The organism is Corynebacterium sp. HMSC06D04 (genome assembly GCF_001807315.1).
Lineage (GTDB): Bacteria > Actinomycetota > Actinomycetes > Mycobacteriales > Mycobacteriaceae > Corynebacterium > Corynebacterium simulans.
Genome location: NZ_KV788522.1, coordinates 1 through 57,671, shown reverse-complemented (window position 1 = coordinate 57,671; position 57,671 = coordinate 1). Strand labels below are relative to the sequence as shown.

Below are 57,671 nucleotides of genomic sequence, written 5' to 3'. Positions count from 1 at the left end.
AGGAATACCAAGATGTTTACGATGTTCGCGAAGTCGATGAACATGCCGCCAATGATCGGCAGGATGAAGAAAGCCAGCTTGGATTCCTTGAACTTGGTGACCACGGAGTCCATGTTTGCCATGCCGTTCGGGGTAGCGCCCATACCGAAGCCGCAGTGGCCAGCGGTAAGAACCGCGGCGTCGTAGTCGCGGCCCATGACGCGGAAGGTGACAAAGTTAGCAAACAGCCACATGAGTGCCGTCTGACCCACCAGCAGAATGAGCATAGGGACAGCCAGCTCAGCGAGCTCCCAGAGCTTGATGTTCATAAGAGCCATCGCCAGGAAGAAGTTCAGGCCAATGACGCCGAGAATCTCAACCTCTTGGGTTGGGACCAGTTCCTTGTATTCCTTCTGCTCACGAGAGTCATTAATAAAGCGCAGGATAATCGCCACAATCATGGAGCCGAAGTAAAGCGGGAAGGCCGCCTTATCGGTGAGCATGCCCACGAAGTGGTTCATCGCATCGGTCACGAAGCTACCGATGAGCATCGAAACCAGAATCATCACGAAGGCGTGCAGCATGGCGTCGCCGCGCAGCTTGCGGGCGACGTGAGCAATCAGCGACTCATCGATATCGACCTTTGCTGCCTTCTGATCCATCAGATTGCCCTTGGTAATCAGGCGGTTAGCCAGCGGGCCGCCCATGAGCGAGCCCATGATGAGGCCAAAGGTAGCTGCAGTGTAAGCCACGGTTTCTGCACCGCTAACACCAGACTGCTCGACAAGAGGCGCGATACCGCCCGAAACACCGTGGCCACCGGTCATGGAAACAGAGCCCGTCATCAAGGCCAGCTTGGCATCGACACCAACGATTGGAGCCAGGCCCACGGCAACTACGTTCTGCAGAATGGTCAGAACAATCGCCACAACGAGGAAGACCATTACCTTCGGGCCGGCGGCGCGCAGCACCTTCAACGATGCGCCGTAGCCCACCGTGGTGAAGAAGATAACCATGAAGAAGCTCTGCAGCGTGGTATCGAACGTAATCTCAGCGATACCAGTCTGGTGCAGCACCAGGTTGATCAAAGCAAAGAGGAAGCCACCGATAACCGGGGCCGGAATAGCAAAGCGCTCAAAGAAATAAATCCGCTGCTTGAGCCAAATACCCAGCAAGAGCAACACGACAGCGATGCCGATGGACTGGATCATGGTGAATTCAATTGCCAAGATGAAGCCTCCGTGAAGTTGTCGGGATAGTTACCTGTGTGCCACGGCACGAAGATAAATAAAATGTGAAGTTGAAAGTAGTGTGGACTAAAAATATATCCCCATGTGACCCCCTCCACCCCAATTGGCGGTTATCAATGGGGGTAATTTGCGCTGTAGGGTGTAGAAGTTATGCCCCAATTCGCGGGGTGATTCGCTGGGAAAGGCAAGGTAACTCACGGTGGCCCTAATCGTTGTTCGTTGCGGAAGCAGACTCAGCCTGGATTTGCCCCCACACGCAGAGGTTCTCGACGTCAGCGCGGTTCCAACCCGCTCCGAGCTTCGTCCGCTAGACGCAGCCGCGAAGACCGCACTGCCGGAAGATCCCACCCCTTCCCTCGATGAGATTGCCGCCCAACCCGACGTCCGGCATTTGAGTACCCCCGCCTTCGCGCCGCAAGGGCCCCACTTGGTGGAGCCACTACGCATCGTCGTGGTAGGAGACGACGCCGCCTTGAGCGCAGTTCTTAGCCGCATGATGCGCGGCGACTACCTCTGGGCCGAGATCGCCTATGTGCCCACGGATTCTTCTTCGCCCGCTGCCCGCAACTGGGGCCTGCCTACTGATCTGCAATCTGCGCTCAGCGTTGCGCTTTCAGCACCGGTGCACCCAGTACCGCTGATCCGCAATGATGCAGGTCTTGCCGTGGCGGGCTCGGCTTCGATTTCCGAATGGAATAACACGGACATCACCGGCGAGATCATCGTGGATGATCATGTTGTCGTCCGCCACGAAGGTACCGGCAAGGCCGGCATCGGTACGTATGGTGCCCGGTTGGTACCGATGATTGATGCGCCGGGGATCTTGGCAGCGAAGGCTGTCTCCCCCGTTGCTAAATCCGCAGACCTAGGGCTTGCTGAAGCCGCAAAGTCCGGCTTCGGCGGATGGCTGCGATCGAAGTTCTCCTCCCCCATCGCCTCCGGCCAGCTCGATGAATCCAGCATCTGTACCGGCCGCGCGGTGCAAGCGGGCGGCCCGGAGCTGCGCGTAATCGTCGATGGCGTCAGCGCGAAGCGAGCCGTCAAGCGCGTGACCTTCTACCGGCACCTGCGTGATCTGCAGGTTGTACGGCCTTAATTATCGCGGCTTTACTCCGTGCGTTTAGTCGGTGTCGAGAACTTCCGGTGGGTAGGCCGGATGGTCAGAGGTGGGGGCAAGCTGCGCCACGGCTGATTCGCGGGACATGCCGCAGACCATCAGCAGGTCGACGATGATAGAGCGGGTCTGTGCGAGGAGTGAGTAGGCGGAAAGAACGCCGTCCTTGCCAAGCACGTCCATGGTGGCGTTCGCGCCAAGGACACGTAGGCGGCGCACGATTTCCGGGATGACCACGGCCTCGTTGGCGCGTGATTCCTTGCTGCTGGCCCGGCCGTAGAGCTCGGCGAGCTCATACGTGACGTCGGAAAGCTCGTCGATGAGATCAAGCTGGGCTTCGGTGACGTGGTCGCCGTCCTCCGAAAGCACCAAGGCCCGGCGGGAAAGCACGCGCACACCGCGGATAGCGTTGTCCACCGGGGTGAGGATGCGCTCCAGGGAGCGGATGTTACGCTGCCAGCTCCACAGGAATGGGGAAACCTTGACGGTCTCGGCGCTGCCCTTGGCCGCCTGGAGCATGTCATTGATATCGCTCTGCGTACCGCGGACGGCGTCGCGAGCTTCCAGGATCGCCTTCTCATCGCCGTCGCGGAGGCCGCCGGCAACGTCGGAAAGCACTGCAGAAGCCACCCGCAGAACCTTGGATACTTCCTTACGCACGGCGCGCAATGGGGAAGTCGGAATGAGGGCGACCATGCAGATGCCGATGAAGGCGCCGATGATGGCATCGATGGCGCGGGAGAGTCCGCCCATCTCCTCCGGGGGCATGATGGTGGCGATCAGGATGGCGCCGATGGCCACTTGGTTGCTGATGAGCTGCGACTCGGTCACGAAGGACGCGATGAGCAGCGAGCAACCGATGATTATGGTCATGTGGATAGGGCCGGTGCCCAGGCCGTCAACCAGGAGGGTGCCCACGATAACGCCGACGATGCCGCCGATGGAGAGATCCACCGCGCGTTTAAGGCGGTCCCCGCCGGACAGGCCCAAGATGATGATGACGGACATCGGCGCGAAGAACGGCTGAGCGTGGCCGAAGACGACGTGCGCGACGAAGAAAGCCAGGCCGGCGCCGAGGGTGGACTGGACGATGTAGAGGAAGCGGGACTTCACGCGCGCAAACCGGGATTTGACCGAGCGGTCAAAGCTGCGCAGCTGTTGGCGCGTGGTCAGCTTGGCCCGTTCCTTGGTGCTCTTATCCTTTGCTTCCGCCATGGTTTCCTTATCTTAGTTCGCCCGTGTGGATTGCTTGGCTCTGGTTTGGGGTCGGCCTGGGTCGTGGCTGGGTTCGGCCTGGGTCGTGGCTGGGTTCGCTCTAGATGGTGAGGTCACCTCACCACTTGCGGGCCTCATTTGCCCCATTGGTTTACACTAGTCCCTTTTGTTGTGCGGTGACCTCACCATTTGGGTTTTGATTCCGGTTTGACTCGGGCGAGGATGTTGGTCGGGGACTTTGCCGGCGCATTCTTTGACGCTAAACACAGCAAAGCCGCTCCTCCCTCCCAGCGGCTGCGGGGTTCCCAGCGGCTGCGGGGTCTGGGGGGAACGGCTCTGTGTGGTGTGGTTTGGTGGTCAGTCTTACTTGGAGATGGACTTGCCCACGGAGTGCAGGTCGGTGCAGGCCTCAACCACTCGCTCAGCCATGGACTGCTCTGCCTTCTTCATGTAGGAGCGTGGGTCGTAGACCTTCTTGTTGCCAACCTCGCCGTCGATCTTGAAGACGCCGTCGTAGTTAGCGAACATGTGGCGGGCAACCGGGTTGGTGAAGGCGTACTGAGTATCGGTGTCAACGTTCATCTTCACAACGCCGTAAGACAGAGCCTGCTCGATCTTTTCCTTCTCGGAGCCGGAGCCGCCGTGGAAGACGAAGTCGAATGGCTTGGAGCCCTCTTCCAGGCCGAGCTTCTTGACGGCGGCCTTCTGGCCTTCGTCGAGAACCTCTGGGCGCAGCTTCACGTTGCCCGGCTTGTAAACGCCGTGGACGTTGCCGAAGGTAGCAGCCAGCAAGTAGCGGCCCTTCTCGCCGGTACCAAGTGCATCGATGGTCTTTTCAAAATCCTCAACGGAGGTGTAGAGGTTTGCGCCGGCCTTCGCCTGGACGCCGTCCTCTTCGCCGCCAACGACGCCGATCTCAGCCTCGAGGATGATGTTTGCCTTGCGTGCCTTCTCCAGCAGCTCCTGGGCGATGACGAGGTTCTCGTCGATTGGGATTGCGGAGCCATCCCACATGTGGGACTGGAACAAAGGCAGCTCGCCGCGGTCAACGCGCTCCTGGGAGATGGCGATGAGGGGGCGGACGTACTCGTCCAGAACTTCCTTCTGGCAGTGGTCGGTGTGCAGCGCAACGTTAATGCCGTAGTGCTTTGCCGCCTCGTGAGCGAAAGCTGCCAGAGCCTGAGCACCTGCCACCTTGTTCTTCACGGAAAGGCCAGAGCCGAACTCAGCGCCGCCGGTGGAGAACTGGATAATGCCGTCAGACTCAGCTTCTGCGAAACCGCGCAGAGCCGCGTTGATGGTCTCAGAAGAGGTGCAGTTGATGGCTGGGAATGCAAAACCGCCCTGCTTGGCGGTATCCAGCATCTGGTTATAGACCTCAGGAGTTGCGATTGGCATGAAGTTCCATCCTTAGTGTGTTGGGGCAATCACGTTCCAAGTCCCAAGTATGCCTGTTTTTGCCCGATTTCGCCGCCAGAATTTTTGTGAACTTCCTTAATGCAGGCAGGCGCCTGGTGGGCGGTTGCCGATACGCAGGTGAAACCACAAAATAGTACGGTTGTAATGCGTTTTTATTTTTCTTGGGACTGGTGTTTCATGACTCGTGCGCAGGCCTCGAGCAGCATCCAGCCTGACAATTGGACCGAAAGATCACGCTCTGCAACACGGATGATGCCTACCTTTTCGCCGACGGTATGCGGCCCGAAGCCGTAATTATGTGGCAGGCGAGCATCGGTGGTCCAGTCGGAGCCGAAGATAGGTAGACCATCTACCTCCAGGCGGTGTTCCCACACGGATTCAGAAGAGGCCACGACCATGCGAGCCGCAAGCTTCTTGGTGGCGCGGTTAGCCGGGGAATCGCCCGGCAATCGCACAGCAACGTCCGCGAGGTAGCGCACGAGGATGCCCTTGAACAGGCCACCATCTCCGTCGCCCGTCATCCAGTTGATAACGCCGGACGGGGTAGCCATTCCGGTTGCCACTGCCTGCACTAGGCCACGGATGTTGGTGATGTAGTGCATCGTATCCGCTGCCAGCTCGGCTTCCTGAATGGTGTCGATGCTCTCCAGGGAGGTCAACCCAGCTTTCTCGCGCAGTGCCAATGCAATTTCCAGGCAGGCGCCCAGAACCACGCCCTGGCAATACGGGTGGATAGCCTTCACGATTTCCGGGCCGTCCATACGCATGCGCACGCCGTCCATGATGAAGCCGTCATCATCAACCAGATGGTCATAGATCCAGTCCACGATGTGGCGGGCCTCGTCGATGCGCCCCATGCGGGCAAGCATGATGGCGCCGGGGCCGTTGGATGGCACGTTCAGGAAGGTCTCGCCCTCGCGCCACGGCAGCACGCCGATTTGGGGGTCGGTACCTTCCAGGATGTTGCGCTGCAAGGAGCCTAGGCGCTTATGCGGCTTGATGCGCTTGAGCTGCTCGGCACGCTCCATAGCCAGGGCCAGCCACGCCTTGTCGTCGTAATAACGATTCTTCGTAAGCTGGCTCATGTTACGAATACGGATACCGCGCATGGTGTCCACGATGCGGGCGCGGCGCGCCTTGGTGTTGTTACGCAGCGCGGCGTCTACCAGGCAATCGAGGTAATGAGCTTGCCACCAGTAGTGCCAGTGGACGAAGAGCTTCTCCTTACCAGTCGGCGGCCAGCTGACGACCGCAAGATTGGTACGCGGAATCGACCATACGTTTTGCGCATGGCGTTCATTGATGGCGGTTTCCGCGAGGTCCGCGCGGTGTGCCCATGTCTCTTCCACTGTAGATCTATCACTCTCGATAATGGTTTCGTTACTCCATCGTATCTACTTGAGATAACGATTTACCACGCTTTTTCTAAGTCAGCATGCTGACGAATCCACGCATGCATGGCGATGCCCGCGGCAACGCCCGCGTTGATCGAACGAGTCGAGCCAAATTGGGCAATGGAACAGGTCATTAACGCTGCATCTTGGGCTGCTTGGGTAACGCCGGGGCCTTCTTGACCAAACAAAAGCAGGCAGCGCTCCGGCAGCTCGGCCGTTTCAAGGGGAACGCATCCGGGGGTGTTATCGATGGCGACGACAGTTAGCCCTTCGGCGTTGGCCCACTGTAAAAGCTCCTCCACCGTGGCATGGTGCTGCAGGTGCTGGTAGCGGTCAGTGACCATGGCCCCGCGGCGATTCCAGCGGCGGCGCCCCACGATATGCACGGTGTCGACGGCGAAGGCATTCGCGGTGCGCACCACGGTTCCGATGTTGGAATCGTTCTCGAAGTTCTCGATGGCGATGTGCAAGGCGTGCCGGCGCTTATCGATGTCCGCGGTGATCGCTTCCCTGCTCCAGTAACGGTAGGCATCAACCACGTTGCGGCGATCACCCTCGCGCAGCAGCTCTGGGTCATACTGCGCACCGTCTGGCCAGGGGCCCTCCCACGGCCCGACGCCGTGGCGGCCTTCGTTCCACTCGGTAGGGCCCTTGCCTGTCTCTATAGGCTCTTGCGCGAATGGGTTATTAGGCGAGGTCAAGGTCTTCCAAGCTCAGCAGGTAGCGGTACTCAAGGCCCTCAGCGGCGATAACTTCGCCAGCGCCGGTTGCGCGATCCACAACGGTGGCCACACCGACGACCTCGGCGCCTGCCTCTCGCAGTGCCTCGACGGCGGTCAGCGGGGAGTTGCCGGTGGTGGTGGTGTCCTCAACCACGAGGACCTTAGCGCCGGTGACGTCGAAGCCCTCAATGCGGCGCTGCATGCCATGCTTCTTGGCTTCCTTGCGTACCACGAAGGCGTCGATATCGCGGCCGTCGGCATGCATGACGGAGGTAGCGACGGGGTCAGCACCCAGGGTCAGGCCGCCAACTGCCACGTAGTCCCAGTCCGCGGTCAGCTCGCGCAGCAAGGAGCCGATGAGGCGGGAGGCCTCGTGCTGAAGGGTGGCGCGGCGCAGGTCAACGTAGTAGTCAGCCTCCTTGCCGGAGGACAAGGTGACCTTGCCGTGTACAACAGCCAGTTCCTTGACCAGCTCTGCCAGACGGGCCTTTTTCTGTGCATCCAAGCTCATGGCTCTCCTTTTTGTTTCTTATGCCGCTTCTTGTCCCGCCATGTTTTGCGGGATTATCGCTTTAAGACTACTCGTTTGCTTCTTCGTCGCCGAAGATGGTCGAGCGGCCGTTGAGATCACGGCGCATGCGCGCTTGCGCCTTATCGAGCAGGGGGCGCTCGCGGCCGTCGGCAATGGCGTCGACTTCGTCCGCACCCAGCGCGCTGTGGTCAACCTCGCCGAGGGACTCACTGCGGGTGCGGCTCGGCAGCTCTACCGGCTCTTCCGGGCGCTGGATGTGCGGGCGCTGGATTTCCTCGCGGTCCGGCACAAGGGTAGGCCCGGTCGGCTCAGGCTGCGGCGGCTCAGGGATCTCGCGGCTCGGGTCCAGCTCAGCCATGCGCAGCACCTGCATCGCGGCCGAACGTGGCGGCAGAACACGGGCGCAATCGGCAAGTTTTGCAAGCGGGGCCAGCATGGCATCCCACTGCGCGCCGCGCGCGTGCTTGGTGGTTTGGGCAAGCACCCATTCAGATTCCATCCACGCCGCGGTGACCTCCTCGGGCATCTGCTCAAGGGCAACTTCTAGGCGCTCATCGATGAGCCGCTTGCCGACGCCCGCGTCGGTTGCGAACATCTCGAATCCTTCAACGTCGTCGACCTTGATCAGGTCCTCCGAAAAGTGTTCTTCTGCGAGGCCGATGCGGCGGAAGTCCACCACGATGTCTGATGCCGCACCGGTGCGCATTGCCATGACGTTGATGCCGCCCAAGTCCATCAGCAGCATCTCGTGACCATGCACGAACCCTGCCACGATATCCTTCGGCGCCGCACCCAGGGCCGCTGCGCCACGCATCCATTCATCAGCCAGGTAGTCATCCTGCTTGGTGTACTCGAACTGGTGATGCTCGCCCCATGCCTTGCGCTCACGGCGCAGCGACCCGGGCACCAAGTCACGCGCACGCAGCAGGTGCTCGTTTTTGCGCTCCGGCGCCGCCTGCTGCTCTGCCATAGCTGTTTCAGGTGCCGCCTGGTCCTTCTCTACTGGGGCGGGCTCTTGTACTGAGGCAGGCTCTTCCTCCACTGCGTTTTCTGCAGAAGCAAGTCCTTCCTCCTGCGGTTCAAACGTTTCGGCTTCACGTGGCTCGTCAGCGGTGGGACGCTCTGACGATTCGAGGCTCTCGATAGAGCTAGTGCCGTCAAGCTGGTTGGTGCGCTGGCGCTTGTCGAGGAGGAGAAGCGCGACGCCGGCCGCGGCGAGGACTAGGGCAATGATCAGAATAGGCATCACCCCAAGACTTTAGTAGGAAGTCTTGGGGTGAGTAGGCTTTAGTAGGAAGTCTTGGGGTGAGTAGGCTGGCGCGCTGGTTAATTTACGCAGGCTATTTATACAGTCGTGCGGTCGCCGCGCTCGACCGGGTTGGATGGGTCTGCGGACCACTGGGACCAGCCACCGACGAAGTGGCGCAGGCCAGTAAATCCAAGGCCCTCCAGGATGCCGATGGTCAGCGCGGAGTGGTTACCGGAACCGGAGTAGACGATGGCGTCCTTGACATTTTCCTTGGTGATGCCAGCGTTGTCGAGGATCTCTAGGATTTCCTCGTCAGATTTGATGGTCTTGTCTTCGTTGTGGAACTTGCGCTCCGGCAGGTTCACTGCACCGGGGATGTGGCCGGCCTTCAGATCGAGGTGTTCACGGCGGCCAGCGAAGCGGTTTGCCGTACGAGTATCGATGAGCAGGCCGTCGTGGGCCTTAACGTCCTCAATCGTGGCAGTCGGCATAGAGCCCGGCGTGATTTCGACCTCGGTGGCAAGGCCCAGGTTGCCTGGGCCCGTAAGGGTGGCAAAGCCCTGGCGGCGCCAATTAGCCAAGCCACCATCGAGCATGCGAACGTTCTTAAAGCCCGCCCAGCGCAGGGTCCACCAAGCGCGTGCGGCGAAGAGACCACGGCCTTCGTCATAGACCACGATCTCCCAATCGGGACGCAGTCCCCATGCCTCGCAGCTCTCTTTCAAGCGCTCCGGGTTCACCAACGGGTTACGGCCCACCTTGGAGCCAGGAAGGCCGACGAAGGAGTGCGCAGCGTCGGCGAACTGCGCGGTAGGAATGTGCAGGGAGGCGAACTGGTTGTATGCCTCACCCTCACCTGGTGCCCACAAAGATGCAAGAAGTGCGACGCGCTTGCCGCGGTAAATGGATTGCTGGAGTTCGCTTGGAGAAACCAAATTGCTCATGGCTCTAGATTCTAGGGCCATGAGCAATTCGGCGCTTCTTACGCAGGTTAGCCGCGCTTGCTATTGAGCTCCAGGTGCTCGCCGCCGTCAGCGACGTCAACGTGGACGGTGTCGCCGTCCATGACCTCGCCGGCCAAAAGCTGGCGGGCAAGCTGGTCACCGATGGCCTGCTGCACCAGGCGGCGCAGCGGACGGGCGCCGTAAGCAGGGTCGTAGCCGCGCTCGGCGAGCCAGAGCTTCGCGGCGTCGGAAACCTGCAGGTTCAGGCGGCGCCCTTGCAACCTCGATGCCAGAGCATCGAGCTGGATGTCGACGATGCCGGCCAGCAGCTCCGAGGACAGGGACTCGAACATCACGACGTCATCGAGACGGTTGATGAACTCCGGCTTGAAGTTGCGCTTGACGGCCTCCATGACCTCCTCCTTGGTGCCACCAGCACCGAGGTTCGAGGTCAAGATGATGACCGTATTGCGGAAGTCCACGGTGCGGCCCTGGCCGTCGGTCAGGCGGCCCTCATCGAGGACCTGCAGCAGAACGTCGAAGACGTCTTGGTGCGCCTTTTCCACTTCGTCGAAAAGCACGAGTGTGTACGGGCGGCGACGCACGGCCTCCGTGAGCTGGCCGCCGGCATCGTAGCCAACGTATCCCGGAGGGGCACCGACGAGGCGAGCCACGGAGTGCTTCTCCCCGTACTCAGACATGTCAATGCGCACCATCGCGGACTCATCGTCGAAGAGGAAGTCCGCCAGAGCCTTGGCCAGCTCCGTCTTACCCACGCCCGTAGGCCCAAGGAAGAGGAAGGAGCCGGTCGGACGATCCGGGTCCGCAACGCCCGCACGGGCGCGGCGCACGGCATCGGAGACGGCCTTGACCGCTTCTTTCTGCCCCACCACGCGGCGGCCCAGCTCGGCCTCCATGTTGAGCAGCTTCTGGGTCTCACCCTGCAGCATCTTGCCCGCTGGGATGCCGGTCCACGCGGAAACCACCTCAGCGATGGTGTCTGGGGTGACCTCCTCTACCAGCATGGTGTTGGACTGCGCGTTGGCGTGCACCTCGGCGTCGGCAAGCTGCTTCTCCAACTCGGGAATGCGACCATAACGCAGCTCGGAAGTCTTCTCGTAGTCACCGTCGCGCTCGGCAATCTCGGCCTGGCGCTTCAGATCCTCCAACTCCTCCTTGGCGTGCTGGACTTCATCGATAGCCTTCTTCTCGTTGACCCAGCGAGCCTTGAGCTCCCCGAGCTTTTCGCGTTCGTCGGCAAGCTCCTGCTGCAGCTTGCTTAGGCGGTCCTGGCTGGCGGCGTCCTTTTCCTTCTTCAGCGCCAGCTCCTCGATCTCCATGCGGCGCACGACGCGCTCCAGCTCGTCAATCTCCTGCGGGGAGGAGTCAATCTCCATGCGCAGGCGAGAACCGGCCTCATCAACCAAGTCGATTGCCTTGTCCGGCAAGAAGCGGTTGGTGATGTAGCGATTAGACAGCTCAGCTGCAGAAACCAGCGCGGAGTCCATGATGCGCACGCCGTGGTGGACCTCGTAGCGCTCCTTCAGGCCACGCAGGATGCCAACAGTGTCTTCAACAGAGGGCTCAGCCGCATAGACCTGCTGGAAGCGGCGCTCCAAAGCGGCGTCCTTCTCGATGTACTTGCGGTACTCGTCCAAGGTGGTAGCGCCCACCAGGCGCAGCTCACCGCGGGCCAGCATCGGCTTAATCATGTTGCCGGCGTCCATGGAACCCTCGCCCGTGGCGCCCGCGCCGACGATGGTGTGCAGCTCGTCGATGAAGGTGATGATCTGGCCTTCCGAGGCCTTGATCTCATCCAGCACTGCCTTCAAGCGCTCCTCGAACTCGCCGCGGTACTTCGCGCCGGCGACCATGGAGCCCAGATCCAGGCTCAGCAGGGTCTTGCCCTTGAGGGACTCCGGGACATCGCCTGCCACGATGCGGCGGGCCAGACCCTCCACGATGGCGGTCTTGCCCACGCCCGGCTCACCGATAAGGACTGGGTTGTTCTTCGTGCGGCGGGACAGCACCTGCACGACGCGGCGGATTTCCTGGTCGCGGCCGATAACCGGGTCAATCTTGCCCTCCCGCGCGCGGGCGGTTAGGTCGGTGGCGTACTTCTCCAGCGCCTGGAACTGCTCCTCTGGATTCTCAGAGGTGACCTTCGCGGCCCCGCGCACCGAAGGGAAAGCGCCCTTCAGCGCATCAAAGGTAGCGCCGCGGCCGGTAAGCAGCTCGGCGGCGTCAGTCTTAGAGCCGGCGATAGCAGCGAGAAGAACCTCGGTGGAGACGTACTCATCGCCCAATTCGCCCGCCAGCTCCTGCGCGCGGGTCAAGACGTTGAGACCGTCGCGGTTAAAGTTCGGGTTCGCCATCCCAGAGCCCTCAGCCTTGGGATAGGAATCCACAAGAGCGCGCGCCTCCTTGAGGACGGTTTCCGGATCGACGCCGGTGGCCTTGAGGACCGGTGCGGCGATGCCGTCTTCTTGGCTAAGGATGGCCGCTAGTAGGTGCGCCGGGCGAATGTCCGGATTGCCGTTGGAAGAGGCGGTCTGCAGCGCCTGCTGTAAGGCCTCTTGGGTCTTGGTGGTGGGGTTGAAAGCACTCATTGCTTCCTCCTTGGAAGTTGTTTATTAGAAGGTTTATTGCCTGATATTTACAACAACGCATCCAAAGTTGAGTTTGTTCCACTCAACTTCAAATTTTCTTTTCTTCCCTGCCTGAGCGTAGCAGACTCAAGTTTTCCTTGCCGTTTAATCGCTTCGCTGAGCACTTAGGCACCGCATAGAAAAGGGAAACCGCACAATCGTGCAAAGTTCCAGACGTAGGCCACCTGGCCTTCCGGCTCAATCCCCAGCTCCACCAACCCGTCGCGAGTTAGCGCCAAAAGCAGGCCGAAGGTGGCGTCAAGTTCAGCGCGGAAGCTGCTCCGACCTGGAGATGATCTCGCGCATGCAGACGGCAGTCAGCCGTCGCCATTCGCTTTTCGGTGGAGCGCTTGGAGCATTCTCTCCGCTGAGATGAGCAAGTGCTACGCCGAGGATCGGTGCGTGATGAGGGAACAATCCGAGAGCACGCGCTCCGGCCTCCTGCTTGCTGATGACCTCACCCGTCGTGAGCGTCGCGTGCATCCGCGCAGGTCCGAGGAGCCGCCATTGAACCCTCCCGGCTCCGAGGGCTCCACGCCCTCTCTCGGTGCGCAGCATCAGCGGCTTCCAGTACCCCAGCAGGTTGTTCAGGGTCCATGGCCGGAGCTCGTCGGGCTGCGGGTCTAGGCCCCAGGTCGAGACGTCCCCTCCCCGTAGCGCGATGCCGCCGTGCTCGAGCTCGTGCCAGATCACGGGATTCACATCGAACGCGCCCCTGGGGTTGAAGATCTCGCCCACGTGGGAAGCGATCGGCTCGATCTGTGTCACAGGGCGCGTGATCTCCGAGTCCCACACGAACGAGGTGTTGCAGCACGCGCTGATGTCCATTCCTCGAACAGCTCGCCCGAGCAGCCGCGGGAGCTGGGAGAGGTGCAGAGCGCGCAGGCGTGGGATCAGGTCGGAGCGCTCCCGCCAGGCGTCATCAAGCGTGGCGATCAGGTCGATGTCGCTGGCCTTCGGGCGATACGCACCCAGCGCAACAGAACCGCCCACCACGACACCCGTGATCGCTCCAGGCAGCAGCCAATCGGCGGCGTCCAGATACGAACGGCCCGCTCGACGAACTTCGTGCGGTAGTGCGACCTCCATGCGCTCATCATACGGAGAAGCCACCTCGAAGCGGCTTCCCTAAACCAGATCGCCCGCGGCCGCGGGCAAGTAGGATGGGCCAGCATGAAGGAATTGGGCGAACACATCCGCAGGCACGCTGACGATTACCGCGATGCGGTGCATCAGCACTTCTTTGCCACCGTCGCGGAGTCGCGCCAAATCTTCGCTCTATCCATGCGTGATACCCACCCGGCACTGGCGCCTGCAGTGGCGTGGATATTGGATGCGGCTGACGATGCCGGCTTCCTCCCAGAAGAGACCATCGAGCGCGTCCGCGAGCTAGGCAAGGAGCACCGCCGCCACGGCTTCCCCACAGAGATTTATCCCAAGTTCGAGGCCTCCCTGAACGAGGGGTTTATCGCGTTGGGACTGACTCAGCACCAGCTAGTGGTGGCAAAGCGCGCCGTCCACACTGTGTGCACCACGATGGCACAGGCGGCGCATGCTGCCGACATCGCCGGCATCGCCCCGGCCCACAGCGCGCAGGTAGTCGCCGTAGAACACCCCAACCGCAATACTGCGGTGGTGCGGCTGGAATCCGGTGCGCCCATCGAATACGAGGCGGGCCAGCATTTTCCCATCACCTCGCAGCTGCTGCCCGGCACCTGGCGCATGCTGACCCCGGCGCATCCGGCGGACACTACGGGCCAGCTGCTCTTCCACATTGCGCTGGCTGGCGACGCCTCCTCTATGCTGGCCAAGGCAAAGCCCGGCGATTGGTGGACCCTGGGTAACCCTGCCGGAAACTTTCCGAACTTGCACGACGGCAAGGCCACCGCGCTCATAAGCTTCGGCACGGGATGGGCGGGCGCCCGCGCCGCTCTCCTAGATTGCTTGGCTGCCGGCGAAGTGCCGAAGAACCTCAGCGTCTACAGCGTGGCTTCTTCCCCTGGCGAACACTACGACACCCACTTCCAGGCTAATCTCCAGGCCCTCTTGCCTGAGCTTTCGTTTCATAACATTTCCCGCAGCGAGCAGGATCCCTGGCTGCTCGGCGCGCAGCCGCAGGCAGAGGGCTTCGCATCCGAAACCGCCGGCGAATCCCAAGACCCAATCGCCGTGGTGCTACGCCACGAGAAGGACCACGAGAAGGACGGAGCCAAGGACAAGCGCTTCATCTTGGTAGGCCCCGCCGACCGAGTCGAGGTGGCACGCGAATCCCTCCTAGCAGCCGGCATCCCAGCTGGCAATATCCACGCCCAATCCTGGCAGCGCGGCCACGAGTGGGCCGCATCCGCCGCAGACCTAGACGGCTGGGAGGACTGGGATGCGTGGGCGGCCTGGAAGAAGTCGGAGTGGACGCAAACTTAAGCCTCGAGGACCGGCAGCGCTTTGCGGGTCAGGGCAACGAGGTCGGAGTCGATCTCGGCGTAGATGATCTCCGGCTCGTAGCCGGCCTCGACTACGCGGGTGCCATCGGGGGCTACAACTACTGAATGGCCAATGCCGGTGGGACCAGAGTCTTGGCCAGCCATCTCCGCGCCGCCTGGACGGGCTTGGCCCGCAGCCACGATATAAGAGGTGGAGTCTAGAGCACGCGCCGCGGTGAGCAGACGCCACTGCTCCAGCTTGCCGGGACCGTCAGCCCAGCTAGTAGGAACGACGATTACCTGCGCGCCCTGGCGAGCCAGCTCCTTGAACTGCTCTGGGAAGCGGATGTCATAACAGGTGGCCACGCCAACGGTAATGCCCGCGACGTCGAAAGCGACTAGCGCCTCACCCGCACGCACGGTATCGGATTCCTTGTAATTGAAGGCGTCATAAGTGTGGATTTTGTCGTAACCGCCAAGAACGTCCGGGCCCGCGATGAGCGCGGTGTTGCTCACGCGGTTGATGGTCTTGCCATCACGCTCAACGGTGTCCGCTGGGCTGAACATGCCAAGCACGACGGTGACCCCCAGCTGCTGCGCTACCGCACGGATGGTGGTGACGAAGGAACCATCAAGGCCCTGGGCCTGCTCGTCTAAGCGGCCAGCCCCGAAGGCCTGGGACGTGGCCTCAGGCAACACGATCAGTTGCGCACCATTCTCAGCGGCCTCACGGATCTTCTCCACGGCCAGCTCAAGGTTCTCCTCGAGGTTACCGCCGGTCAAAATTTGCACTGCTGCTACCAACATGACACCCCAAACTAGCCGAGTCGCGATGAGTTATCCACAGATTTCGCCCTAATCAGAAATTGGGTCTAGAAATTACTGAACTTGGCCCACAAAGCTTGAGGTATGGATTTCTACATCGCTGACAACGCACGCAACACCATCCGCTCCCACATGGGCCAAAGGCACCGCTTCATTACCCCGCCGCCGCCCGAGTATCCGCGCACGGCCAGCGCCCTAGCGCGCGTGGCAAAACACTGGGACGGTCAGCTTGCCGCTAACGCTAAGCAACACGACGCCATGCTCCAAGACCTCGATGAGTTCATCAGGCACAGCAGAAAAATCGATGCCTCCCTAGCCAACAAGCTGGACGGAGGGCTGCCGTGAGACGCGCGCTAAGCCTTTATTTAGCCTCTCAAGAAATGCAGTCTGGCGCTGCTAACCTGCACGTTTTCAAACAAGGACTACACAATAGTTGGCATGACCTAGAAATAATTGGCGCTTTTGCCGACGCCGCGCGCGCCCAGCTGACAAACACCACGGAACAACTCGAACTACCCGCTCAGAGCATGGAGGCTGCGGCAGAGACTCTTCGCGCCTATGCGCCCATCCTGGCTCGGGTCGAACAATTGCGCGCCGAGGCCACCCGCCTGCTAGCACGGATGGATGAGATAGAACCGTGGAGCAGCCAGATAGGCGCGATGCTGAATGCGCTCGATGCTTTGGGCGACGGCCTGGATTGGGCATGCGCCCGAGAAATAGATGCGCTGTGCACGCCAGAGCTGCCTACCGGCGGCGGCTATCTGGAGGATTACGAGGAGCTACCCATCGAGGCCATCCACCAGATGCTTATGAGCACCGCCCCGCCAGAGGCCGTCGCGCTAGCGGAGAGCAATCCGGACGTGCAACTGCTTGAAGCCGGCCCCGGGCGCGTGGCGGCATTGGTTGATCCCGGCCAGCTGGGTACTTCCGCGGCAAGTGTTTCCACCGTGGTCTCCGGGGTGCATTCTTCGGATCCGTCCGGCTGGCAAAGCAGCATCGATCGCGCGCGGGCCGTAGCGCGTGCAACGGGTGGTCCCGCGGTGGCCTGGATTGGCTACCGCGCACCAGACAGCCTCGCACAGGCAGGCCACGATTCCCCGGCGGCACGTGGCGCGCAGGACCTACGTCGCTTTCAGCGCTCATTGGGCAAACGCTTTTCCCGCTCACAGCGGATAGTGGTGGGTTATTCCTATGGTTCCGTCGTGGCAGGAAAAGCCGCAAAGGCGCCCGGCGTGGCCGAAGACGTGGTCTTCGTGGGCAGCCCGGGCACCACCGCCGAAAGCGCCGATGACATTCAGGCGCGCAGTTGGGCCGCGACGAATGCGCACGATCCCATCGGCGTGGTTACCGGCCCGCGCGGTGGCATTCACGGCCCGGATCCGAGCACGCCCAACTTTGGGTCGTCCCCACTACCAGGCGCAAACCGCCTGCCAGGAGACCACATCTCATACTTCAAAGACCCCGCATTTCTGCGGGGTCTCGGAAAGATTGTGAAGGCTAAAAGCTAGCCTTCGTGGCCGGCTTCGCCGCGCCGGCGGCTGCGGCGTGGGGTCCACATAACCACCGACGTCGAGCGCGGCACGTGCACGAGCTCGCCGCGCGGCTGGCGTTCACCAACCCGTTCGCGCAGCTGCTGAACCTCAGCCAGCAATGCATCGCGCTCGGCCTCTAGCTGGTCGCGCTGCTCGGTCAGCTCAATGATGGACTTGATTCCAGCGAGGTTAACGCCCTCGTCGTGCGACAAAGTCTGGATCTTGCGCAGCAACTCGATGTCACGGTCGGAGTAGCGGCGCCCGCCACCCTGAGTACGGGCGGGCGAGACCAAGCCAATGCGATCGTAGGTGCGCAGGGTCTGCGCGTGCATTCCGGACAGCTCAGCGGCAACGGAGATGACATAGACCGCGTTGGCCCCTGCCTGATTTTCCTTGCTCATCGTTGCACCTTCCTTTTATGCGCTACCTGCGGCGCTTCCATGGGCGACTTTGCCTTCCCAGCCCGCGCGCGGGTCGAAACCGGAGTCGCGCTCCGCCTGCGCGTAGGTGCGCAGCGCACTCGTAGCGGCGCCATCAAGGTGGGTCGGGACGGTGACCTGGACGGTAACCAGAAGGTCGCCGGCCTTGCCGCCGCGCTTCTCGATGCCGCGATTGCGCACGCGCAGCGTACGGCCATCGGGAGTGCCCGCCGGCACCTTCACGCGAACCGGCGAACCCAGGGTTGGCACAGTAATGGTGTCACCCAACGCCAATTCCGCGAAGGAAACCGGCACCGTAACATGCAGATCGTCGCCCTCACGGGTGAAAATCTTGTCCGGCTTTACCTTCACCGCAACGAAAAGATCTCCCGCTGGCGTGCCATTGGGGCCTGCCTCGCCCTGACCGGCCAAGCGCACTTTCTGACCGTCGATGACGCCTGCCGGTATACGCACGGTGATAGAGCGCGTGCGATGCACGGTGCCGGAACCATTGCAGTCCGCGCATGGATCCTCAATCTTCTGACCGGTGCCGCCACACTCAGTGCACGGCGCGGAAAAACCGAAGGTTCCGCGGTTCTCAGAGGTAAAGCCAGTGCCCTTACAGTTCTTGCAGGAGCTCGTCTTACCTGACTTGGAACCGGAGCCATGGCACGTGGTGCAGGGGGCGTCACCAGTTAGCTGCAGCGGGATGGTGGTGCCGGTGGCAGCCTCCCGGAATTCGAGGGTTATTTCCGTTTCGACGTCGGCCCCCCGCGACGGCCGAGCTGTGTGGCCAGCACTACCGCCGCGGTTGAAAACGCTACCGAAGATATCCCCAAAACCGCCGCCTTGAGCCGCTCCTCCAGGCGTTCTTCCTCCGAAGAGGTCGGAGAGGTCGAATTCTTCCGCAGATCCTTGGCCCATGTGCGAAGATCGAAACCCGCCGGGGAACCCGGCGCCTCCCATCCGTCCAAACCCACCGCCGTTGCGCAGCATGGCCTTGAACTGGTCGTATTCCTTACGCATCGTGGCGTCGGAAAGCACATCATAGGCTTCGGCAGCGCGCTTAAACTTATCGGCTGCCGCGGGGTTATCCGGGTTGGTATCGGGGTGGTTTTCGCGCGCTAGCTTGCGGTAGCTGCGCTTGATTTCTTCTGGCGTAGCGGACGAGGAGACCCCCAGATCCGCATAATAATCCTTGTCTGCCCATTCGGGTTTGGCGCTCACTGGGCATCCCCTCCTTCCTTGAAACCGCCAGCTTTGGCGGCTATTGGGGACAAAATATAACTAAATAAGATTTGTTCTAAGTTCACTAAACAGTGAAATGGCGCCAAGGCATTTGTTTGTTTAAGCCCTGACGCCACCTCGCACTATTCGGAAGCAGATTCCGAACCGGCAGATTCAGCACTGCCCTCGCCGGCCTCCGTGGAGGCGTCCGGTGCATCCGCGATGATTACCATCGCGGTGCGCACCAGCTTCTCGCCTACCTTGTAGCCACGGCGTAGAACGGTACCGACTGCCTGCTCGCCACCACTAGAGAGATCCTGCACAGCCTCATGGATTTCCGGGTCGAAGGCGTCGCCTTCTTCGCCGAATGGCTGCAGCTGGTTCTTCTCCAGCACGCCGGAGAGCTTGTCGGAGATAGCCTTCAGTGGGCCCTCCTCGAGGTCGCCGTGCTGACGTGCGAGCTCTAGGTCATCAAGGATAGGCAGGAATTCTGCCAGGACTTTGGCCTTGGAAGCCTCGATGACAGCCTGGCGCTCGCGCTCGGTGCGGCGGCGGTAGTTGGTGTACTCCGCATTCAGACGCTGCAGATCCTCGGTGCGCTCAGCCAGCTGCGCCTCTAGGGAGTTGCCCTGGTCAGCGGCAACGTCGGCTGCTGCCTCAGCCTGGTCGGCTGCGTCTTCTGCGGAGACGTCGGCAAGCGCGGCTTCCAGATCCGCATCCAAAGTTGGATCAAGTTCTGCCTCGTCGGCGGAGTCAGCCTGCGCGTCCTGTGCAGCCTGAGCCTCTTGCGCTTCCGCGGCAGCTGCCTCAGCGCGGTCCGCCGAGGTTACCTCTGGATCAGTGTTGTCCGGGTCGCCTGGGTTTTGCGGCATTCCGCTGTTCTGAGTCATTACTTGTCGCCATCCTTGGTCTCGTCTTCGTCGACTACCTCTGCGTCAACAACGTTTGGGTCGGACTCGGCACCAGCTGCGGCGCCCTCAGCACCGGCCTCAGCGGCCTGTGCCTCGTAGATCTGCTTGCCCATCTCCTGGGAGACGGTGCCCAGCTTCTCAACTGCGGACTTGATGGCCTCGATGTCATCGCCCTTCAGAGCCTCATCGACGGCGTCGGCAGCCTCGGTGACCTGGGCCTTAACGTCCTCGGAAACCTTGTCGGAGTTCTCATCCAGGAACTTGCGGGTCTGGTAGGAGGTGGACTCTGCCTGGTTACGCAGCTCCTGCTCCTCGCGGCGCTTCTTATCCTCTTCGGCGTGTGCCTCAGCGTCCTTGACCATGCGGTCGATCTCTTCCTGGGACAGGCCGGAACCATCCTGAATCTTGATGGTGTTTTCCTTGCCGGTGCCCTTGTCCTTAGCGGAAACGGAGACGATGCCGTTGGCGTCGATGTCGAAGGTGACCTCGATCTGTGGGACGCCACGCGGTGCCGGAGCGATGCCACCGAGCTCGAAGGAGCCGAGCAGCTTGTTAGCGGAAGCCATCTCGCGCTCACCCTGGAAGACCTGGATCTGAACGGAAGGCTGGTTGTCTTCCGCGGTGGTGAAGGTCTCGGACTTCTTGGTCGGAATAGTGGTGTTGCGCTCGATGAGCTTGGTCATCACGCCGCCCTTGGTCTCGATGCCGAGGGACAGTGGGGTGACGTCGAGAAGCAGCACGTCCTTGACCTCGCCGCGCAGAACGCCTGCCTGCAGAGCAGCGCCCACTGCAACGACCTCGTCCGGGTTAACGCCCTTGTTTGGCTCGCGGCCGGTCAGTTCCTTGACCAGCTCGGAAACAGCCGGCATACGGGTGGAACCGCCGACGAGAACGACGTGGTCAACCTCGGACAGGGACAGGCCTGCGTCCTTGATGACCTGGTTGAACGGAGCCTTGGTGCGGTCCAGCAGATCCTGGGTGATCTTCTGGAACTCGGTACGGGACAGGGTCTCATCCAGGAAGAGCGGGTTCTTCTCGGAGTCAACGGTGATGTACGGCAGGTTGATGTTTGCGGACTGGGAGGAAGACAGCTCGATCTTTGCCTTCTCAGCAGCCTCGCGCAGACGCTGCAGGGCCATCTTGTCCTTGGTCAGGTCGATGCCGTTAGCGGACTTAAACTTCTCAACGAGCCAGTCCACGATGCGCTGATCCCAGTCATCGCCACCGAGCTGATTGTCACCAGCGGTTGCCATAACCTCAACGACGCCGTCGCCGATTTCCAGCAGGGAAACGTCGAAGGTGCCGCCGCCCAGGTCGAAGACCAGGATGGTCTGCTCCTGCTCGCCCTTCTCCAGGCCGTAAGCCAGTGCAGCTGCGGTTGGCTCGTTGACGATACGCAGAACGTTCAGGCCCGCAATCTGGCCGGCTTCCTTGGTGGCCTGACGCTGGGAGTCCTCGAAGTATGCCGGGACGGTAATAACAGCATCGGTGACGTCCTCACCGAGGTATGCCTCAGCGTCGCGCTTGAGCTTCATCAGTGTGCGAGCGGAAATCTCCTGCGGGGTGTACTTCTTGTCATCGATATCGATGGTCCAGTCGGTGCCGATGTGGCGCTTGACGGAGCGGATGGTGCGATCAACGTTGGTGACCGCCTGGTTCTTCGCGGACTGGCCGACGAGGATTTCACCGTTCTTAGCGAAAGCCACGACGGACGGGGTGGTGCGAGAACCCTCGGAGTTAGCAATAACGGTGGCTTCGCCACCTTCCAGTACGGATACGACCGAGTTGGTGGTACCGAGGTCAATTCCTACTGCGCGTCCCATGATCTTTTCTCCTTGCTTGGTTGGGTTTGTTCTTAACTTGATAATGCGCGACTCAACTTCTGACGCGTCCAGTCAGAGACTCTAACAGAAGCAACACTCAAAGTCATCCAAACCTGAGCGCCGGTCACTCAACCTACACAACGCGGACAAACTCAAAGTTGTTCCCGATCGACTCAACTTTTTTATTTATTGCCAGCACGCTGGGGAAATGAAGCTGCTCAATTGGCGGCTCACCCCACTGGGACGATTGCTGGCTCTCCGTCCGCATTCACAACGCGGACTGCCAAGCCGTAAAGATCCTCGATCAGGGCAGGGTTAATGACATCGCGCGGCGCGCCCGCATCCCGCACCGTTCCATCTTTCATCGCCACGACGTAATCGGCATAACGCAACACATGCGCCAAGTCATGAATTACCGCAACGAGGGTCTTGCTACCCGCCAGCTCTTTCATCAACTTCATGAAGGAATGCTGATACCCAATATCCAAGGCACTCGTTGGCTCATCCAAGAAAAGTACAGGCGTTTCCTGTGCGAGAGCCATGGCCAGCCAAGCGCGTTGACGCTGACCACCTGACAACGCCGCCACCTCGGCCTCTTCCAATTCCTCAAGGCCTACCTCCGCTAGCGCACGACTAACAGCACGCTCGTCTTCCTGGCTCCTCCACCCCATAAATCCTTGGTGAGCGAAGCGCCCTCGCGCAACCAATTCTCGGACATTAATCCCCTCAGGGGCTACGGATTGCTGCGACATCACAGCAACGCGCTGGGCATATTTTCGCCGCGAGAGTAAAGCTGCGTCTTCTTGACCAATATGCACCGCACCTGCGCTCGGTGTTTCTAACCGCGCAAGCACCTTCACCAGGGTGGACTTTCCACAACCATTCGGGCCAATGATGGCTGAGAATTTGCCCGCGGGGAAAGACACATCCACCGAGTCGAGAATTAACGGGGCAGTTCTCCTATAGGACATGCTCAACCCCTCAGCCCGCACGCTCGGCGCACCGTCACACACTTTTTGTTCGTTCATTTTTACCGGCCTTTCACGCGCGCAAATCGGGATTGCCACAACAGCAGACCCGCAAGGTAGATGCCACCAGCACAGACAGTTACAAGGCCGGCGGGCAAAGTAATAGGGAAAAATAGGCGCTGCCCCGCTAAGTCAGCAGCGAGCAAGAAAAGAGCGCCGAGCACTCCTGAAGCCAACACCGGTGTCCTGTCTGGACGCGAGAGCAACCGAGCCATATGAGGGGCCGCGAGGGCGATAAATGAGATTGGGCCCGCTATCGCCGTCGATACAGCGACAAGAACTGTGCCAACCAGAACCATCACCACACGTGCACGATTCACGTTCAACCCCAACGAACTCGCCGTGCTATCCCCCAGGGCAAGTGCGTCGCACCAGCCACGCAGCAGCAACCCAGCGACGCACGCCACGCCTCCGAGCACCCCCAAGGGGATAACGTAGCCCCAGGACACAGCATTCAATGTTCCAGCCGCCCAAGTCGCCGCACCTAAGGATTGCTCCAACTCGCCGCTTAGAATCAGCCACTTGTTTATTGCTGAAAGAAAGAACGTCACTCCAATCCCCACCACAATCAGCCTTGCTCCCGTGAGCCTTCCGGCAAATGAAAGCCCCATGATGAGTAACGCAGTGACAGTCCCACCCACCAACGCGCCTAGCGCAATATTAAATGCGGAACTAAAGCCCGCCAAGGATACCGCGATGACACCGGTATAGGCACCGGTATTAAACCCGATGATGTCGGGCGAGCCCAGAGGATTGTGGGTGAGGATCTGAAAGATGGCGCCCGCTATGCCCAAACACATTCCTACGACAATCGCGGCAACCACCCGCGGAGCACGCCATTGCCACACGACGGTGGCCGCAAAGTCAGTGCTATTGGGATTCGTAGCCACGGACCACAACGCTGCGCTATCCTGCCCGGCACCAGGCGAGAAGAGCGAATAGGCAGCAATAGCTAGCGCGACGATCACAATACCTGCAAAGGACAAAACACTTCTCACGCTCACAACCACAACCTCCTTCCAGCGCGATGGGACAACGCAATCAATACTGGGGCACCAATGAGCGATACCGCGACGCCAGCCGGCAACTCGGCCGCGATAAGAAAGCGACCAACAATGTCAGCACCCAACAAGAACAGAGGCCCGACCACGGCAGAGGCAGCGAGTTGCGCCCGCTCTTCATAAATTCCGCACAGCCTGACCACATGCGGAATAACCAAGCCAACAAATACAATCACCCCCGCTGCCGCTGTGGCCGTAGCCGCCAAGACCGTTACCGCTGCGATAAGTCCCAAGCGCGTCATCTTGAGGTTGATCCCAAGACTCGCCGCGGCTTCATCCCCCAAAGCAAGGGGCGGCAAGTGACGCGCAAAGACAATCAGCAGCACCACACCAACTGCTAACCCGCCGGACGTAATCGCCACCGGTGCCCACGAGGCCACGTCAACAGAGCCCGTCACCCAAGCGCGGATACGTGCGAAAGAGTGAGGATCTACCAGGATGAGAGCTGAAGAAAGGCCTTCACATACCGCTCCGATAGCTACACCAGCGAGTATCAGCCGGAGAGGATCGACATCTCCCATCCTGCCACGCCCCACCGCGGTTACCAGCAGCATAGTCACTGCTGCACCGATAATGGCTGCGAAAGAAAAAGCTACAGGAGACTGCCATCCCCACCAACCCAAGGCAATGGCCGCGGCCAAGCTGGCGCCGACGTTGATGCCGAAGACTCCGGTATCTGCCAACGGATTGCGAGTCATAATCTGCAGAACTGCGCCAGCTAGAGCGAGGGCACAGCCCGCACAAACGGCAACCACGGTACGGGGAAGTCGCCTCTCCCACACGATCGAAGCAGCAATGCTTGGCTGCCCGCGAAGGGCCGATATCACGTCACTCAAGGGTATGCTACGCGCACCCACGGCCAGTGATAGCGCCACACCGATACAGAGAACGGCAACACCAGCAGCCACTACCCAACCAAGACGTCGATGATTTGTTTTCCGGCCACTCGCCTCTAGTTCCACCGCCGCCATCACTTAAAAACCTTCACACGCTCAAGTTTCCTTAGTTTGACCTAATTTAGGTTAGGCTACCCATTATGGATCTTCAAAAGAAAATCGACCCCCACACTCCGCTCCTCCGTCTCACCGCCGTTGGTCTTGCCACAGCACTGGCACTCACTGGCTGCGCCAGCCTCGAAAACACCGATTCAAACGCCGACACTTCCACCCCATCCTCCTCACCGTCAGAGAAAAAATCAGGAAACTCCAATTCAGCCTCGGGAAATGACTCCGTGGCAACCGGTGGCGAAGGCTTTGCCGGAGCCGGAGAGAAGACCCGATCCTTCGGCAGCGATGCAGCCCCCGGTCAGTTCCCCCGCACAGTCACGCATGCCCGCGGCACAACCGAGCTCAAAGAAAAGCCCCAACGGATAGTCGTTCTCGAAAGCGGTGAACTCGACTCCGTCCTAGCCCTGGGCATGAAACCCGTCGGCATGACCACATCGAAGGGTCAGAACCCCATTCCTGAATACATGGCCGACCAAGCAAGCGGCATCGACACGGTAGGCACGGTCCACGAAGTCAATATGGAAAAAATCGCTTCCCTACAGCCCGACCTCATCATCGGCTCGCAGCTGCGCCTGGATAAATACTACGACCAACTCAATTCCATTGCCCCCACTGTTTTCTCGATTCGACCCGGATACACGTGGAAAGAAAACTTCCGACTGATCGGGGAAGCCCTCGGCGAGGAAGAACGCACGGAACAAGTCATGGCCGACTATGACAAGAAAATCGAAGAAGTAAAGAAGGCCATTAAGGACGGGCCGGCTAGCGAAGACACCACCGTCACCATTCTGCGCTTCATGCCAGGCAAGGTACGCCTTTACGGGCGCCTTTCGCTCATTGGAACGGTGCTTGATGACGCCGGCCTCGCCCGCCCCGCCAACCAGGACATCGAAGAGCTCGCTACGGAAATCTCACCGGAGAGCATTGACCAAGCGGACGCTGACTACATCTTCTACTGCAGCTACGGCGATCCTTCCGCCACCGGCCAAGACACTGCCATTGCCACTGAAGCTTTCCAGCAGCTTCCAGCGGTCAAAGATGGCCATGCCATCGAGGTCAGTGATGACACGTGGGCTCTCGGCTTAGGACCTCTGGGCGCACAGAAGATCGCTGCTGATCTCGCGGAGTATCTCAGCCACTAACGCGGGGGTAGCGACCTCCCCTCAAAACAACACCTGTGGGATTGACTCACCCCAACTTAAGGGGCTAGCTTTCATGTAAGCGAGATGGGTTACACGTCTACGATTTTTGTGCGGCGGGCCATATCACGGTCACCGATTTCTCGCTAATCAGGCCAGGCTGCTGCCTGGCTGCTCCCCACATACAAGAAGGGTGGTCGCACATGAATGCTCATTTCATTAGGCAGCGTCGTTCTTCCGACCGGCCACCGGTTGTGTACGCCAGCGTTAAATAAGCACCTCTTTTTCACACAGACTGAACGGCACGGCGCAGAGTGTGCGCCCGTGTTGGACTAGAAAGTCTGCCATTTCTGCTTTCCGAAAGGCCGCACCAGTGCGCCTTAAGACCCATAAAGGTTGTAATCCATGACTAACGATGCTCACACCCCCGTGCCCGAATCCACCGACATTGACGCCGTGCTGATCGACGCCGCCGCGGCCCAAGCCCACTCCTGGCTCGCCTCCACCGCCGACGAGCAGGACCCGGCCACAGAACAACTCGCAGACTTATTGCGCAACCCGGACGGGGTGGCCTTCACCATGGACTTCGTTGACCGCGTCATGCGCCCAGAAGACGATAAGGTCGCGGCCCACGCGCTGAAGTCCGTCACCACCACCTACGATGCTTCCTTCCTCGGCCTCATCAACGGATCGCTGGTGGGCCTGGGTGGTTTCTTCGGACCGATCCTGCCGAACCTGGTCATGCCGCTGGCGCGCATGCGCATGCGCCAGATGGTGGGACACCTGGTGCTCGACGCCGAGAGCGATGCCCTGAACAAGACCTTGGACAAGGCCGCCGAGTCCGGCGAGCAGCTCAACCTCAACCTCCTCGGTGAGGCGGTGCTGGGCGACGACGAAGCGCGCTCCCGCGCCGAGCGCACCCTCAAGCTCATCCAGAACCCGCGCGTGACCTACGTGTCCGTCAAGGCTTCTTCCATGGTGGCCCAGCTCAACCCATGGGACATCGATGGTTCCGTCGAGCGCCTGAAGGAGCGCTTGCGCCCACTGTATGAAGAGGCCGTCAAGCGCTCTCCTAACGTATTCATCAACCTGGATATGGAGGAGTACCACGACCTTCACCTGACCATCCGCCTGTTCAAGGAGCTGCTCTCCGAGCCGGAATTCAAGAACCTAGAAGCTGGCATCGTCTTGCAGGCTTACCTGCCAGATACCTTCGAGGCCCTGCAGGAAGTAGCGGAGTTTGCCAAGGAGCGCGTGGCAACCGGCGGCGCCAAGGTCAAGGTCCGCATCGTGAAGGGCGCGAACCTGTCCATGGAGCACGTCCAGGGTGAGGTCCATGGCTGGCCGGTTGCTACCTACACCGACAAGGCAGACGTGGATGCGAACTACTACCGCCTGCTGGATTACATCGTGCGCCCGGAGTTCGCCGACTCCGTGCGTATCGGCGTTGCTACCCACAACCTGTTCACCGCGGCTTTGGGCTACGAGCTCGGCAACGCCCGCGGCGTGCTGCACATGCTCGACTCCGAGATGCTGCAGGGCATGTCCCCGGCACAGCAGGCTGCAGTCCGCGAGGTCTACGAGGGGCGCCAGATCCTCTACACCCCGGTCGTCCACGCGGAGGACTTCGACGTCGCCGTGTCTTACCTAGTCCGCCGCTTGGAGGAGAACTCCGCCAGCCAGAACTTCCTCTACGCGCTGTTCGCGCCGGATGAGCCGGAGCGCGATTCCCGTGGCAACAAGCGTGCTGGCACCCCGATTGAGCAGCAGGAAGCTCACTTCCGCGCGGCAGTAGAAAACCGCTGGGAGACCTTCGCCGGCCCAGAGCGCACCCAGAACCGCATCGAAGAAGAGGCTGCGGGTGAAGGCCGCCAGGCCCCACGCGGTGGCCGCTTCACCAACGAGCCGGACACCGACCCAGCCCTGGAAGCCAACCGCGAGTGGGCGCATAAGCTGCTGAGCCAGGACCCAGGCCACCACGGCATCGACGAGGTCACTGATCCGGAGGCCGTCAACGCTGCCGTAGCCACCGCCTCTTCGCTTGCCGACGCATGGAGCTCTAGGTCCGGCGCAGAGCGCGCTGCCGTCCTCGAGACCGTGGCAGACAAGCTGGCGGCTACCCGCTCCCGTCTCATCAACGTCGCAGCCTACGAGGCCAACAAGACCATCACGCAGACCGACCCAGAAATCTCTGAGGCCATCGACTTCGCCGTCTACTACGCACACTCTGCTCGCCTGCTCGATGAGGCACGCTCTAAGTTCACCCCGAACCGCGTCACCGTGGTCACCCCACCGTGGAACTTCCCTATCGCTATTCCGGTAGGCGGCATGCTCTCCGCCCTAGCTGCGGGTTCCGCCGTCATCATCAAGCCGGCGCCACAGGTTGTCCACTGTGCCAAGGTGGCAGTCGAGTGCGTACACGCCGCGTTGGAGGAGCACGGCCTCGACCGCGACCTCGTCCAGCTCGTGCTCACCGATGAGGGCGAAGCAGGCAAGGCTCTCATCTCCCACGCGGATGTCGATGCTGTCATCCTGACCGGCGCATCCGATACCGGCAAGCTCTTCCGCTCCTGGCGTCCAGAGATGAACCTGATGGCGGAGACCTCCGGCAAAAACGCGCTCATCATCACCCCGGCTGCGGACCCTGACCTGGCTATTGCGGATCTTTATCTCTCCGCATTCGGCCACTCTGGTCAGAAGTGCTCTGCTTCCTCCCTGGTCATCTTCGTCGGCGCCGCCGGCACTTCCGAGCGCCTGCGCGGCCAGCTTCTCGACGCCGTGCGCACCCTCAAGGTAGGCCCAGGCTATGACATCACCACCACCATGAACGGCCTGGCCGAGGCACCAAGCGAGAAGCTGCTGCGCGGTCTCACCCAGCTGGAGCCAGGCGAGAGCTGGCTGCTCAAGCCGGAAAAGCTCAATGAGGAAAGCACCCTGTGGTCCCCAGGCATCCGCGATGGTGTGAAGCCGGGCTCCTGGTTCCACCTCAACGAGTGCTTCGGCCCAGTGCTCGGCATCATGCACGCCGAAACCCTCGAGCAAGCCATCGAGTGGCAGAACTCCACCGGCTACGGTCTGACCGGCGGCATCCACTCCCTCGACGACGATGAGATCCAGTACTGGATCGACAACGTCGAGGTCGGCAACGCCTACGTCAACCGCGGCATCACTGGCGCCATTGTCCAGCGTCAGTCCTTCGGCGGCTGGAAGAAGTCCGTCATGGGCCCAGGTGCCAAGGCAGGCGGCCCGAACTACGTCGCGCAGATGGGCACCTGGGCAGACGGCGAGCTGCGCCCACGCGAGGTCGACGTCCCAGCGGCGGTGGCCAACGAGCTGCGTAACCTGGCAGGCCGGGCCGCGCTTTCCGACGCCGACGTCGAGTGGCTCTGGCGCGCCGCCGAGCTCGACCAGCTGGCCTGGATGGAAGAATTCGGCCGCGACCATGACCGCACCGGCCTGATTTCGGAGGCAAACATCTTCCGCTACGTGCCGCTGCTAGACAAGCTGCGCGTGCGCATCGGCGAAGGCTTCGCACTGCGCGACGTCATCCGCCAGGCACTCGCCGCCGCAGTCACCGGAACCAAGGTGGAGTTCTCCGCTACCCCGGCCGTCGCAGAGCAGCTCGCGGTGCTGGGCATCGAGGTGCGCCAGCTTTCCGATGCCGCCTTCGCATCCGAGCTCTCCCGCGCCGAGTCTGCCCGTGTACGCACGCTCGGCGCCGTCGCGGACACCGCTCGCGAGGCAGCCGTGGAGTCCAACTCCGTCATTCTTGACCAGCCAGTTCTGGCCGACGGCCGTCGTGAGCTGCTGCCTTACCTGCTGGAACAGGCCGTATCGGTGACCATGCACCGCTTCGGCATCATCCGCTCCGTCGCCGGCATCGAGCGCTAACCCGGCGCCCAGCCGCTACCAGCAGCCAACCGTGGCTGCGTAGCAATCGCCCGTCTCCTGCACTTTTAGGAGACGGGCAGATGTATTCATATGGCAAGATAGGTCAGGTGAATTCCAAAGATACATCTGCCTCATCTGCCAAAGACTCCGTGGCAGTCCCACAGGGCGCCGAGAATGCCGAGCACCGGCTACCGCAGCCACTCGTCAGCAATGACGCCGAGAGCGTGGGCTCCGATGCGCCGAAGCCGATTCGTGAGGATCTGAAGACGGAGGTCTTAGCAAAAGATTTCCGCACGCTGGCAAAGGCCTCTGGTCGATTTATCCTCATCATCGCGGCTGCGGCCATTGCTGGTTACCTGCTGAAGTTCCTATGGACCGGCCTCCTGCCAGTCATCCTGGCCATCTTGGTCGCCACGGTCCTCTACCCTGTGACCGCATGGATGCGCACGAAGCTGCGCTTCCCCGGCGCGCTGGCCGCTGCCACGACTCTGCTGGGCTTCTTCGCCATCGTCACCGGCATCTTCGCCGCAATGGCGCCGACCGTGAAAAACCAGAGCCAGGACTTAATCCACCAGGCCCAAGGCGGCATCGATGAGCTCATCAAGCTCGGCGAGAAGCTCCCTGTCGATATTGATGAGACCAAGGTTCAGCAACTCATCGATGATGTAACCAACGCGGTTAAGGGCCAAGCCTCCAACATCGCCACCGGCGTCATGAGCGGCTTCTCCACGGTCAGCTCCATCGTGGTGACCATCGTCATCATGCTCTTCCTGACCTTCTTCTTTATTAAGGAAGGCGAGAAGTTCCTACCGTGGATGCGCAAATACACCGGATTCCCAGCCGGTTGGCACATGACTGAGCTGTGCAACCGCATTTGGAAGACGCTCTCGGGCTACATCCAGGCCCAGGCCACCGTCGCGCTTGTCGATGCCGTTCTCATCGGCCTCGGCCTCATGGTCCTGCAGGTACCGCTGGCATTCGTCATCGGTGTCGTGACTTTCTTCGCGAGCTTCATTCCGCTGGTCGGTGCGATTACCGCCGGTGCCCTCGCCGTTATCGTGGCCCTGGTTTCCCACGGCCTGACAACCGCACTGCTTGCCCTGCTCGTGGTCGTTGCAGTCCAGCAGATTGAGGGCAATGTCCTACAGCCGATCCTGCAGTCCAAGGCTATGGGCCTGCACGCTGCGGTCATCCTTCTGTCTGTCACGGTGGGCTCTGCGCTGGCTGGCATTATCGGCGCATTCCTCGCGGTGCCGGTGGCGGCGACCATTGGCGTCACCTTCCGTTACCAGGCGCTGGTTACCGCCATTCGCGCTGGTGAAGTTGACCCGAACGAGGCGGAGATTGTCACCGGTGCCCCGAAGCCGAAGCGCAAGGCCCGCCTGCAGAAGCAGAAGGAAGACTCCGAAGCCCACATCGATGCTTCCGGCAGCAGCCCAGAGCTCGACGCCGCCCGATCCGTGGAGAAACTCGACCCGGATTCCCCACGCGCCAAGGTCCGCGAGCTCTACAACATGATTGCGCCGAAGGCTTCCGCTTAGTCCTCTTCGCGGCCCCGCTCTCCAAATGGTGAGGTCGCCCCACAACTCCTGCGGCTACAGTTACCTGCTGGGGCGCATGTTGCGTGACCTCACCATTTGTTCCTCACCATTTGGGGTCGGGCCATCTAAGGTCGGGCCAAATTGCACCGGCCCCAACTCCGCCGAGCTAGGAGCGCGGTAGAAAGCCCAATTCCCGCACAGCATCAGCTAGCTCATGTGCTGCTCGCGGAAGCGCATCATCCCAGGCGCCAACGGAGGACTCGTTAGCTGGGTCAGATACTTGCTTCAACAGGGTGACTGGTACGCCGAAACGCTGACACACTGCGGCGATGGCGTAGCCCTCCATGTCACAAAGTCCAGAGTCGACAGCCAAGCGGTCACGAGTGGCGGTGTCAGAAACAAACATGTCACCAGTGGCCAGGCCCTGAGCCGGGAACTTGCCGCTCGTGGGAAGCTCAATAACCGCAGGCAGCAGGTAACGGGAGATATCGCTTAACACTTTGAGCTGAAAGTCGTGTTTGACCACGCGATCAACCTCATAGACTCCATCCAGCCCATCGCGCAGCGCGCCCACCGTGCCGATGTTGACCACGCGCTCCGGCAAAGTACCCTCCTCACGCGCGACGGTGAGGTACTCAGTGAGCGAAATTGCCGCAGGCAGAGTACCAATCCCCGTAACGAGTAAAGGCGTGCCTTCCGGAAGAGCGGCTGCTTCTTTATCGACGGCAGCAACAAACAGAATGCGGGCGCTGTAATCAATCACATTAAAGAATTCTACCGTTACACCGGTGAAGCCTTAGCCGCGCAGGCGCTTGCCCACGAAGCCCGCGGCCAGAGTGTTGCCATTGGCCTGGTCGATGAGCAAGAAGTTACCCACCGCGCCGCGCGCCGCGTAGCCTTCAACAGGCAGCTCAGCCTGCGTTTGCACGGTGATGTACGCGATATCGTTGAGGCTCGCCTTCTCCGGCGCCTCATCGTCAGCCACACCATCCAAGTCCAGGATGCGGTCTACCGATGCCACGCGGGCCTTGACCAGCGAGGTTCCATAGCGCAGCTTGAGCATCTGCCCCGGCGTGATGTCCTTTTCTGTGAGCACCACCGCAGTCGCAGCAAACTCACGGACATCGGCCGGGCGGGCGCTGCCCGCCAGCAGGTCACCACGAGTTAGGTCAATTTCATCGGCCAAACGCAGCACCACCGAATCACCGGCGGTCGCGCGCTCCTCGGGGCCAAGTTCCCCGTCGGTGGTGTCGATGTGAGTGACCGTCGTCGTCCGACCATGCGGCGCGGTCACCTCGTCACCGACCGCAACCGTGCCCGCCTTGATGCGTCCCGCGTAGCCGCGGTAGTCAGAGGCATGCTCGCGAATCACGTGCTGAATGGGGAAACGGAAATCCAGCTCCTCCGCGCGGCCACCGGCCACCGGGATGGTCTCAAGGGTTTCCAGCACCGTCGAGCCGGTGTACCACTGCATCGACGCGGATTTCTCCACGACGTTATCGCCCTTCAGCGCGGAAATCGGGATGACCGTGGAATCTGTAATTCCCAGGCGACGTGCAATCTCACCGAACTCCGCCTCAATCGCGCGGAACGTCGCCTCATCATAATCCACCAGGTCAATCTTGTTGACTGCAAGAATCACGTGGCGCACGCCCAGCAGCGCAGCCACGTTCAGGTGGCGACGCGTCTGCTCGACGACGCCGTGTCGGGCGTCGATAAGCAGCACCACTGCCTGGGAGGTAGACATGCCGGTGACCGTGTTGCGTGTGTACTGCACATGGCCCGGGGTATCCGCCAAGATGAAGGTGCGCTTGTCCGTCGCAAAGTAGCGGTAGGCCACATCGATCGTGATGCCCTGCTCGCGCTCGGCACGCAGGCCGTCGACAAGCAAGCTCAAATCCATGCCGTCGAAACCGCGATCCGCCGAGGAGCGTTCCATGGATTCTACCTGGTCCGCCAGCACAGACTTGGTGTCATAAAGAAGGCGGCCAACGAAGGTGGACTTACCGTCGTCCACAGAACCCGCAGTGCACAGGCGCAGCGTCTCGCGGGTGGTGAGGCGTTCGACGAGTGAAGAATTAGTCATCAGAAGTAGCCTTCCTTCTTGCGGTCTTCCATGGCGGATTCAGAAAGTTTGTCATCCGCGCGGGTCGCGCCGCGCTCGGACAGGGTGGAAACGGAAATCTCCGCCAGGATTTCCTCCGGGGTCGAGGCCGTGGATTCAACGGCGCCAGTGCAGGACATATCGCCCACGGTGCGATAACGCACGGTCTTCTTTTTAAGCTCCTCGCCCTCGCGCGGGCCGCCCCACTCGCCTGGGCACAGCCACATGCCATTGCGATTGAACAGCTCGCGTTCGTGGGAGTAATAGATGGAAGGAAGCTGCAGCTCGCGTGCGCCGATGTACTCCCAGATATCGGACTCGATCCAGTTGGAGATTGGGAAGACGCGCACGTTCTCACCGGCCATCTTGCCGCCGTTGTAGAGATCCCACAGCTCTGGGCGCTGGCGGCGCGGATCCCAGCCGCCAAAGGAATCGCGGATGGAGAAGATGCGTTCCTTCGCACGCGCCCGCTCCTCGTCGCGGCGGGCGCCGCCCAGCACGGCATCGTACTGGCGCTGCGCGATGGTTTCAACCAGCGGCACCGACTGCAGCGGATTGCGTGTACCATCAGGGCGTTCCTGCAGCTCGCCGCGGTCAATCCAATCTTGTACCTTAGCCACGTGCAGGCGCGCACCGGTCTCAGCAACCAAGCGGTCACGGAATTCGATGACCTCCGGGAAGTTATGCCCGGTATCAACGTGCAAAAGCTCGAAAGGCACCACCGCCGGCGCAAAAGCACGGCGCGCCAATTCGAAGACCACCACGGAATCCTTGCCGCCGGAGAAAAGCAGGCCGACCTTATCGAACTGGCCTGCTACCTCGCGCAGGATGTGGATGGACTCATTTTCCAAGTCCTTTAAGTGGGGCGAAAGTGTGTTTTTCTGTGTCATTCGTGCAACCCGCATTCTGTCTTGCCGTCTCCAAAAATCCTGCCGGAACGAGCGTCCTCGCCCTTACCCACCGGGAAGGTCAAAGGCGCACAGCCGATAGAGCGATAGCCTTTCAGCGTCAAGGGATGGATAATCAGATCATTGTCCGCAATATAGCGATCCGTATCTTCCAAATCCCAGGTAATCATCGGCGAAATCTTTAACCTTCCGTGCTGGTCCAGGCTCAGCGCTGGGGCCGTGGCGCGATGTTCAGAATCCGCGCGGCGCAGACCGGTCACCCAACCAACGTATGGATCCATCGCTATGTTCAGCGGTTCCACTTTGCGCATACGGTTATATGCGCTGGTATCACGTGCATATAGCCTCGGACCATAGATTTCGTCCTGTTCCTCCGGGCTCAGCAGCGGTTTCACGCGGACAAGGGGGAGATCCGCATAGCGCTCCTCAACCTCGTTGGCCACAGCCAACGTCTCCGGAAAGTGCCAGCCAGTGTCGATAAAGAGCAGGTCTGCGTCCAGCTGTGCGCGGTGCGCGAGCTCCGCCAGCACCGTGTTTTCCATCGACATCGTCACTGCCAGCCGGCCCGGCGCGTGCTCTGCAGCCCACGCCATGATGTTTTCGGCGGATTCTGCATAGAGCTTGTCCGCCCATTCATCGACAAGGCGCTCGTTTTTCGCGGCAATATCTTGGTTGAGCGGCGCGGTATCGCGCGTGCCTTCCGGGCTAATGCTGGGGTCGCGGTAGGGCTTGTCGCCGTCCAGCAGGTTTAACGATTGGGTCATGCCGACTCACTTTAGGCAAGGCGGCGCATTCGTGCAGAAGAAACTGCGCGCTGAGCACGTGAATAGGCCGATGAGCTTGGGGCAATGCAAGAATAAAAATTGCCAGAACTGAACAGCTCGGACTAGATTATTAGACAACACGGTCTATAAACAATAAACCAAGGAGGTTTCCATGCAGCGTGTCGCAATCGTCGGCGATGGCCCGGCGGCGCTATCCACAGCTGAAAGGCTCATCGGCGCCGGCATGTGCGTGGACCTCGTCTGTGCCAGCCCACCGAGCAGCCCGAAGACTGGGCCACCGTCACCCGCCGCGCGCAACTTGCGCCAGTCTGCTTTTAGCACTCAAACTTGATTCAGCCGATACCACCTGCACGCGGCTAGTCACATTCTTCACATTCGCATTAGACTCGACCGAGTTAATTTCAATTCTTAAGTAAAGGTCGGTCTAGTGGAGCTAGTTCGCATTCTGGTCTCTCGATCAAAACCCTATGGTGGCTTCGTGCTTGCAGTCATTGTGCTCCAAGCACTATCCACCGCCGCCACCTTGTATCTGCCCTCGCTCAACGCTGACATCATCGACAACGGCGTGGTCAAGGTGGACATCGACTATATCTGGCACACCGGCGGCATCATGCTCGCCGTAGCTTTCGCCCAAGTCATTACCGCCGTCGCCGCCGTGTGGTTTGGAGCCCGCACCGCCATGGGCGTCGGCCGCGACCTGCGCAGCGAGGTCTTTCGCCGCGTCGCTCGTTTCTCCGCCGAGGACATGGGCCACTACGGCACGCCCACCCTCATCACGCGCGGCACGAACGACGTCCAGCAGGTGCAGATGGTTTACCTGATGATGTTGGACTTCATGGTGGCCGCACCCATCATGTCCATCGGCGGCATCGTCATGGCGGTGCGCGAGGATGCCGGATTGTCCTGGTTGGTCTGGGTCGCCGTGGCGGTTCTCCTCGGCGTGATTTCCGCGCTCATCGCCAAGCTCATGCCGCTTTTCCACAGCATGCAGGACAAACTCGATTCCCTAAACGGCACCCTCCGCGAACAAATCGTGGGCATTCGTGTCGTGCGCGCCTTCGTCCGCGAGGCCCACGAGACCGAGCGCTTCACCAAGGCCAACCACGATCTCACGCAGCTTTCCTTGAAGATCGGCCAGATTTTCGTCCTGATGTTCCCCATCATCACTGTCATCCTCAACGTCGCTACCGGCGCCGTGCTGTGGTTCGGTGGCCACCGCGTGGATGAGGGCCTTGTGGAAGTCGGCGCGCTGACCGCGTTCTTGCAATACCTGCTGCAAATCCTCGCCGCCGTCATGATGGGCACGTTCATGGCCATGATGCTGCCCCGCGCCATTATCTGCGCTAAGCGCATCACCGAGGTACTGGAGCACGAGCCTTCCATCGCCGAGCCTGCGAAGAACGTGACGCCGGAGCGCAACGACGGCGTCGTCGAGTTCCGTGACGTCACATTCACCTACGCCGGCGCCGACGCCCCGGTCCTCCACGACATCTCCTTCACTGCCCGGCCCGGCCAGACCACCGCCATCATCGGCTCCACCGGCTCCGGCAAGTCGACCTTGCTGCACCTGATTCCGCGTTTGTATCTGCCCACCGAGGGCCAGGTGCTTCTCGACGGCGCGGATGTCTCCCGCATGAACCGCCAGGACATCGTCAAGCGCGTGTCCCTCGTGCCGCAAAAGCCCTACCTGTTTAGCGGAAGCGTGGCTTCTAACCTGCGCCTCGGCCGCCCTGAAGCCACCGACGAGGAGCTGTGGGAAGCGCTGCGCATCGCCCAAGCAAACTTCGTGGAAAGGGACGAAAAGGGCCTGGACATGCCCATTTCCCAAGGCGGAACGAACGTCTCCGGCGGCCAGCGCCAGCGCCTATCCATCGCGCGCATGCTCGTTGCGCGACCGAAGGTGCTGCTCTTCGACGACTCCTTCTCTGCCCTCGACGTGGTCACCGACGCGAACGTACGTCAGGCCCTGCACGAGAGCCCGCTGCTTGCCGACGCCACGATGATGGTCGTCGCCCAGCGCGTGTCCTCCATCATGGACGCCGACCAAATCCTGGTCATGGAAGCCGGCCGCATCGTTGCCCGTGGCACCCACGCCGAGCTGGTCGAAGGCTCTGAAACTTATAAGGAAATCGTCGATTCTCAAGCCACACCAGTAGAAGGTGAGCAGTAATGGCAAGCACTGCACAAGATGCGCACGGCATGACCGAAGAAGAGCTCCACGAACTCGAAGCCAAGACCGCCGGGGACGATTGGTCCGGCAACGCCCCACGCAAGGCTAAGGCATTCTGGCCTTCCGCGAAGCGCTTGTTCGGGCTGCTCATGCCCTTCAAATCGCGGCTTATCATCATCGCATTGATGAACATCGTCTGCGTATTCCTCGCGGTCTACGCACCGAAGGTGATGGGCAAGGCAACCGACGTCATCTTCGCCGGCGTGCTTTCCAAGCAGCTGCCGGCGGGCACCAGCGAGGAGCAGGTCATCGAGGGCCTGCGGGCGGAAGGCAAGGACACCTTCGCGGACATGGCTTCCGCCATGGACCTGCGCCCAGGCCTGGGCATCGACTTCACGCAATTGGGCCGCATCATCACCATCGTCATCGCGATGTACTTGGTCTCCGCGCTCTTCCAGTGGTGGCAGGGTCATATTCTCAACTCATTGGTGATGCGCGCGGTCTATGACCTGCGCCAACGCATCCAGGCCAAGGTCAACGCGCTGCCGCTGAACTACTTCGACACCAACTCCCGCGGCGACCTGCTCTCGCGCACGACAAACGACGCCGACAATATCCAGACCGCGCTCCAGCAAGCGGTCTCGCAGGTCTTCTACGACCTGCTCATGGTGGTGGGCATTACCGTCATGATGTTCTCCGTGTCTTGGCAGCTCGCACTGGTGGCCCTGCTTTCGCTGCCGCTGACCGGCATCGTCATTGGTGTCATCGGCGCGCGCTCGCAGAAGCAATTCGCCACCCAGTGGCGTGCCACCGGCCAACTCAACGGCCAGGTGGAAGAGGCCTTCTCCGGGCACGACCTCGCCTTGGTCTATGGCCGCATGGACGCCATGACCGAAGAATTCGATGAGCGCAATGAGGAGCTTTATAAATCTGCATCGCAAGCGCAGTTCCTCTCCGGCATGATGATGCCGGTCATGCAGTTCATCTCTTATCTGTCCTACGTGGTCATCGCCGTGATGGGCGCGCTGCGCGTGGCCCACGGCCAGCTCACCTTGGGTGGCGCACAAGCCTTCATTCAGTACTCCCGCGAGTTCAACCAGCCGCTGGGCCAGCTGGGCGGCATGATGCAGCAAATCCAATCCGGTGTTGCTTCCGCCGAGCGCGTCTTCGAATTCCTCGACGCTGAGGAACAGCGCCCGGACACCGCGACCTCGCACTTCGAAGGCCGCGCGCGGGGCTTGGTGGAGTTCCGCGGCGTGGACTTCTCCTACTCGGAAGACAAGCCGCTCATCGAGGATCTCAACCTGCGCGTTGAGCCGGGCCAGACCGCCGCCATCGTCGGGCCTACCGGCGCGGGCAAGACCACGCTGGTCAACCTCATCATGCGCTTCTACGAGCTGAATTCCGGCACCATCACTATCGATGGCAATGACACCGCCGAAATGTCGCGCACCGAACTGCGCTCGCAGGTGGGCATGGTGCTCCAGGACGCTGTGCTCTTTGAGGGCACCATCATGGAAAACATCCGCTACGGCCGCCTAGATGCCACCGACGAGGAGGTCATCGAAGCAGCAAAGGCCACCTACGTGGACCGCTTCGTGCGCGCTTTGCCCGATGGCTACGACACACTCATCGACCAAGACGCCGGCGCTATCTCTGCTGGCGAGCGCCAACTTATCACCATCGCACGCGCCTTCCTGGCCCAGCCGGCGTTGCTCATCCTCGACGAGGCCACCTCCTCTGTGGATACCCGCACCGAGATGCTCGTCCAGCACGCGATGAATGCGCTGCGCGCCGACCGCGCCTCCTTCGTCATCGCCCACCGTCTTTCCACCATCCGGGATGCGGACCTCATCCTCGTCATGGAGGAAGGCCGCATCGTCGAGCAAGGCACCCACGCCGAGCTGCTTGCCCGCGAAGGCGCCTACTGGCGGCTTAATCAGGCGCAGTTCGCCGAGGAAGACTAGCCTTTCGGCGAGAGCGTCGAAAAGCTGTGCCTCGCGTTTGCCGGCTGGGCTCGGTTCGAAACCGCGATGAATACCGACTCCCATCTTTGCGCGCCCACCGTTTAGGCTGTTTATATCTGCGCGCAACTTTATAAGGAGTCCGTGAAATGACAGCCGTCTTCGGTTGGCTAGCCATCCTCGTTTCGATCCCCGTGTGGGGCTACTTTGCGTACCGCGCATGGGGCATGTTCGCTTTCATTCGCTCCGGCGGGCCAACTCTGCTGCAGCGTTTCGACCACCTAGGCAAGCGCCTGTGGCGGGTCGTGGTGGAAGTATTCGGCCACACGCACTTCAAGGGCCGGCCCTTCGTCAACGCGGCACACTGGGCAGTCATGGTGGGGTTCCTCTTCGGCATCCTCGTCTGGTTTGAAGCCTATATCCAGACCTTCGCGCCGTCGCGAGGCTGGCCGCTGCTATCGCATTGGTCGGTCTATCACTTCATCGAAGAGGTCCTCGGTATCGCCACCGTTGTGGGCATTAGCTTCCTCATCGGCGTTCGCCTCAAGTATGGACACACCGAGCGCGGCTCCCGTTTCTACAACTCCCAGCCAGGCCCTGCCCGCATCGTCGAGGCCGTGGTCTTCCTGGAGGGGCTTGGAATGCTGCTGGTCAAGGCGTCGAAAATCGCGGCGTTTGGCCACGGCTCCCCGTGGGCGGATTTCCTTTCCAGCCACCTGGCCAAGCTGCTTCCCGCCTCACCGGCGCTGGTGTCCTTCTTCGCGCTGTTCAAGCTGCTTACCGGCCTGATTTTCATCTTCCTGATTTCGCGCCACTTCACCTGGGGCGTCATGTGGCACCGCTTCATGGCGTTTTTCAACATCTTCTTCCAACGCAACGTCAGCGGCGACAAGGCACTCGGCTCCCTTCCGACCCCGGACCTCGAAGAAGACATCGCCCCCGGCAGCTGGAAGATGCTGCTCGATACCACCTCGTGCACCGAGTGCGGCCGCTGCCAAGACCTTTGCCCGGCGTGGAACACCGAGAAGCCGCTGAGTCCGAAGAAGTTCGTGATGGACATGCGCGATGCCGCCGTCGAGAACTACAACCCGCACGAGGGCGTCAACGTGTTGGCAATGGCAAACGCTATTGACGACGACGTCCTCTGGTCCTGCACCAACTGCGGCGCCTGCGTGGACCAGTGCCCGACCGACATCGAGCACATCGACCACATCGCTGACCTGCGCCGCTTCAAGGTCTTGGCGGAATCCGACTTCCCCTCTGAGCTGACCGGACTGTTCAAAAACATTGAGACCAAGGGCAACCCGTGGGGCCGCAATAACTCTGAGCGCCGCGCCTGGATCGATGAGGCACGCGCCGACGGCATCGAGGTGCCTATCATCGGCGAGGACGCCACGGACTTTGCCGACATGGAGTACCTGTTCTGGGTCGGCTGCGCCGGTGCCTACGACGAACAGGGCCGCAAGACCACCCGCGCCGTGGTGGACCTGCTGCACACGGCGGGCGTGAAGTTCGGCGTGCTTTCTACTGGTGAGACCTGCACCGGCGATCCCGCGCGCCGTGCTGGCAACGAGTTCCTGTTCCAGATGATGGCGCAGCAAAACGTTGAGACCCTAAACAACGCTTTCGAAGGCGTTCCGGAAGGCCAGCGCAAGATCATCACCACCTGCCCGCACTGCTTCAACACGCTGCGCAACGAGTACCCAGATTTCGATGGGCACTTCGACGTCTTCCACCACACCCAGCTGCTTAACCGCCTAGTGCGTGAGGGGCTGCTCAAGCCGATCCCGCGTACGCCGGAAAACCGCAAGCCGATTACCTACCACGATCCGTGCTTCTTGGGCCGCCACAACAAGGTCTTCGATCCGCCGCGTGAGCTGCTGGAAGCCACTGGCGTTTCCCTCCGTGAGATGGACCGAAATCGCGACGAGGCCTTCTGCTGTGGCGCTGGCGGCGCACGCATGTTCATGGAGGAAAAGCTAGGCACCCGCATCAACGAGTTCCGTGCGGAGCAGGCCATCGCCACCGGCGCGGAGGAGATTGCCACGGGTTGTCCATTCTGCAACGTCATGTTCACCGGCGGCGTTAAAGCGCTTGCCGACGCCCCCGGTTCTGCAGCAGCGTCCGCTGCACCTGCCGTCACCGACGTTGCCCTCATGCTCCGCGCTTCCGTCGCCGACGCCGACGGCGCCCTCCCCGAGCCGCGGCCGAAGGCGTTCCTCGGCACGCCAATCCGCCGCAAGGCACCTTCCCAGACGCCTGCGCCTTCCGCGGCGCGCCCAGCATCTGCCGATTCCGCCCCAGCTGCGTCTGCTTCGGCCGCTTCCGCAACCCCAGCTGCCCCCTCTACACCTTCTCCGGCCGTGCCTGCAGCGCCAGCTGCGCCCGCACCGGCTACCCCGGCTGCTCCTGCTGCACCTGCCGCTCCCTCGGCGCCCGCCGCACCAGCCGCTCCCTCGGCGTCCGCCGCACCCTCTGCTCAAACTCCGCCAGCTCCAACTCCACCGGCCGCGCCGGCTGCACCACAACCACCTGTAACTCCAGCACCGACGGCCCCGAGTGCTCCTACTCCCCCAGCGGCTGCTGCACCACAACCACCAGCTGCGCCGGCGGCACCTAGTGCCCCGGCGCCCGCTGCACCTGCAGCACCGACTGCGCCAAAGCCACCTGCGGCAGCCACGCCTGAACCACCGGCCGCGCCAAAGCCGCCAACAGCGCCGCAGCCACCCGCAGCGCCCAAGCCACCCGCAGCGCCACAGCCACCAGCTGCGCCCAAGCCGCCAGCGTCAGAGTAAAGCTGGTTGGCCATTCACGAGGACAGTCTGGGATACCCAGGCTGCCCTTTCGTCGTTTTGGCCAAATGGTCCCGGTCATCCGGTCCGTTGCAAATGGTTGTTTATCGAGTAACTAAAAGCCGAATCAACCGAAAATCAAGGCATTTGGCAGCAAGGGGAGCTTGATAAAAGGAGCCGAGTAAAGGGGCTATCAGCAGATAGACAGGACTAGGTGGAAAAGGCGCATGCTTCGCCGAATAGGCACATGGAAGATTCGACGCGTACGCTGTTGACATGCTTAATGTCGCGACTAGCGCCGCCGACACATTGGTGCTCGCATCTGGGGAAGCTGACTACACCCCGTCCCTCGTCTCCTTCGCTTGGATCATGGCCGCCGCCCTCCTAGCGCCACTGGTTTCTTTCATGCTGAAAAACAAGATGCCCGCCGTGGCACTGCTTATCTTGTTCGGCATGATCCTGGGCCCGTCTGTATTAGACCTCGCACACGAGGACCCTGGTATCGGCATGCTCAAAGAGCTGGGCGTCGGCGCTTTGTTCCTCCTCGCGGGATTCGAAATCGATCTTGCGACGCTGAAATCTAAACAAGCCGTCACCGGCTTTTCCACCTGGTTTATCTGCATGGTGGCATGTCTCGTGGGTGCTTATTTCCTGCTCGATGACATTCCGAGTGCCATCGTCATGGCCATCGCGCTTACCTCCACGGCCTTGGGCACCATCACCCCAATGCTCAAGCAGGACAAGCTCCTCGGCACCAAGGTGGGCAATTCCGTCGTCATCCACGGCGCCATCGGCGAGGTCGCACCGATTACCGCCATGGCTCTGCTGCTCGGTACCCGCTCCACCTTGACCACGATGCTAATTCTGCTGGCCTTCATCATCATCGCGGTCGTCGTTGCGGTCATGCCGCGCGCGCTCATCGTCGCAGTGCCGTGGCTCAAGACGGCGTTCCTTTCCGGCGCAGGTTCCACAAACCAAACCATCCTCCGCCTCATCATCCTGATCCTGGCCATCCTCATGGCCGTGACCTCGGTCTTCGAGCTCGACATCGTCCTCGGTGCCTTCGCCGCAGGCATCATCCTCAACCGGATCATTCCGGACGAGTTCCACAAGCGCCTCGAAACCCGCCTCGATGTGGTCTGCTATTCCATGCTGATCCCCGTCTTCTTTGTGGTCTCCGGCATGGCCATCGATTGGCACGTCATCGCCAATAGCCCTCTCAAGGTCATCGGCATCCCCGCGCTGATTCTGGTCACCCGCGGCCTGCCGGTATTCCTGCGTGAGAACATCCACCACACCGGCTCCGATATCGAAACCACCCGCGAGCGCCTGCAGGTCGCCCTTTACGCCGCCACGGGTCTTCCGATCATCGTCGCTGTCATGACCATCGCGGTCAGCTCCAAAATCGTCGATACCGAAACCGCCTCTATCTTTGTTGCCGGTGGCGCGCTGACTGTAGCGCTCTTCCCGCTCTTATCTAGCTTGGTCAAAGGCAAGCAAGAAAACGAACCCGCAGAGCCTAAACCTCAGCCGGAATCGAAGCAGAAGAATGCTGATCACTAACAGCTGACCACAAAGGCAAATAGTTTTCCTATAGTAGAATTTGTGACTCACAGCTACGGTTCCTCGCCCTTCGATCCTTCCTCTTCAATGCGGCTTTCCGACGCAGAGAAGACGGACGCCATCAACGATCTCGCCCGCGCCGTCGGCGAGGGCAGGCTCAGCATGGAGGAATTCGAGCAGCGCTCTGACGACGTCATGCGCGCCACCACCCGCCGCGAGTTGGTCCCCTTGTTCACAGACATCCCGGCGGTTTCTGCCACCGAAATCAAGGTCTATTCCCGCGGCGAGGTCGAGCGTGCATACAAAGCCGGCAAAAAGCCGCGCCTGGCCACCGCGCTGATTGGCTCGATGGCCTTAACCTTCGCCGCCACCACCTGCTTCGTCGTTTCCGAAACCGCCGGCACGATTGCTCTCCTCAGCGGCGTGGGCGCACTGTTCCTCATCCCAGCGCTATGGATTATGCTCTACGTCGCCAAAATCGGCCCAAAGTCCTGGCACCAGCCCTCCCCGCGCAAGATTGAGCGCCAGCACCGCCGCGAGCTTTTGCAGCTAACGGCCCAAGAGCGCGCCCAGCAGAAGGCTTTGGAGCAAGCGCAGTGGGCGGAGAGGCGCCGCCAAGCAGGTGAGCTGACCAGCGAGGCCATGAATCTGGCCAAGCGCAAGCTTGAGCAATGGAATAAAAAATAAGCCTGCCGGTTGACCCATTTATAGTCTGTAAGTGGCAGAATACTTTCCATGACTACACCGAACAACCGCATTTTTGACCAATCCACCAAGCTTCAGGGCGTCGCGTATGACATCCGTGGTGAGGTCTCTGCGGAGGCGGAGCGCATGGAGCTCGACGGCCACAGCATCCTCAAGCTGAACACCGGCAATCCTGCCGTATTCGGTTTCGATGCCCCGGACGTCATCATGCGCGACATGATCGCAGCGCTGCCGACTTCCCAGGGCTATTCCACGTCGAAGGGAATCATTCCGGCACGCCGCGCGATTGTCACCCGCTACGAGCTGGAGGACTTCCCGCACTTCGACGTCAACGATGTCTACCTGGGCAATGGTGTTTCTGAGCTCATCACCATGACCACGCAGGCGCTGCTTAACGATGGCGACGAGGTACTCATCCCAGCCCCCGATTACCCTTTGTGGACTGCCGCCACCTCCCTAGCGGGCGGTACGCCGGTGCACTACCTGTGTGATGAGGAGGATGACTGGAATCCTTCGATCGAGGATATCCGTGCGAAGGTCACGGAAAAGACTAAAGCCATCGTGGTCATCAACCCGAATAACCCAACGGGCGCCGTCTACTCCCGCGAGGTTCTGCAGCGCATTGTAGACGTAGCGCGTGAGTACAACCTGCTAATTTTGGCGGATGAGATTTACGATCGCATTCTTTACGACGGCGCGAAGCACATCTCGATCGCGTCCCTCGCTCCGGATCTGCTGACGATTACCTTCAACGGTCTTTCCAAGGCTTATCGCGTGGCTGGTTACCGCGCTGGTTGGATGGTTCTGACCGGCCCGAAGAGCCATGCACGCGGCTTCATCGAGGGTCTCGACCTACTGGCGGGCACCCGCCTGTGCCCGAACGTTCCGGCACAGCACGCAATCCAGGTAGCTCTCGGCGGACGACAGTCCATCTACGGGCTCACGGGCGAGGGCGGTCGCCTGCTCAAGCAGCGCAACGTGGCCTACGAGAAGCTCAACGAGATCCCGGGCGTTTCCGTCACCAAGCCGATGGGTGCTTTGTACTGCTTCCCACGCTTGGATCCGAATGTCTACGAGATTCACGACGATTCCAAGCTGATGCTGGATATCCTGCGCTCGGAGAAGATCCTGATGGTCCAGGGCACTGGTTTTAACTGGCCAAACCCGGACCACTTCCGCGTGGTTACCCTGCCGTGGGCTTCCCAGCTGGAAAACGCTATCGAGCGCCTCGGCAACTTCCTGGCCAGCTACCGCCAGTAGCTCAAGCCGCCTTTCTAAGTGAAAGGCCTCGTATTTGTTTGCAATTTTTGTGCGCAGTTGCCATTTGAACTGACAATCGTTCACAATAAGCTGCATGGGCAAACACACGACGGCTTCCAAGCCGGTGGTCTCCTTTCCTAGTGGAGGCCGCCTTTATTTAGCGACGAACCAAAACCCGTGGCGTCTCGCGCTGCTTATCGGGCTTGCGCTGGCCGTCCTTGTAACCATCATCGGCGCTATTTTCCTGCGCCCTACCACTTCTCCGGTAGATCACACGAGCGCAGAGTTCTCGCAGACTTACGCTCTGAACCACCCGCAGGCCGAGGGCACGGTCAAGACTGTCGACCACGCCATCTGCCAGTCGGATCAGACCGGCAAGGCCTTCGACAAGCCACCACTCATTCCGGCGGAGCCAGGTGGCGATTGCACCCGCTCCCTCATCGATATCACCTCCGGGGACAACGCAGGCAAGATGACCCAGCTGGTGCACTTTGGCGTCGCGGGTGACCCAGACTTGCAGGAGGGTGACAAGATCCTGCTCTCCGAGGCCACCGGCCCCAACGGGGACGTAGACTATGCCTTCGCCGATTATCAACGCAGCGGCAACCTCGTCCTCTGGGCCATCATCGCCGCTATCGTCATCATTGCTTTCGCGGCATGGCACGGATTGCGCTCGCTCATTGGCCTGGCAATTTCGCTCGCAATCGTATTCTTCTACTTGCTTCCCGCTCTCGTCGAGGGCACAAACCCCTTGGGCTTGGCATTGGTAACCAGCGCCGCCATCATCTTCATCGTTGTACCACTCGTGCACGGGTTCAACTGGAAGTCCGCCTCTGCTTTGGGCGGTGCACTCATCGCCCTGCTGCTGGCGGCTTTCCTGGCCAGCTCCACTATCAACTCAACGAGCCTGCAGGGACTTAGCTCCGAAGACAACCTCAAGCTCCTGCTCTACATGCCCGGAGTTTCCATCGTGGGTGTCCTGCTCTGCGGATTCATCATCGGCGCGCTGGGCAGCCTCAACGATATCTCCATCGCGCAGGCCTCCACCGTCCGCGAGCTCAATGAGCTCAACCCCGAAGCAGGCCCTGCGGAGCTGTTCAAGTCCGCCATGAAGGTCGGCCGCGACCATATCGCTTCCATGGTCTACACCATCGTCCTCACATATACCGGCGCGTCAGTGCCGCTGCTCATGCTGATTACAGCAGCTCAGCGCCCGGCGGGCCAGATTCTTTCCAGCGACCTCGTAGCCACCGAGCTCCTGCGCTCCGCCGTGGGTGCAATGGCACTGACCCTAGCAGTGCCCATCACCACTCTCATCGCAGCGCTGACCATCCCGCAGCGTGAGGCGGGTCCCGAACCTGACGCTACTAATAGCGCCCTGTCCGTTCGCTAGAGGCTGCGGCCCAGCGCCTCGATGGTCCAGCCGGCCTGCTTCCACGCCTCAACGTCGAGGACGTTGCGGCCGTCGATGATGTGTTTGTTGGTGACCAGCTCCGCCACTTCGGCGGGGTCCAGCTGGCGGAATTCTTGCCATTCGGTGGCGAGAATAACCAGCTCGCTCTCGCGCAGAGCTTCCTCACAGTCAGCGGCGTAGTTCAACGTAGGAAACACCTTGCGGGCGTTTTCCATGCCCTCTGGGTCATAGACGGTAACCGCAGCGCCAGCCAAGGACAAAGAACCCGCCACGGACAGCGCTGGCGAATCGCGAACGTCGTCAGAGTTCGGTTTGAAAGCGCATCCCAGAACTGTCACGCGGTGGCCTAACAGCGAACCCTGGAAGGCCTCTTTAGCCATGTCCACGGTGCGGTCACGGCGACGCATATTGATGGCATCGACCTCACGCAGGAAGGTCAGCGCTTGGTCCGCACCCAACTCGCCGGCACGTGCCATGAATGCACGAATATCCTTCGGCAGGCAGCCACCGCCGAAGCCCAGACCTGCGCCCAAGAACTTACGGCCGATGCGCTCGTCGTAACCGATAGCATCGGCAAGCTTTACGACGTCCGCGCCCGCAATCTCGCAGATCTCAGACACGGCGTTGATGAAGGAAATCTTGGTGGCCAGAAACGCATTCGCAGAGACCTTGACCAGCTCGGCAGTCTGCAGGTCAGTCACAATAAACGGCGTATCCTGCGCCAACGGCTTGGCATAGACTTCACGGGCTACAGCCTCGCCGCGGGACTGCCCGCCCCGCACGCCCAAAACGATGCGGTCTGGAGCGATGGTGTCCTTTACTGCATAGCCCTCGCGCAGAAACTCTGGGTTCCACGCGATTTCCACGTGGCTGCCCTCCTGGGCCAACTCATTCGCCATCTCCTGCAGCTCCGCCGCAGTTCCCACGGGAACGGTGGACTTACCAAAGATGACGTGCTCGCCTTTGAGGCGCGGTACGAGCTCCGTGATGACAGACTTCACGTAGGTGAGATCCGCGGCGTAGGAGCCGTGGGCCTGCGGGGTGCCAACGCCGAGGAAGTGCACGTTGGCGAACTCCGCGGCGTCGTCATAGCTGGTGGAAAAATCTAGGCGGCCGGCCTCGATGTTGCGCTCGAGTACCTCCGGCAGGCCGGGCTCGTAGAACGGCACGCGGCCGTTCTTGAGAGCTTCAATCTTGCTTTCATCAACATCTACACCGAGTACCTCGTGGCCGAGCTCCGCCATACAGGCGGCGTGAGTCGCACCTAGGTAGCCGGTACCAATCACAGTCATACGCATAACCGGGAATTTTAGGCGCGGTTGACCTGAAGCGCGCGGCGAGAACGAAAAGTTTAACGGAAGTTCAGATAGGACTTCGACGGCGTCGGTCCACGCTGGCCCTGGTACTTCGAGCCCAGCGCGCCGGAACCATACGGAGCCTCCGCCGGCGAAGACATCTTAAAGATAGCCAACTGGCCCACCTTCATCCCGGGCCACAGCGAAATGGGCAGGTTAGCGGTGTTGGACAGCTCGAGTGTGATATGTCCGGAGAAGCCCGGATCGATGAAGCCTGCCGTGGAGTGCGTCAGCAAGCCTAGGCGACCCAGGGAGGACTTGCCCTCCAAGCGGCCTGCCAGGTTGGCCGGCAAGGTGAACTTTTCCAGCGTGGCGCCCAGCACGAACTCGCCGGGGTGTAGGACGAAGGCATCACCCTCGGCCACCTCCACCTCACTGGTGAGGTCCGGCATCTCCTGCTTGGGGTCAATATGCGTATAGCGCGAGTTATTAAACACGCGGAAGAACTTGTCCAAGCGCACATCGATGGAGGAAGGCTGGACCATCTCGGCGTCGAAAGGGTCGATGCTCAAACGCTCGGGAGCATCAGCGGAAATGGCGGCACGGATATCACGATCAGAAAGAAGCACGGTTGATAGTCTACCTCCCCACTGGGCCTTTTATGGCCTTAGGCGGCGGCGGTGCTAAGCTTTACGACGATGCACAAGATGCATTGCGCCGACGTAGTTTAATGGTAGAACTGCAGCTTCCCAAACTGCTGGCGCGGGTTCGATTCCCGTCGTCGGCTCCACTTATTTTCCCAGTTCATGGACTAATTTCATACTTACAGGATGGACCATGACAGCCCCTATCTTCACGCCCAAAACCACAGCGGATCTTCGCGCTGAGTGTGAGCATCTACTCCAAGAGCTTGCGCCCCGCACAATCGATGAACTCCGCGAACTGTGCGCGGTTGATCAAAACTTAGCCATCGATGAGGCCACTCTAAATCGGTATGAAGCCCTGTGCTTCGTTATCGGCGACTAGGCACAGTTTCGGATTCTCTCCGATCTAGTCTGAGGTTCTAACACTCACGTTATGTACCCCACGTCAACCCCTAGGACGCGCGGCAACAGACCCCCACACAGGCAGGACACAATGGGCAAGCACGAACCAGCGGAAATCAGCGACGCACCCAAGAAGAAGGGCGTCGTCAACCCCAACGCCATCATTGCGTTAATTCTGATCCTCGTCGGTCTCGGTGTCTTGCTCTACCCCGTCGTGGCCACGCAGTGGAACAACCACACCCAATCCCGCGCCGCCGAGGAATACGCCAAGCTGGAGAAGCAAGCCCCGCCAGAAGTACTGCACACCGCATGGGAGGAAGCACAAGCCTACAACGCCGGGTTGGGCCAAATCAGCATTGGCGACGCGTGGACCACCACCGATAACGAAGACTCCCCCGAGTACCAGCGCTACCGCCAGTACCTGTCGGTATTGTCTGAGACCGATGCCATGGGTCGTATCGTCATCCCCTCTATCGATTCCGATCTGCCCATTTATCACGGCACTTCAGAAAAGGCGCTCTCCCGCGGCGCTGGCCACCTCTACGGCACGGACCTACCTGTCGGCGGCGTAGGTGATGGCGAGGGTCGGCACGCAGCACTTTCCGCCCACACAGGCCTACAAAATGCCACGCTGTGGGACAACCTCACCAAGGTCAAGAAGGGCGATGCTTTCTACATCGCCGCCGGCGGCGAGAAGCTCAAGTACGAGGTGCACGATATTCGGGTCGTCGAGCCTGCGGACACCAGCTCGCTCCACCGTGAGCCAGGCCAGGACCTCGTTACGCTCATTACCTGCACCCCCTACGGTGTTAATACCCACCGCTTGCTCGTCACCGGCCACCAAGTGCCGATGGATCCGGAAGATGAGGCTGCGTTCAACAGCTCGGGTGTTCACTGGCAGTGGTGGATGTGGGTCATTCTGGCAGCCGCTGTCATCATCGTGCTTCTGCTCATCTACTGGTGGCGCAAATATGTCAGCAACGCCAAGGACGCCGCGCTTGACGACGACCCGCAAGATTCCTAGCCGCCAATGAAGATACAATAAGGCCCGCCCTTCCCTGGTTGTTTGGAAGAGCGGGCCTTTTCTAAAAGTAGCCGCAAGCGGTGGTTCTATACCCAGCGGCGTCGCAAAGCGAGGCACCCTGCCGCGACAATCGCGGCACCAGCGAGAGCCCACAGGCCTACGCCCTCACCACCGGTCTTGGGCAGTGCACCCTTGGTGATGTCGGCGACCTGAAGGATGCCGACCTTCTTTACGCAATTGGCAGCAGTGTCGGACTCAGCGCACCTACTACTGGTGATAGCAGTTCCTCCGGAGAGCACCTTGATGACTGCATTGCCATTCTGATCCCACTCCGTCGAGAACTTGATTGGCGCGGGCAGCAGGTTATAGCCGTTCGGCGCCTTGGTCTCGATGAGGTAGTACACGCCAGGGGCATCCAAGCCTTCGAGCTTGACGCGGCCTGTGGTGGTGGTCGTGGACTGCTTCACTACGGGGTTAGCATCAGTATTGACGGTGCCATCCGCGTTGAGCTTCAAGTTGCCGTCAGCGTCACCACGGTGGACGGTGAACTGCGCGCCGTCGAGCAACTCGTCGGTTTGAATCTTGTCCGGCGCGGCTGGATCATAGCTCACCTTTTCAAGCAGGACATCCATCTGCTTGGTCTCCAGCGGGATACAAGAGGTGTCTTTCCAACCGCCCATCTCTGCCTCGTTCATGAGGCCAAAGTTGGGTTCATGTAGGCCATCCTTGGTGTAGCAGCGGGAGTTACCGGCAGGCTGACTCGGGTACCCGGCAGGGACGGATGTGCTATTCAATTTGGTTCGATCCAGCTTGAAGCGCACCGTCACCTCGTAGACGTGCTGCCCGGAGCTTCCATTGACGCCCTTGGGCTTAATGATCTTTGGAGTGTCGTTCTTGTTGAGTTCATACGGACCGGCCCCCTGGTACGACTGCGGCTGGCTGGTCTTGTTGAACTCGTCCTTGAAGACCACAGTGGCCCCAGTAACCGTGGCGGCACCAACGAACTTCGGGGTATCCGTCAGCTTTCCGTAGATCACCTCATTGGTGTCGAAGCCGGGAGCATCCGGGGCGGCTACTACGACGTTGTACTTCGCGGTATATTCATTCGCCGCACCAGGAACAGGTTGCGGTGCACTGTCGACAGCAACCTTGCTGAAGCAGGCTTCAGTAGCAACGTTGTCGCTACCGGCCTCACCATCAGTGGCTTGGAAAGCCACTTTGTTCGGGCTACACACCGTCTTGAGGTTGCCGTATTTATCCGTTCGCACCGGCGCAGAGACGACATACTCTACCTTCGCGTGTCCTGGAAGTGTACCAACATAGCCCTTCATGTATCGGGACTCACCGTCCGCTCCGGACGGGACAGTCATGCCTGCATAAATACCGGCCCCCGGGCCAATCTCGTTAGGCCCTGGATTACGCCCGTTGACGAGTGTGGATCCAGGCCCAAAGCCTTCGAACTTAGCAGTGGGACCGGAAGCATTCACCCCATAGTGAGTATCCGTTGGTAGGTACTCCCAGAACGTGCCTCCCGAGCTGGCGTTAGCTGTGGTGTTTTCCACCGAAATGGTCCAGAAAGTACGGACCTCGCCGTTTACCGCCTTGGTCTCGGAGCGTTGCTTCTTCACTGCAATGTTGGATTGCAGCGCTGGCGGCGGCGGCACCAGATCGGAAGCAGCATCCGTGTTAAATGAAGCAGGCAGGTTGTTCATTATGTTGACCAACTCGAACGTCGGACTTTCGGAGTCCGGGTTACTGATTTTTAGCTCAAAACCCAGCTGATTCGCAGCCGAACTACCCGATCCAAACCCTAGGTTTCCATTGGAATAGGTCCATGCCTTGCCCCACGAGGCGGAGGGGTTGGAGATAGTGCGCCCGTCCAAAGTCTTGATTCCCGTGAGATCCCAGGTCTTGACTGCCCCGGTCTGAGTATCGATGCGTTCAAGAATCAGCTTGTCGCCGGCCTGAGATCTACTCTGGAAGCCCCACATGTACTTCTGGGCTTGAGGGAGCACCGCCCAGTCCTCCGAAAAAGACTGCTGGTTTCCGAACACGCGTTTAGCAGTGACATTATCGACATCGATTCTATAAAGGCGCCGAGTACCAGAGGTAGACGTGTTAGCCACGAAGAAACCCTCGCTGGTATACACGCCCGCGTTAAGCAGATCCCGGTCGCTGCTCGTTTCGAAAGGGGTACCGGTGCTTCCGGACGTAAGGATAGGCCCAAGGTTATGTACCACACCGGTCGCCGGATTAATCTGCAGGAGATGTCCTGCTGGGTAGCAAGGATCACCATTTTCGCCGCGAATCTGGCTCACCGCGTAGAGCCAGTTGTCGCTCGAATTGAATGCTAGAGAGTTATAAACCCATGGGGTCTTCTCGCCTACTTGCCGGTAATCGCGGCCCTGGTCGATCTGCCGGCGCAGGACAGAGGTATCGCGGGTCCGGCCTGCAGGCTCACTGGTCACAACGTAGACAGGGCTACCGTCAGCAAATTCAGCTGGGGTGAGCTCGCGCTTTGGCTGCCTGCTTGTAACCGGATCTTGGCACTCTTCTTTCGCAGGAACAGTGAAGGAAGCTGTAAACACTGTATTGTCTGGCCCGCGGTGAACACCCTTAAACTGAATCTGTGCGGTGCCACCAATAGTAATCTGCGGCAGGATGACTTGGTATTCCTTGGCGCTAATCCTTTTGTAGGTCACCTTCGCCTCATACCAACCTCCGTTGGCACCGGTGTAATAGATCGTCAGGTCATCAGGGTTAGTCGATAAATAACTGTTAACGCTGGATTTGAGGGTAACCACCGTGCCTTGCGGAATGGACAGCTGGCCGCCAAAAAGCTCACCGGACGGAATCTTAAAGTTCGGGATATATCGGCTTCCCTTAAGCACGTATCCATCGTTTACCATCGTGATGGTGCGGTCGCCTGCAGCGTACGGGGTAATGTTCGGCGCCGCCATCAGACGGGCTGGGGCCGCGTCAACGTCAGCAATATCAAGCGGCTCAGTCACCTCCGAAGGGGCTTCTAAGGCTTCGCTGGATTCAGGTGATGACGTGCTGGTAGTCTCCTCGGCTACTCCACGCACGTCGACGGACATCCCGCTCAGTTCGGATTCCTCTGCGACCGCTGGGATCTTCAGTGAGAAAGCTGCCCCTGCTGGCACGTCAGTAGAAAGGCCAGCGATTCGGAAAGTCACTGAAGAACTGGTTGATTTTACAACGAGGTTGTCTCCTTCGCGGACGGGGATCACTTCGCCGTCGATAGTCAGTGTGTAGGCCGAGCCGTCGAACTCCAGTCCTGCAGTCTCAACAGTGAATTCCAACTCCTCCACGGTTCCGGCGTCAACAAAGTGGCCTTCAAATGTTGCGGAGTCGCCAACAGTCAGGCTCAGTTGGTCTGCGGAATCAAGCTCGACACGCAACGCTGTGGTTTGTGCCTCGGCGACAGCGCCAATGAAACCTGGAAGAGCAGCCGGCGCAGCGACGCTAAAAACTAGGGCCAGCACTGCAGCGAACGCCCCTACGACGCGCCAGCGATACGCTACCGGCTCGACCAGATGAGAATCTGTCCAGGACATTACCGTCCCTCGCTTTCTGAATTCTTCCTACGGCTAAAGGCAATCATCACGAAACCAGTGGCAATCAATGCCAACGCTGCGGCTACTACACCGATTACCTGTGCACCGGTCATCGCCAATGAGCCACCATTGCCCGACGGCGTTACTGGGGTTGAGGTCTTACCGGCACTTGGAGTACCCGGCGGCGTTGTCTCGGGTTGGTGAGGTGGCTTCCCTGGTTTAGTCGGTGGATAGTTCGGAGGTGTTTGCGGGGTATCCGGGCGTGACGGCGGAGCGCTCGGAGCAGATGACGACGTGGGTGGCGTCGGCGTTTCACCCGGTTTGTGGGTCTTGGCCACAATCACTCCTGGTACTGGTTTCGGGTTATCTACCACCGTGTGGAATGGAACCGCCACCACAAACGGGTTTATCTCTCGGTAGGAATCATCCGGCGCTGTAGACGTCACCACATAGAAGCCATGAGCTAGACCATCAAACGTCACCTCGCCATTGGCATTGGTGACCAGATCCACGTGCACATCGGTGCGCCAATCACGAACCTCGTCGAGATTCGCGTTCCGTACGCGGGCTGCGTCGTCAGCGTTGGTCGGGTCCAAGCCGGCAAGCCGGTCCAGATGAATTGTGACACCTTGGATTTTTCCCGAGGGCGCCTGGCCATCGTCGTTGGGATTGCCTTGTGTCAGCCGGATTGTCACTGTATCCGTAGCCGAAGTGCGTTCGGCACCAGTGGACTGCTGCCCGGCAACCTGCACCGCTTCTGCAGCAACCACGCCCGGCCCTGCGAACGAAACCGCACACGCTACTCCGACGGAAACCACTCGGGCCGACCAAGTATTTGTCAACCTCTTCATCGCCTTACTCCCGCACGCTACTTTCTTCACCAATAATTTCTTGCGCTCCGGCCGCCTTCTGCCGTCGCAGCCACCACACCAGCCAGCAACCAATGACAATCACCGCAGCCAACAGTGCGTACATCCACCATTGCCAACCCGGGCCGTGGGAGCCTTCAAATACCGACTCCTCCCCCGGCTCCATAGGAACCTGATGGCCACGCACCAGCAAGCGATGCGTGTTGATCCCGTACGGAGTGCACGTAATCAGCGTGACGTAGTCCTGATCGGCGACTGGCCGTAGGCCATCAACTTCACTCGGCAGAACCACTTGAATGCTGTCGACGACGTACTTCAATTTGTGGCCAGCAACCTGGATGTAGAACACATCTCCCTCGGTGGCAGAGTCGAGGTGATCAAACATCGTTGAATTCGCCAGGCCCGTATGCCCCGTGATGACGGAATGAGTTCCTGGTCCGCCTACCGGCAAATCAGAGCCATATAAATGTCCTAGTCCACGCTGCAGTGTCTTATCCGCGGTGCCATGAAACACCGGCAGATCAACGTCTACGGCTGGGAAGACAAGGCGAGCCATCGCTTCGGTCTCACCCAACTGTTCCAGGTAAGCCTCATAATCGGGATTATCCACACCGATACGGTTCAGCCACGGATCCAAGATCGGACCCGAAGTCTGCTCCTCGTTGTACGCATGCGCAGCATCCCATACGGAGTCCTGCACCTGCGCCGGTGTCTCTTTGTCCAGTCGCGCATACTCTTGCGCCACCCGTGAGGCATTCCAGTTGTTCCAGGCGGTCGAGACCACTGGGTACAGCATCACCAACAACCCGACGACAACGATTACCGCCGGAAGAGCTAAGCCTCCACGGCGCCTGTGCCGCCGGCCCATTTCCTGGCCTACCACCGAAGTCAACGACCCGCACCACCCAAAACAATGCCCACGCGCTAGCGCAGCGCGACCGGGATTACAACGAAAGAGAAAGATAGGGACCGGAATCTACGCCTAGTCCAGTCCCCTCATTGGGTCGGGCTGCCTACCTTGGCTACCCGACCCGCAGCGCAGACCACCATGGACAGTCTGCGCCACCGGAACTACGCCCGGCTATTAGTTGCGCGCGGTACGGCGAGCGAACCATGCACCAGCTGCGACGATGGCTGCACCAATAGCGGCCAGGATTCCGACACCGGCACCACCAGTCATCGGCAGGTTCGGGGTGTCCTGCTTGATGTTGTCGATCTCAGACACGAGGGTAATCTTGTCGTCACCGTTGAGCTCACCAGTCTTCGCGATATTCTCGCGGGTGAAGTCAATCTCGGTAACGTTCTTCTCCGGCAGTGCATAACCAGCCGGAGCCTTGGTCTCCTTCAGACAGAACTTCTTGGTTGCCGGAGCAACCTCCTTGCTGTCCTCGAAGTCGGTGACGTGCAGGCCGTCGATTGTAAAGGTACCGTCAGCGCCGGTAGTCCACTTGTTCGCACCGTTTACCCTCAGCGGGTTCTCGAGCTTATCCTGCGCGGAGGCACATCGGTAGAGCTCAAACTCCGCACCCTGCAGGACCTTACCGGCCTCCTTGCCGTCCTTCTTCACAACCTTCAGCTTGCCGTGGTAGGTCACGACCTCGTTGGTCTTGTTCTTGGCCTCTTTACCGGTATTCGGGTTGTTGAAGATGACGTCAGCCTGGTTCTTCAGCTCAGTGGTGTCGCCAACCTCCTTGCGCTTGACCTCGAAGGTCAGGGACATCTTGTCGCCGGACTCAACCTTGGTCAGGCCCTGGTCAGTCAGCTTGACGATGAGCTTGTTGCTGTTGTCAGCCGGAGTGTTGACCTCGTAGTCACCGGTTTCCAGAACAGTGTCGCCAGCCTTGACCTCGGTAACCTTCTGGAAGTCCAGGCGCTTATCCAGCTGGTCTTCGAAGCGGAAAGCAGTCAGGCTCTTGCCCTCGCCCCAGGTCGGGGCGTAAGCGTTAATGGTGTAGGTGTAACCATCCTGGATGTGCTTATCTGCATCCTTGACGGTCTTCTCAGTCTTGGTCTCGGTGTTCTTTGGGTAGGCCACGACATTGTAGTTCCACGCATCGGAGGCCTCATTGACCATCGGCACCGACACGATGAACGGAGCACCAGACACGATGCCGGCAGGAGCATCGGTCTCCTCAACGAGGTAGATGCCAAGATCCAGGTTCTCGAAAGCCACCTTGCCGTCGTCACCGGTGGTCGTCTCGAAAGTTTCTTCAGTCTCGTGGCCCTTGGCATCGGCAGCCGTCTTCGGGAACTTAGACCAGTCGCCATTCTGCAGGTCGTAGTTCAGCTTGGTGATCTTGTAGGTCACACCAGCGAGCGGCTCACCCTGTACGCCTTCCATCTCCTGGCCGGTAGCTGCATTACCAGACTCGGCACCCTTCTTCTTGTAGAGGGTGATGGAGCCCTTCTTGGAAAAGTCGATGTTGGCCGGGTTAACGGAGGTGCCCGCGGGAGCCTCAGAAGTGGTAGTCGCCGAAGCATCGGCGGCGGTATCGTCCTGAGCCAGGGCGCCCGGAGCGGAGATCCCCAGGGAGAGGCCTACGACTGCTGCGAAAGTGACCGAACGAGCGGTACGAGAGATCTTGTTCACGGAAACAGGTCCTTTACATGAGTTGTGTAATGAGACACCGCGCCTCATCAGCTGTACGCAATCCACTCCCCACGGTTTACACACCATGGCCCGGCCCATCACTAAGAATCTTTCACCCACATAGAGCGACGTTCCCAAGAAGGTAAGGCACCTACCCGGGCCCCTAGCCTAAGTAACGGTAGCCTGTGGATTACATAGCTAGACCCTATACCTAGAAGAAGAAATGCGATATCGAACAAATGCCCGCTTCCCATAAAACCAGCTAGCCCTCTCAAGTAATCGCCCCGTTCTACACACTGGGCCCGCTGGTCACG

44 protein-coding genes and 1 tRNA gene (1 of these 45 running past the window's edge) are annotated in these 57,671 nt (G+C 60.4%); 17 read left to right on the top strand and 28 right to left on the bottom strand.

Annotated elements, in window-relative coordinates; genetic code table 11:
- A protein-coding gene (gene gltS / locus HMPREF3155_RS00225) for a sodium/glutamate symporter (RefSeq protein WP_210385623.1) crosses the window boundary here: on the bottom strand, window positions 1–1,208 show its 5' portion. 13 nt of this gene lie to the left of the window's left edge; 1,208 of the gene's 1,221 nt are visible here — the first part of the coding sequence; the start codon lies at window positions 1,206–1,208; its stop codon lies beyond the left edge, outside the window.
- Window positions 1,209–1,428: 220 nt separating this feature from the next.
- On the opposite strand from gltS, the gene HMPREF3155_RS00220 reads away from it, so the two are divergent.
- The gene (locus tag HMPREF3155_RS00220) at window positions 1,429–2,325 is read left to right on the top strand and encodes a hypothetical protein (RefSeq protein WP_070432289.1); all 897 of its coding nucleotides are present in this window, start codon (window positions 1,429–1,431) and stop codon (window positions 2,323–2,325) included.
- A 24-nt stretch (window positions 2,326–2,349) separates the two neighbouring features.
- On the opposite strand, the gene HMPREF3155_RS00215 is transcribed toward HMPREF3155_RS00220, so the two are convergent.
- The 9 genes from HMPREF3155_RS00215 to HMPREF3155_RS00175 all read right to left on the bottom strand — a co-directional run bounded on the left by HMPREF3155_RS00215 (window position 2,350) and on the right by HMPREF3155_RS00175 (window position 13,555).
- On the bottom strand, window positions 2,350–3,558 hold the full coding sequence (locus HMPREF3155_RS00215; RefSeq protein ID WP_061924851.1) for an FUSC family protein: 1,209 nt from the start codon (window positions 3,556–3,558) through the stop codon (window positions 2,350–2,352).
- 363 nt (window positions 3,559–3,921) lie between these two features.
- Complete coding sequence (gene fbaA, locus HMPREF3155_RS00210; RefSeq protein ID WP_061924895.1) at window positions 3,922–4,956, bottom strand: class II fructose-bisphosphate aldolase; 1,035 nt, start codon at window positions 4,954–4,956, stop codon at window positions 3,922–3,924.
- A gap of 173 nt (window positions 4,957–5,129) precedes the next feature.
- A complete protein-coding gene (locus tag HMPREF3155_RS00205) occupies window positions 5,130–6,326 on the bottom strand; it encodes a glycoside hydrolase family 76 protein (RefSeq protein ID WP_070432288.1) in 1,197 nt (398 codons plus the stop codon).
- A 62-nt stretch (window positions 6,327–6,388) separates the two neighbouring features.
- Window positions 6,389–7,072, bottom strand: a complete 684-nt coding sequence (locus HMPREF3155_RS00200; RefSeq protein ID WP_070432287.1) for a TrmH family RNA methyltransferase — start codon at window positions 7,070–7,072, stop codon at window positions 6,389–6,391.
- On the bottom strand, window positions 7,059–7,604 hold the full coding sequence (gene pyrE / locus HMPREF3155_RS00195; protein ID WP_070432286.1) for an orotate phosphoribosyltransferase: 546 nt from the start codon (window positions 7,602–7,604) through the stop codon (window positions 7,059–7,061). The genes HMPREF3155_RS00200 and pyrE overlap by 14 nt, the downstream gene beginning before the upstream one ends.
- 67 nt (window positions 7,605–7,671) lie before the next feature.
- Window positions 7,672–8,871: a type III secretion system chaperone family protein gene (locus HMPREF3155_RS00190; RefSeq protein ID WP_070432285.1), complete on the bottom strand. Its 1,200-nt coding sequence runs from the start codon at window positions 8,869–8,871 to the stop codon at window positions 7,672–7,674.
- A gap of 98 nt (window positions 8,872–8,969) precedes the next feature.
- A complete protein-coding gene (locus tag HMPREF3155_RS00185; protein ID WP_070432284.1) occupies window positions 8,970–9,818 on the bottom strand; it encodes a sulfurtransferase in 849 nt (282 codons plus the stop codon).
- A gap of 47 nt (window positions 9,819–9,865) precedes the next feature.
- The gene (clpB, locus tag HMPREF3155_RS00180) at window positions 9,866–12,427 is read right to left on the bottom strand and encodes an ATP-dependent chaperone ClpB (RefSeq protein WP_070432283.1); all 2,562 of its coding nucleotides are present in this window, start codon (window positions 12,425–12,427) and stop codon (window positions 9,866–9,868) included.
- Between the two features lie 303 nt (window positions 12,428–12,730).
- On the bottom strand, window positions 12,731–13,555 hold the full coding sequence (locus HMPREF3155_RS00175; protein ID WP_070432293.1) for an aminoglycoside adenylyltransferase domain-containing protein: 825 nt from the start codon (window positions 13,553–13,555) through the stop codon (window positions 12,731–12,733).
- 84 nt (window positions 13,556–13,639) lie between these two features.
- On the opposite strand from HMPREF3155_RS00175, the gene HMPREF3155_RS00170 reads away from it, so the two are divergent.
- A complete protein-coding gene (locus HMPREF3155_RS00170) occupies window positions 13,640–14,887 on the top strand; it encodes an FAD-binding oxidoreductase (RefSeq protein WP_070432282.1) in 1,248 nt (415 codons plus the stop codon).
- Here the strand turns inward: HMPREF3155_RS00170 and HMPREF3155_RS00165 are convergent.
- Window positions 14,884–15,693, bottom strand: a complete 810-nt coding sequence (locus HMPREF3155_RS00165; protein WP_062036978.1) for a carbon-nitrogen hydrolase family protein — start codon at window positions 15,691–15,693, stop codon at window positions 14,884–14,886. The two genes, HMPREF3155_RS00170 and HMPREF3155_RS00165, sit on opposite strands and share 4 nt — an antisense overlap.
- A 102-nt stretch (window positions 15,694–15,795) precedes the next feature.
- Here HMPREF3155_RS00165 and HMPREF3155_RS00160 point away from each other — a divergent pair, with 102 nt between their 5' ends.
- On the top strand, window positions 15,796–16,056 hold the full coding sequence (locus HMPREF3155_RS00160; protein ID WP_070432281.1) for a hypothetical protein: 261 nt from the start codon (window positions 15,796–15,798) through the stop codon (window positions 16,054–16,056).
- Between the two features lie 35 nt (window positions 16,057–16,091).
- Window positions 16,092–17,219, top strand: coding sequence for an alpha/beta hydrolase (locus HMPREF3155_RS00155; RefSeq protein ID WP_070432280.1), 1,128 nt, complete (start codon window positions 16,092–16,094; stop codon window positions 17,217–17,219).
- On the opposite strand, the gene HMPREF3155_RS00150 is transcribed toward HMPREF3155_RS00155, so the two are convergent.
- The 7 genes from HMPREF3155_RS00150 to HMPREF3155_RS00120 all read right to left on the bottom strand — a co-directional run bounded on the left by HMPREF3155_RS00150 (window position 17,216) and on the right by HMPREF3155_RS00120 (window position 24,587).
- Window positions 17,216–17,644, bottom strand: a complete 429-nt coding sequence (locus HMPREF3155_RS00150) for a heat shock protein transcriptional repressor HspR (RefSeq protein WP_070432279.1) — start codon at window positions 17,642–17,644, stop codon at window positions 17,216–17,218. The two genes, HMPREF3155_RS00155 and HMPREF3155_RS00150, sit on opposite strands and share 4 nt — an antisense overlap.
- A gap of 15 nt (window positions 17,645–17,659) precedes the next feature.
- Complete coding sequence (gene dnaJ, locus HMPREF3155_RS00145) at window positions 17,660–18,889, bottom strand: molecular chaperone DnaJ (protein WP_070432278.1); 1,230 nt, start codon at window positions 18,887–18,889, stop codon at window positions 17,660–17,662.
- A 143-nt stretch (window positions 18,890–19,032) separates the two neighbouring features.
- Window positions 19,033–19,779 (bottom strand): nucleotide exchange factor GrpE, encoded by a 747-nt coding sequence (gene grpE, locus HMPREF3155_RS00140; RefSeq protein WP_070432277.1) that lies wholly within the window; start codon window positions 19,777–19,779, stop codon window positions 19,033–19,035.
- Window positions 19,779–21,623, bottom strand: a complete 1,845-nt coding sequence (gene dnaK, locus HMPREF3155_RS00135; protein WP_070432276.1) for a molecular chaperone DnaK — start codon at window positions 21,621–21,623, stop codon at window positions 19,779–19,781. The genes grpE and dnaK overlap by 1 nt, the downstream gene beginning before the upstream one ends.
- Window positions 21,624–21,853: 230 nt before the next feature.
- Complete coding sequence (locus tag HMPREF3155_RS00130) at window positions 21,854–22,594, bottom strand: ABC transporter ATP-binding protein (protein ID WP_246817617.1); 741 nt, start codon at window positions 22,592–22,594, stop codon at window positions 21,854–21,856.
- 59 nt (window positions 22,595–22,653) lie between these two features.
- Complete coding sequence (locus HMPREF3155_RS00125; protein ID WP_168162298.1) at window positions 22,654–23,655, bottom strand: FecCD family ABC transporter permease; 1,002 nt, start codon at window positions 23,653–23,655, stop codon at window positions 22,654–22,656.
- Window positions 23,652–24,587: a FecCD family ABC transporter permease gene (locus tag HMPREF3155_RS00120; RefSeq protein WP_256374607.1), complete on the bottom strand. Its 936-nt coding sequence runs from the start codon at window positions 24,585–24,587 to the stop codon at window positions 23,652–23,654. The genes HMPREF3155_RS00125 and HMPREF3155_RS00120 overlap by 4 nt, the downstream gene beginning before the upstream one ends.
- Before the next feature lie 161 nt (window positions 24,588–24,748).
- Here HMPREF3155_RS00120 and HMPREF3155_RS00115 point away from each other — a divergent pair, with 161 nt between their 5' ends.
- From HMPREF3155_RS00115 to HMPREF3155_RS00105, 3 genes are all read left to right on the top strand, one after another.
- The gene (locus tag HMPREF3155_RS00115) at window positions 24,749–25,861 is read left to right on the top strand and encodes an ABC transporter substrate-binding protein (protein WP_070432273.1); all 1,113 of its coding nucleotides are present in this window, start codon (window positions 24,749–24,751) and stop codon (window positions 25,859–25,861) included.
- A 402-nt stretch (window positions 25,862–26,263) separates the two neighbouring features.
- Window positions 26,264–29,749, top strand: a complete 3,486-nt coding sequence (locus HMPREF3155_RS00110) for a bifunctional proline dehydrogenase/L-glutamate gamma-semialdehyde dehydrogenase (protein WP_070432272.1) — start codon at window positions 26,264–26,266, stop codon at window positions 29,747–29,749.
- 107 nt (window positions 29,750–29,856) lie between these two features.
- The gene (locus HMPREF3155_RS00105; RefSeq protein ID WP_246817613.1) at window positions 29,857–31,290 is read left to right on the top strand and encodes an AI-2E family transporter; all 1,434 of its coding nucleotides are present in this window, start codon (window positions 29,857–29,859) and stop codon (window positions 31,288–31,290) included.
- 166 nt (window positions 31,291–31,456) lie between these two features.
- Here the strand turns inward: HMPREF3155_RS00105 and HMPREF3155_RS00100 are convergent, their stop codons facing one another.
- Genes HMPREF3155_RS00100 through HMPREF3155_RS00085 form a run of 4 tightly spaced genes read right to left on the bottom strand, consistent with a single transcriptional unit; the run spans window position 31,457 to window position 35,066 of the window.
- Window positions 31,457–32,053 carry a nucleosidase gene (locus tag HMPREF3155_RS00100; protein WP_061924947.1) on the bottom strand — a complete coding sequence of 199 codons (597 nt, stop codon included), beginning with the start codon at window positions 32,051–32,053 and terminating at the stop codon, window positions 31,457–31,459.
- A 33-nt stretch (window positions 32,054–32,086) separates the two neighbouring features.
- Entirely contained in the window at window positions 32,087–33,376 is a 1,290-nt protein-coding gene (locus tag HMPREF3155_RS00095; protein WP_070432270.1) for a sulfate adenylyltransferase subunit 1, read from the bottom strand.
- Window positions 33,376–34,284 carry a sulfate adenylyltransferase subunit CysD gene (gene cysD, locus HMPREF3155_RS00090; RefSeq protein ID WP_070432269.1) on the bottom strand — a complete coding sequence of 303 codons (909 nt, stop codon included), beginning with the start codon at window positions 34,282–34,284 and terminating at the stop codon, window positions 33,376–33,378. Before cysD ends, HMPREF3155_RS00095 begins: the two co-directional genes overlap by 1 nt.
- Window positions 34,281–35,066 (bottom strand): phosphoadenylyl-sulfate reductase, encoded by a 786-nt coding sequence (locus tag HMPREF3155_RS00085; protein ID WP_070432268.1) that lies wholly within the window; start codon window positions 35,064–35,066, stop codon window positions 34,281–34,283. The genes cysD and HMPREF3155_RS00085 overlap by 4 nt, the downstream gene beginning before the upstream one ends.
- 172 nt (window positions 35,067–35,238) lie before the next feature.
- On the opposite strand from HMPREF3155_RS00085, the gene HMPREF3155_RS13165 reads away from it, so the two are divergent.
- The 8 genes from HMPREF3155_RS13165 to HMPREF3155_RS00045 all read left to right on the top strand — a co-directional run bounded on the left by HMPREF3155_RS13165 (window position 35,239) and on the right by HMPREF3155_RS00045 (window position 46,934).
- Window positions 35,239–35,418 carry a hypothetical protein gene (locus tag HMPREF3155_RS13165; RefSeq protein WP_070432267.1) on the top strand — a complete coding sequence of 60 codons (180 nt, stop codon included), beginning with the start codon at window positions 35,239–35,241 and terminating at the stop codon, window positions 35,416–35,418.
- Window positions 35,419–35,514: 96 nt separating this feature from the next.
- Window positions 35,515–37,257, top strand: a complete 1,743-nt coding sequence (locus HMPREF3155_RS00075; protein WP_061924961.1) for an ABC transporter ATP-binding protein — start codon at window positions 35,515–35,517, stop codon at window positions 37,255–37,257.
- Complete coding sequence (locus HMPREF3155_RS00070) at window positions 37,257–39,224, top strand: ABC transporter ATP-binding protein (RefSeq protein ID WP_070432266.1); 1,968 nt, start codon at window positions 37,257–37,259, stop codon at window positions 39,222–39,224. Before HMPREF3155_RS00075 ends, HMPREF3155_RS00070 begins: the two co-directional genes overlap by 1 nt.
- Window positions 39,225–39,370: 146 nt before the next feature.
- Complete coding sequence (locus HMPREF3155_RS00065) at window positions 39,371–42,016, top strand: (Fe-S)-binding protein (RefSeq protein ID WP_070432265.1); 2,646 nt, start codon at window positions 39,371–39,373, stop codon at window positions 42,014–42,016.
- 273 nt (window positions 42,017–42,289) lie between these two features.
- A complete protein-coding gene (locus tag HMPREF3155_RS00060; RefSeq protein WP_070432264.1) occupies window positions 42,290–43,576 on the top strand; it encodes a cation:proton antiporter in 1,287 nt (428 codons plus the stop codon).
- Window positions 43,577–43,618: 42 nt separating this feature from the next.
- On the top strand, window positions 43,619–44,263 hold the full coding sequence (locus tag HMPREF3155_RS00055) for a DUF1707 SHOCT-like domain-containing protein (protein ID WP_339018849.1): 645 nt from the start codon (window positions 43,619–43,621) through the stop codon (window positions 44,261–44,263).
- A 48-nt stretch (window positions 44,264–44,311) separates the two neighbouring features.
- The gene (locus HMPREF3155_RS00050) at window positions 44,312–45,541 is read left to right on the top strand and encodes a pyridoxal phosphate-dependent aminotransferase (RefSeq protein ID WP_061924969.1); all 1,230 of its coding nucleotides are present in this window, start codon (window positions 44,312–44,314) and stop codon (window positions 45,539–45,541) included.
- A 94-nt stretch (window positions 45,542–45,635) separates the two neighbouring features.
- Complete coding sequence (locus HMPREF3155_RS00045) at window positions 45,636–46,934, top strand: YibE/F family protein (protein ID WP_083281207.1); 1,299 nt, start codon at window positions 45,636–45,638, stop codon at window positions 46,932–46,934.
- Here HMPREF3155_RS00045 and HMPREF3155_RS00040 read toward each other — a convergent pair.
- Entirely contained in the window at window positions 46,931–48,253 is a 1,323-nt protein-coding gene (locus HMPREF3155_RS00040) for a UDP-glucose dehydrogenase family protein (RefSeq protein WP_070432263.1), read from the bottom strand. The genes HMPREF3155_RS00045 and HMPREF3155_RS00040 overlap by 4 nt on opposite strands.
- A 53-nt stretch (window positions 48,254–48,306) precedes the next feature.
- A complete protein-coding gene (gene dcd / locus HMPREF3155_RS00035; RefSeq protein ID WP_062036915.1) occupies window positions 48,307–48,879 on the bottom strand; it encodes a dCTP deaminase in 573 nt (190 codons plus the stop codon).
- Between the two features lie 87 nt (window positions 48,880–48,966).
- On the opposite strand from dcd, the gene HMPREF3155_RS00030 reads away from it, so the two are divergent.
- Both HMPREF3155_RS00030 and HMPREF3155_RS00020 read left to right on the top strand, forming a co-directional pair.
- Window positions 48,967–49,040 (top strand) — tRNA-Gly (locus HMPREF3155_RS00030).
- 347 nt (window positions 49,041–49,387) lie between these two features.
- Window positions 49,388–50,320: a class C sortase gene (locus HMPREF3155_RS00020; protein WP_070432262.1), complete on the top strand. Its 933-nt coding sequence runs from the start codon at window positions 49,388–49,390 to the stop codon at window positions 50,318–50,320.
- An 86-nt stretch (window positions 50,321–50,406) separates the two neighbouring features.
- Here HMPREF3155_RS00020 and HMPREF3155_RS00015 read toward each other — a convergent pair whose 3' ends face one another.
- The 4 genes from HMPREF3155_RS00015 to HMPREF3155_RS00005 form a co-directional block, all read right to left on the bottom strand.
- Window positions 50,407–53,898 carry a prealbumin-like fold domain-containing protein gene (locus HMPREF3155_RS00015; protein ID WP_070432261.1) on the bottom strand — a complete coding sequence of 1,164 codons (3,492 nt, stop codon included), beginning with the start codon at window positions 53,896–53,898 and terminating at the stop codon, window positions 50,407–50,409.
- Entirely contained in the window at window positions 53,898–54,749 is an 852-nt protein-coding gene (locus HMPREF3155_RS12395; protein WP_083281209.1) for an isopeptide-forming domain-containing protein, read from the bottom strand. Before HMPREF3155_RS12395 ends, HMPREF3155_RS00015 begins: the two co-directional genes overlap by 1 nt.
- Window positions 54,750–54,753: 4 nt before the next feature.
- A complete protein-coding gene (locus HMPREF3155_RS00010) occupies window positions 54,754–55,635 on the bottom strand; it encodes a class C sortase (protein WP_070432260.1) in 882 nt (293 codons plus the stop codon).
- A 216-nt stretch (window positions 55,636–55,851) separates the two neighbouring features.
- Window positions 55,852–57,357, bottom strand: coding sequence for a SpaH/EbpB family LPXTG-anchored major pilin (locus tag HMPREF3155_RS00005; RefSeq protein ID WP_070432259.1), 1,506 nt, complete (start codon window positions 57,355–57,357; stop codon window positions 55,852–55,854).
- Window positions 57,358–57,671 lie beyond the last annotated feature (314 nt).

Bases quoted from the DNA above. Each gene is read 5' to 3' on its own strand.
- HMPREF3155_RS00215 (WP_061924851.1), bottom strand. From the start codon at position 3,558: ATGGCGGAAGCAAAGGATAAGAGCACCAAGGAACGGGCCAAGCTGACC.
- fbaA (WP_061924895.1), bottom strand. From the start codon at position 4,956: ATGCCAATCGCAACTCCTGAGGTCTATAACCAGATGCTGGATACCGCC.
- pyrE (WP_070432286.1), bottom strand. From the start codon at position 7,604: ATGAGCTTGGATGCACAGAAAAAGGCCCGTCTGGCAGAGCTGGTCAAG.
- HMPREF3155_RS00190 (WP_070432285.1), bottom strand. From the start codon at position 8,871: ATGCCTATTCTGATCATTGCCCTAGTCCTCGCCGCGGCCGGCGTCGCG.
- HMPREF3155_RS00185 (WP_070432284.1), bottom strand. From the start codon at position 9,818: ATGAGCAATTTGGTTTCTCCAAGCGAACTCCAGCAATCCATTTACCGC.
- clpB (WP_070432283.1), bottom strand. From the start codon at position 12,427: ATGAGTGCTTTCAACCCCACCACCAAGACCCAAGAGGCCTTACAGCAG.
- HMPREF3155_RS00175 (WP_070432293.1), bottom strand. From the start codon at position 13,555: ATGGAGGTCGCACTACCGCACGAAGTTCGTCGAGCGGGCCGTTCGTAT.
- HMPREF3155_RS00170 (WP_070432282.1), top strand. From the start codon at position 13,640: ATGAAGGAATTGGGCGAACACATCCGCAGGCACGCTGACGATTACCGC.
- HMPREF3155_RS00165 (WP_062036978.1), bottom strand. From the start codon at position 15,693: ATGTTGGTAGCAGCAGTGCAAATTTTGACCGGCGGTAACCTCGAGGAG.
- HMPREF3155_RS00160 (WP_070432281.1), top strand. From the start codon at position 15,796: ATGGATTTCTACATCGCTGACAACGCACGCAACACCATCCGCTCCCAC.
- HMPREF3155_RS00155 (WP_070432280.1), top strand. From the start codon at position 16,092: ATGCAGTCTGGCGCTGCTAACCTGCACGTTTTCAAACAAGGACTACAC.
- HMPREF3155_RS00150 (WP_070432279.1), bottom strand. From the start codon at position 17,644: ATGAGCAAGGAAAATCAGGCAGGGGCCAACGCGGTCTATGTCATCTCC.
- grpE (WP_070432277.1), bottom strand. From the start codon at position 19,779: ATGACTCAGAACAGCGGAATGCCGCAAAACCCAGGCGACCCGGACAAC.
- dnaK (WP_070432276.1), bottom strand. From the start codon at position 21,623: ATGGGACGCGCAGTAGGAATTGACCTCGGTACCACCAACTCGGTCGTA.
- HMPREF3155_RS00130 (WP_246817617.1), bottom strand. From the start codon at position 22,594: ATGTCCTATAGGAGAACTGCCCCGTTAATTCTCGACTCGGTGGATGTG.
- HMPREF3155_RS00115 (WP_070432273.1), top strand. From the start codon at position 24,749: ATGGATCTTCAAAAGAAAATCGACCCCCACACTCCGCTCCTCCGTCTC.
- HMPREF3155_RS00110 (WP_070432272.1), top strand. From the start codon at position 26,264: ATGACTAACGATGCTCACACCCCCGTGCCCGAATCCACCGACATTGAC.
- HMPREF3155_RS00095 (WP_070432270.1), bottom strand. From the start codon at position 33,376: ATGACTAATTCTTCACTCGTCGAACGCCTCACCACCCGCGAGACGCTG.
- cysD (WP_070432269.1), bottom strand. From the start codon at position 34,284: ATGACACAGAAAAACACACTTTCGCCCCACTTAAAGGACTTGGAAAAT.
- HMPREF3155_RS00085 (WP_070432268.1), bottom strand. From the start codon at position 35,066: ATGACCCAATCGTTAAACCTGCTGGACGGCGACAAGCCCTACCGCGAC.
- HMPREF3155_RS13165 (WP_070432267.1), top strand. From the start codon at position 35,239: ATGCAGCGTGTCGCAATCGTCGGCGATGGCCCGGCGGCGCTATCCACA.
- HMPREF3155_RS00070 (WP_070432266.1), top strand. From the start codon at position 37,257: ATGGCAAGCACTGCACAAGATGCGCACGGCATGACCGAAGAAGAGCTC.
- HMPREF3155_RS00065 (WP_070432265.1), top strand. From the start codon at position 39,371: ATGACAGCCGTCTTCGGTTGGCTAGCCATCCTCGTTTCGATCCCCGTG.
- HMPREF3155_RS00060 (WP_070432264.1), top strand. From the start codon at position 42,290: ATGCTTAATGTCGCGACTAGCGCCGCCGACACATTGGTGCTCGCATCT.
- HMPREF3155_RS00050 (WP_061924969.1), top strand. From the start codon at position 44,312: ATGACTACACCGAACAACCGCATTTTTGACCAATCCACCAAGCTTCAG.
- HMPREF3155_RS00045 (WP_083281207.1), top strand. From the start codon at position 45,636: ATGGGCAAACACACGACGGCTTCCAAGCCGGTGGTCTCCTTTCCTAGT.
- HMPREF3155_RS00040 (WP_070432263.1), bottom strand. From the start codon at position 48,253: ATGCGTATGACTGTGATTGGTACCGGCTACCTAGGTGCGACTCACGCC.
- HMPREF3155_RS00020 (WP_070432262.1), top strand. From the start codon at position 49,388: ATGGGCAAGCACGAACCAGCGGAAATCAGCGACGCACCCAAGAAGAAG.
- HMPREF3155_RS00015 (WP_070432261.1), bottom strand. From the start codon at position 53,898: ATGTCCTGGACAGATTCTCATCTGGTCGAGCCGGTAGCGTATCGCTGG.
- HMPREF3155_RS12395 (WP_083281209.1), bottom strand. From the start codon at position 54,749: ATGAAGAGGTTGACAAATACTTGGTCGGCCCGAGTGGTTTCCGTCGGA.
- HMPREF3155_RS00010 (WP_070432260.1), bottom strand. From the start codon at position 55,635: ATGGGCCGGCGGCACAGGCGCCGTGGAGGCTTAGCTCTTCCGGCGGTA.